Origin of the sequence: Streptomyces brasiliensis (genome assembly GCF_014647875.1) — a bacterium.
Taxonomy (GTDB): Bacteria; Actinomycetota; Actinomycetes; order Streptomycetales; family Streptomycetaceae; genus Streptomyces; species Streptomyces brasiliensis.
The window spans coordinates 56,284-113,535 of sequence record NZ_BMQA01000024.1; the positions used below are offsets into that span (position 1 = coordinate 56,284).

Sequence of the window (57,252 nt, forward strand, 5' to 3'; positions counted from 1 at the left end):
CACTTCCAGAGCGCGGAGAAGTTCAAGTCGAGGTATGCCACGCTCGGATTCAGCGACCAGGCGGCACTGGACGACGGCGCCATGTGGCCGACCGCCTACGCCCTGAAGGAGCTGACCGCGGCCGACGAACAGCGCATCAGCGCGCTCGTGAAGAAGGCGGTGAGCTGAGACCAGCCGGGGCAGAACCAGCATCGAATCCGATGGGTACATCTTGATCGCCCGCGTCCGCCAGGCGGCCGGCAGCTTCTCCGAGCAGTCCGCGAACAGCCCGTCCGGCAGGTCCAGTTCGCGTACGTCATCCAGCTTGGTGATCTCCGTCAACAGGGAGTCCGGCCGACCGCGGCGGGGGCGCGCTTGAGCACGGCCGGCAGGGCGGTGCCGTCCTCGTCGTCCTCCGCGACCAGTGCCGGCAGCCGGGCCGTGCCCCGCCTCCCCAGGCGCTCGATGGTCCGGGTGCAGAACGCCTTCTCCCACCGGCCCCGCGCGGCGACCAGGACCTTCTCGATCCGGGTCCGGCCCGGAGGCTCGATCTTCCTCGCCCTGCACTCGACCAGCAGGGCCTCGCGGTGCCGGTCCTCCACCGACTCAACCGGGCACACCTCCGCGGTCGGCCACACCGTCAGCTGCCCCTCGCCCGCGAAGGCCGACGGCCGGAGCCCCAGCGCCTCGCGGATCTGCTTCCGGTGCCGCTTCGCGCCCGCCAGGTCGTACTTCGCCAGCTCGGCCGCAGGCACCTTCACCAGCCCGGCGACGTACTCCACTGCTGGCTGCGGGAACTCCTCGATGAACTCCGGGAACGGGTGCGCGGCGCCGGGAAACGGCGGACCTGAACCTCTGGAACCTACTTGCGGGTCTCTGAGCCAGGACTCCGAGGCCGAGTACGGCTGCCGTTCGGCGGCCACCGTGGTGCCGGCTCGGCGATCACCCCAAGGGAGTGTCACCCTGTTGAACGGTGCTGATGCGTCGCTGGTGATCAGTCGGAGTGGGCCGTGGGGCTCTGGAGAAGGTCCGCGGTGGCGGCGTCCCAGTCGATTCCGGCGAGCTCGTGGCCGTCGGGAACGAGCTCATAGGTGTACTCCAGCCACTTGGCCAGCGGGGGCACGGGCAGTTCGAACAGAGCCGCCATGTTCCCGGAGGCCAGCTGAAGCCACGCGGTGGCCTGGTCCTCCAAGGACGACGGCCGGATCTGGACGTCACCGAGGCCACTCACCGAGTAGAGCCCCTGGTGGAGGAGGTCGCGGCCGATCCGCCACAGGACCCGCGGGCCGCCTTCGATGACGAACTCCATGGACACGACCAGGGGAGCCTCCGAGTCGAACCGGAATTCCGTCCTGATGGTCTGCCGTGCGGAGACGTCCAGCACGCGTTCGATGTCCAAGATCAGCTCAGGACGGTCGTGCGGCGCCGTTCGGCGGGCCTGTGCATCTGGTTGGGGCTCGTGTGCCTTCGACATCGGATGACGGCCGTGGGCACAGGCGAGGTGATCGAACGGCACGCCAAGACGTTCACGGTGCTGATGGACGCCCGCAACTCCGACGCAGACGTAGCCAAAGCCGCCGACTACAAGATGGGGCACTACCGAGACCTCTTGGACGTCATCGCCGACCGGCTCTTCGACCTCGGTGAAGTACGCGCCGAGGTGACCCGCGAACAGGCACGCGACATCATGTGGTTCTACTTCGGCACCTCCGCGTGGAGCACCGTGAGAGAACTGGGCTGGCCCTACCCCCAGGCGACAGCATGGCTCGAAGCCCAAGCAGCAGCAGCCCTCCTCACGCACCATCACGCGCGCCCGGCGGTCTGACCCTTCAGCCGCAGTCCGGTGCCTTGGCCTCGAACAGCGCCCGGCGGCGTCCCACAGAGTCGGCCCACGGGCCAATGGGACGCCGACAGGACCCCGGCACCGGCTGGGCAGCCTGCTACGGCAGCGCCTCAGCCTTGGCCCGGATCTCTTCGGAGTCGGGCTGGGTGTATGTGACGTGCGTTCCGGACGTCTTCTCCCGGACGATCGTCGGCCGGCAGGTCGCCGGCCGCATGCGGACTCCCGCTGGTCGCCCTGGAGATGGCGCTGTGGCGGAGGCGGATCAAGACGCCATGGGCGGCCGTCCGGACTTCGGTGACAAGGCGTCGCAGGCCTTGTCCGGGGCGCGCAAGCGGGAGATGTCGACGACGGGCAGCGCTGTGGGCTGGGCGATGTCCGATCTCGCGGCAACAGCGGACCGGCTGCTATCACGCAACGGGGATGCGGCGTCGCAGGCGGCGGACGACAGCATCACCACCGCGTTGCGCGTCGGCCGGCTCAGCAGACGACCGGCGTTCGCCTTCGCAGAGTTCAGGCGGGCAGTCGCGGCACGCTGTCGATCAGGCGGCGGGTGTACGGGTGCGTGGGGGCGCCCAGAACCTGGGCGGTGTCGCCCTGTTCTACGATGTGGCCGCGCTCCAGCACAGCGGTGCGCTCGCACAGAGAGGCCACGACCGAGAGGTCGTGGGAGACCATCACGAGTGTAAGCCCTTGTTCCTGCTTCAGCTCGGCGATCAGATCCACGACCTTCACCCGGGTGGTGACGTCGAGCGCGCTGACGGGTTCGTCGGCGAGCAGCACCCGTGGGTGACACACGGTGGCGCGGGCGATGGCGATCCGCTGGCGTTGTCCCCCGGAGAACTCGTGAGGGTAGCGGTCGGCCGTGTCGGCCGGCAGACCGACCCGTTCCAGGGTCGCGGCCACCTTCGGTGCCGCGGTGGCGCGCGTGTCGAGACCCAGGGAGCGAAGCGGCTCCGCCACGATGGCGCCGACGCGGCGGCGCGGGTCCAGCGAGGAGTAGGGGTCCTGGAAGACGCACTGCACGCTGCGCCGGAAGTCGCGCATCCGGGTCCGGTCACGCGGGGAGAGGCCGGCGCCGTCGAAGCGGACGCTGCCGCAGGTCGGCCGGGACAGGCCCAGCAGCAGACGCAGAAGCGTCGTCTTGCCCGCTCCGGACTCACCGACGAGCGCGAGGCTGTGCCCGGCCTCGACGGTCAGGGAGACGTCTTCGACCACGTTGGCAGTGCTTCCCCGGTGGCGCAGTGCCACGTTCTCCAGTTCCAGTACGGGTGTCACCGCGCACTCCTCAGGTCCAGGGCTGACTCCAGCCTCCGGGCGCTGGCCACCAGGGCCTTGGTGTACTCCTCGCGCGGCAGGCGGACGAGGTCGTGGACGGCCCCTTCCTCCACGGCGCGGCCGTCCTTCATCACCAGGGCGCGATCGGTCACCCGAGCGACTACGGCGAGGTCGTGGCTGACAAAGAGGACCGACATCTTCCGTTCCCGGACGAGGCTGTCGATGAGATCCAGCATCTCGGCCTGCACGGAGACGTCCAGTGCGGTGGTCGGCTCGTCCGCGATCAGCAGGCGGGGTGCGCAGGCCAGGGCCATGGCAAGAGCGACACGCTGGCGCTGCCCGCCCGAGATCTCGTGTGGGAAGGCGCGGGCGATGCGTTCGGGTTCAGGCAGTCGTACCTGGGTCAGCGCCCCGCGTACGGCTTCACGCAGGGCCGCACCCTTCAGGCAGGTGCGTCGGGCGAGAGGTTCGGCGATCTGGCGTCCCACGCGCATCAGCGGGTCGAGCGCGGTCAGCGGTTCCTGGAACACTACGGCGGCGTCCCGGCCGCGGACCGCGGCAAGTCGTTTCTCAGTGGCGCCCACGATCTGGGTGCCCGCGAGGTCGACGCTGCCGGTGGCGGTCATGCCGTCGGGCAGCAGGCCGAGGATCGCGAGCGTGGTGAGCGACTTGCCGGAGCCGGACTCGCCGATGAGGCCCAGCCGTTCACCGCTGTCCACGGTGAGGGAAAGGTCGTCGACCAGGGTCCGGCCGTCGGCTGTGCGGACGGTCAGTCCGCGTACGTCGAGGAGAGTCATGCGCGCCTCCGGCGGGTCGCCGGGTCGAGGGTCTCCCGCAGGCCGTCGGCGATGAGGTTGACGCCGATCACGAGCAGGACCAGCAGGACGCCGGGGGCCAGGGCTCCCGCGGGGGCGGTGGTGAAGGTGGCCTGCGCCTCCTGGAGCATGCGCCCCCACGAGGCGTTGGGCGGCGGTGCGCCCAGGCCCAGGTAGGACAGACCCGCCTCGGCCAGCACGGCGAGCCCGAACTGAAGGGCGAGGTTGACCACGAGGGTGGGCCAGATGTTGGGCAGGACGTGGCCGAGCACGGTACGCGGCCAGGACGTACCCGAGGTGCGGGCGGCGGTGATGTAGTCCTGCGTCAGGACCCGCTTGACCAGGACGCGCACCAGACGGGCCACGACGGCGCTCTGCGCCAGGCCGATCGCGAGGACCGCGGAGCCGAGGGTCGCCGAACGCGCGGCGACGATGAGCATGGCGAGCAGCAGCGTCGGGAAGGCGATCAGGATGTCGAGGAACGCGGACAGCGTGTCGTCGAGCCAGCCCTGCGCGAACGCGGCGAGCACGCCCAGCGTGATGCCCAGGGCCGCGGCGACGGCCACCGACCCGAGACCCGCTTCGAAGGCGATCCGGGAGCCTGTCATCAACTGGGTGAACAGGTCGCGTCCCAGCTTGTCGGTGCCGAGCAGGTGTCCCCCGCCGGGTCCTGTCAGCCGTCCGCCAGAGGTGTCGTCGGTGGCGTACGGGAGCCAGACCAGGGAGACCAGGGCGAGCAGCGCGATGAGACCGGCCAGGACGCATCCCACGACGAGGGTCGCGGAACGGCGGGAGCTCCGCCCAAAGCGGGGTGCCTTCGTGGGGCGTGTCTCGGTGAGGGTCATCGGGCACCTCCCGAAAGCCGTCCGCGCAGCCGTGGGTCGATGATCCGCTGGACCAGGTCGGCGACGAAGCCGATGAACAGCACGAAGAGGGTGGAGATGAACAGCACGCCCTGGATGACGGGATAGTCGTGCTGGGCGATGCCGGTGGCGAGCATCGAGCCCAGACCGGGCAGTGCGTAGACGGACTCCACGACCACTGCGCCGAGCAGGGTCGAGGCGAGTTCGACACCGAGTACGGAGATCACCGGAACGGAGGCGTTGCGCAGGCCGTGGCGCCACATGGCCGACCCGAAGGACGATCCCAGGGCGCGGGCGGTACGCAGATAGTCGCTGCCGAGGACGTCCAGGGTGGCGGAGCGGACGTAGCGGATCAGGGACGCGCTCATCACCAGGGCGATGGTGACCACGGGCAGGACGAGGGAGCGGATTGCCTCGGCGGGCTCGGACCAGCCGTCCTGGGGGAAGCCGCCCGCGGGCAGCCAGCCCGCGTTCAGCGCGAACACGGCGATGAGGATCATGCCGAGCCAGAACACCGGTACGGCGATGCCCAGTTGGGACACGGCGCTGAGCAAAGCGCCGTACCAGGTGTGCCGTTTGTGAGCGGCGACGAACCCGGCGGGCACGGCGATGACGACTGCGAGCACGAAGGCGGCGAGGGTCAGCGGGACGGTGACGTTCAGCCGCGAAACCACCTCGGGGCCCACAGGCAGTGAGCTGACGAAGGAGGTGCCGAGGTCGCCGCTCGCCAACTGCCCGAGCCAGTGGGTGAACTGCTCGGGCAGCGGCCTGTCCGACCCGATCGAGTGCCGTGCCGCGGCGATCTGCTCGGGACTGGCACCCACCGAGGTGAGCGCGTTGGCGGGGTCGCCGGGCAGCAGACGCAGCAGCACGAACAGCACGATGCTCGCCAGGGCCAGGGACACCACCAGGAAGGCGAGGCGGCGCAGGAGGTAGCGCGCCATCAGCCCTTCTTGATGTCGTAGGCATAGAACTGCGAGTTGAGGCCGTTGAGCGGGTAGCCGGAGAGCTTGCTGCCGGCCACCACGATCTGCGGGTACAGGTACAGCCAGTCGCTGGCCGCGTCCTTGGCGGTCTTCTCGTTGACCTTCTTCAGCAGCGCGGTCTGCTCGGCGGTCGTGGAGGCTTCCTCGGCCTCCTTGACCCACTGGGTGACCTGCTTGTCGTCGTAGCCCCAGTAGAAGTCGGGGTTGCCGTACCAGACCAGGTCGCGGTCGTTGACGTGCTCCTGGAGCGTGGCCGTGAAGTCGTGGTTCTTGTAGACCTTGGTGTACCACTCGTCCGGGGTGATCGTGTTGATCGTGACGGTGATGCCGACCTTGGCCAGCTGCGACTTGATGAAGGTAGCGGTTGTGGGGTGGGGGTCGTAGTTCGGGGTGTCGAGGGTGAAGGCGAAGCCCTTGGCGTACCCGGCCTCGGCGAGCAGCTTCTTGGCGCGCGCGGGGTCGTAGGCATTGACCTTGGTGAGGTCCTCGTACCAGGGGTCGGAAGGCGGCACCATCGAGCCGATGGGCTTGCCGTAGCCGCCCCAGATCGACTCCAGCAGCTTCTTGTCGTCGATGGCGGCGGAGACCGCCTGGCGCACCTTGACGTCGGTGAACGGCTTGGCCTTGTCGTTGAAGGCGAGCAGCAGCTTGGTGGTGGAGTTGCCGTCGTTGACCTTGTAGTTCTGGTTGCTCTTGAACTGGTCCAGGGCATCGGGCGACTGCTCGCTGGTGACGACGTCGACGGCGTTGGTCAGCAGCGCGTTGTTGAGGGCCGTGGCGTCCTTGTAGTAGTGGAAGACGACCTGCTTGTTGCTGGCGGCGTTACCCCAGTAGCCGGGGAAGCGGTCCAGGCTCAGGGCGGAGCCGCGGGTCCACTTGTCCAGCGTGTAGGGGCCCGTGCCGTCCTCGGTCGTCTTGAGGCTCTTGGCCTGGGAGTTGATGATCCAGACGTAGGAGAGGTTGTAGACGAAGGAGATCGACTTCTGCGACAGCGTGACCTTGACGGTGCGCGTGTCGGGGGTGGCGATGTCCTTGACGACCTCGAGGTTGCTCTTGCGGGCGGACTGGGAGTCGTCCGCGATGACCTTCTCCAGGCTGTACTTCACGTCGGCGCTGGTGAGTTGCTTGCCGCTGTGGAACTTCACGCCGTCGCGCAGGGTGAAGGTGTAGGTGAGGCCTTCGCCGCTGACCTTGTAGTCCTGGGCGAGCAGTTTCTCCACCTTGCCGTCGTCGGTGAGCTTGAACAGCCCTTCGTAGACGTTGCCGTTGAGAGCCTCGGTCACACCCTGGCCACCGCCGGCGGTGTTGTCGAGGTTCTGCGGCTCGTAGAGGGAGCCGATGTTGACCGTTGCGTTCTTGTCGTAGGAGCCGCCCGAGGCGCTGCCGCCCGAGCCGGAGCCACCGCAGGCGGTCAAGGTGAGGGCGAGGGTGGCCACGGTCGCGGTGCCGTACAGGGAGGTCTTCTTGGCGTTCATGGTGAAGGGCGCTTTCGTGCTGCGGTGCGGGGACGCTGGGGCGGTCAGTGCTCTGCGGCGAAGCCGTCGCGGAAAACGGGGAGTTTCTCGCCTGCCTCGACGGGCAGGTGGAAGCGGTTCTGCCGCGGCGGCATCGGACAGTTGTACTGGTCGGAGAACCCGCACGGCGGTACGAAGGCGCGGTTGAAGTCGAGCAGGACGCGGTGGTCGTCGTCGGTGCGCCGGACGAAGAGGAAGCGGCCGGCGCCGTAGGTGGTGTGCCCATTGGTGGGGTCACCGAAGACGAGCAGGAGAGTGCCGTCGTCGTCGAACGCGCTGAGGGTGTAGTCGCGCCCGTCGACGGTGAGGGTGATGTCGCCGGGGACGACGAGGTCGCGGGTGCCGCCGTTGTCCCGAATGTGCTCGAAGGGGACGCTTCGAGCTCCGGGCACGGGGGTGTAGGTGGCGTGCAGCACCCAGGCCGGGTCGTAGGCGAACGCGTCGACCCGGTCGAAGTGGCGGATGGCGGGCGAGTCGGCGTCCCAGAAGCGCAGCCCGTGCTCGGGTTCGCCGGTGACGAGGTCGGTGCGCTGGAGCGTGGTGACGGTCACGGTGTCCGGCCGACCGGCGCGGGCCTTCTCTGCGTCCGGATGCTCACCGGCCGGAAACCAGCGGGTCTCGACGAGTGCGAGGTTCCCCGTCGGTGAGGTGAGCGCCTGGTGCCGCTCGGCGCGCCAGGTGTCCCACTGGCCCTCGGGATCGTCGGCGGGCTGGTCGCTGATGGCGTGGGACACGGTCGGGCTCATTCGTGTAGTCGGGTTGTCGGCCTCACGCAGCGCTGATCGCGCCGCGCGAATAGCTGGCCAAAGCATGTACTTTATCTTCCATAAGAGGATCTAATGTCAAATGGCTGCGACGCACGCTGAGACGGCTGCTCGTCATGTGCGGACTCCGAGGGCGGGCAGCAGCGTTTCGGCCAGCCGCTCGACGACCTGCGTGGCCGAACCGACCACGGCGGTGCCGGGGCCGGGCCGGAACAGGCTCATGCCCGGCCACAGGTTCGGGTGCGTCTCCAGGGGCCCGCGCGGGAACCCGGCCGCCGTGCTGTCGGAACTGGCGCCGCCAGCCCACCCCGCCCTCGCCCGCCCGCCGAGCTGCCGGGCATACCTCACGGGTGACTTCGAGCAGCCGGTCGGCGGCGGCCCACGCCTCGTCCTCGGTGTCACGGACGATCAGGTGCAACCGGAGCCGATGCGCAGGCTGCGCCCGCCGTCACAGCGCGGGACCGCCTCCGCGCCCTGACACGTGTCCGCTCCACCGCGCGGGACGATCGGCACGAGGCGTTTCGGGCCACCGTGGCGGCTTGCGGGCCGGCGCCTCAGGCGGCGAAGGTCGCCCGTTCCCGGGCCGCTCGTACCGCCGCCGACAAACTCGCAATGCCGAACGTGCATTGAAGACGGTGGTCGTCGACGAAGAACGTGGGCATCCCGCCGATGACGGGAACCAGCGACGCATACAGGAAGAAGTCCTACCACTCGAACACGGTTCCTACCGCGGACGCCGCGACAACCTTGAACTTTTCACGAGACGACGGTCTCCCCCAGTGGATCGGGGCAAGCAGAGACGCAAGATCCATGCGGCGGAATCTCTCCCACACCTGCTGTCGATCACTGCTCCTTGATCTTCATACTGGCTGTCGAGCGCCGCAGGCGCTCGACGTGGACGGCCCAGACCGCTTCGCCGATCTCCGCCCATCGGCGCCGGGGTTCTGCCTACGATGCCGCCCGCGCCACCGCTGCCGGCGCATCAGCCGGGATTCAGCGGAGTGATACCCGTTCCCGCATACAGCTCAGGGGCCAGCGACAGAACCGTGACGGGTTCGCCCGCCTTCGCCGCCTGCCAGGCGATCGCCGCCGAGTGGACCACCGGCCACTCGACAGCCGGCCAGGCCATGCCGTCCACGGCATGCACTGCCGTGAACGGCACCTGCTCAGCGAAGCGCAGCGCCGCTGCATGGGTTCCGGCGCCGGGAACCTCGCGCTCTGCGGCCAGGACGGACAGCGACGGGATCAGGACGCGGCCGGTGCCACGAGAGGCCTCGATGTAGAGGCCTGTGAAGAAGTGATCCGCCCGGTACAGAGCGGCGAGAGCGGTGTGGTCCAGTACGGCCGTCAAATTCATGCGGCAGCGCCGCCCTGGTGGGAGCGGATCTGCTCCCAGGCGGACCGGCCGGCCTCCTGAACCGCGGGGGTGTACTCGATGCCCAGCTCCCGGGCGGCCTCGATGGCGCGCTGCTCCTTCTCGGCTGCGGTGAGCTCGCCTGCGGCCAGGTCCTCCAGGAGCTGCGTGATCGTCGTACCACGCTCCTTGGCCAGCAGGCGCAGCCGATCCCGCACCGCCTCGGTGGTCTTGATGCTGGTCGCGTCGCCCATAGCCTCGATTCTACCGCCGGTAGAATCGAGGTGCCAGTTCATCTGGCTGGGGAACATCCGACCGGTCAAGACGTAGTTCACCGATCGCACCGGACTCGTCGCGGACAGTGACATGGCCGTATGGCCGATGCTCGCCTTCGCCGGCCTGGTCGCCGTGTACGGGATCGGCCTGGCGGTCTACCAACGTCGCACCTGAGACCGGAACACGGTCCGGGGCGTGTCGCGGAATCAGAAATTACAGCCACTCGTTGACGGCCGCGATAAGGACGGTTGCCTCGTAGCTCCAGCGCGGCCCGCTGCGCGTCCATCAGATCTCCACGCTCCACGGAACAAGATCATCTCATGCTCGTGATCCACTTCCGAAACACGCCCTACCAGAATGGCATCGTCCAGGGCGACTTCACGTGGCGTCGATGTCCGCCCGAGGGATGGGAGTCCGGCAGGTTCTCAGTCACAGTGGACGTACTCGGTCGAGGGGGAAGCCGTGGCGGGGGAAGGAAGACCGATGACGGAACCCGATCTGTTCGAGCTGGAAGCAGTCGTGGTGGGGCAGCCGAAGCGTTCACGGTGGCGCAGATACATGGGCCCCGCCCTGGCCGTGTCCACCGTGAAGGGGACCCCGCTCGCCTCGGTGACGTACACCGACGACACGTTCGCCGTCCTCACGAAAACGTCCGGCGAGTTCATCGTCCGTATCGAGCAGTTCGGGCCGGTGGAGTTCCGCTTCACCGACGCCGCGGACCGGGAGGTCGGCACCGCCGGTGCCCGTGGACACATCAAGACCCGGCAGCTGAGCCTCCAGACGGAGCAAGGACGCCAACTCCTCCTCACGCGGCTGGGTCTCCTGTACACCGAATGGCAGCTCACGGAGACCGATCCGGACGGGGGCCCGGCGCCGGAGATTCTCGGCCGGGTCACGGTGAGCACCATCGACTCGTGGATCGGGTTGCAGCAGTACGTGGTCGAAATGGACCCTCGCCTGGACGCCTCCGAACGGCGGACCGTCGTCGCCTCGGTCGTCTGTCTGCACCTGCTCCGCCGGCCACCGGGTCACAGCACCGCACCGGCGTGAGAGGGGCCCTGGTGCTGTGCCCGGGACGGTTCACCGGGTCGTGTCGGGTGTCGGCGCGGGTCATCGGAGGAAGGCGACAGCGCGTTCGCCCATCTCCACTGGATCCGCCGACTGCGGATCCGCTGGGAGATCCGCGACGACATCCACGAAGCCTTCCTGGCCCTCGGCTGCGCGCTCATCTGCTGGCGGCGGCCTGTCTCCCTACCCTGACAGCATTGGAACCCAATGATCCATCACCTGGCGCAGACGCCGACGGTGGTCAGCAATCCAGTCGTCCGGCGGGACGAGTGGGACCCGCACAGTGACCATGGACCCAGACTCGTCTTCCACAACCACCTCTGGGCAGCCACGCTCGCCGGAGAGCTGGATGAAGACGGACGGCCCCCTGCTCATCTCCATCCAGGCCACATCTACGCCGGCGTCGAGCCGGTCCAGCGCGTCGGCCCAGCCTTCCAGCCTCGAAACCCACAGCGCGAGGTCGATACGGCCGGACACGAAGGGCGTCTGGACGACGATCTCGGCGTCCAGTCCGGCGGTCCACCTGGGGTTACGTCCCAGAACGTTGACCGTGACGCTATTCCCCTCGTCATCAGCGAGAAAGATGAGCTCCCTCGGAGGACTGTCGCCCATGCCTGCTCTTTCGTCCGCAAATCGTGAGAGATCATCGCTTGATCGGAGGGCATCTTCCATCCGTCCGGCATCCGGCTGAGGCCGATCACATCGCGGGCGCACAGGGTCCAGGTGGTCCGCTCGTCCTTGACCAGGCCAGGGTGGTGGTGCAGGGCCTCCAGGTGGAACCGGACCGTGGCCGTGTCTCCTTCGCTGTCCGCGACAGGGGTGGTGACCATGTGCTGCGTCAGTGGGATCGGGCCGATCACCTCGGCCATGGTGCACTTCAGCACGTCGGCCTCGACCTGGCCCTCGAGGGGGAAGACACCCCCGTAGTCGACGGTCACCACATCCGTCCAGTCCTGATCACCTGTTCGCCTCACACCCGCCCGCGCCAGGCGACGTACGCTTCTGCCTCCTTCGACACGGCGGTCACGCGCTACGCGGCCGACGTCCCGAGCCCTGCTTCGCCAACGGCTGAAGCACGTAGCCAGTCGTGGAACTCGGTGCCCAGTCATCTCAGCGGCGGAGTGAAGTAGGCCACCGGCGAGGTGCCCATGGCGCGGATCCCCTTTGGCCGGTGGCCGCACGTGTCTGCCCGGGCGTGCCCCTGCGTCTCATGGTCGGCAGGGTCTCCATCGCCAGGCAAACGGAGACCGAGAACAACGCCACCATCGGGATGAGGTGGTCGGCGAGGAGAGCGAGAACCAGCAACAGCGCCAGATTGGGCACCAACCATGGGAGCACTCGGCCGAGAGGGTAGCCCAGCATTCGCACTGCCGTGACCGCGTTGTTCAGCAGATAGGCTCCCAGTGCCACACAGCACAGCCGCAGCGCATCGCCCGCCGGGCGGTCCTGTGCCGCCGAGTTCACCAGGCCGCCCAGCCCTGCCGCAAGCGCGAGCAAGGTGACCACGGGCAGGAAGTGCCCGATCATGAAGACCGACCGGATCAGCCGGAACGTCTCTTCGGGGCGGGCGCTGAGTGTCTCCTCCGCCGCAGACGAACCGAAGTCGAAGTACAGCCACCACAACATGGCCACTACGGCGAATGCGGCCAGACCTGTGATCACCGCGGATGCGGCGGCGTCGGTCGCAGTGATCGCGGCGACGATCTGGGCGATCCCCTCACCCAGAACGATGATCATGAAAAGTCCGAACCGTTCGACGAGATGTCCGGACTCGACCCTGCCCTCGACCAGTCTGGTGCGCAGTGAGGAGCCACCCGGCCGGCCCGCGAGCCACGGGACGATCTCCACCGCTAGTCCCACCGACCAGAGCAGATACGCCGCCGGACGGTCAAGGAAACTCGAGGCAGCCCACAGCACCGCTGAGACAATCAGCGGCCAGTTGGCTCCCCCCGTCGGCCATCGGCGACGCGCCAGCACCCGGAAGGCCACCACCTCCAGGCGCGAGGCCGCATACGCGCCCGCGAACAGCGACGGGTGCCCGTGCGCCGCCTGCGTCGCCGCCCCGGCCATCACCACAAGGATGGCCATCTGCGCCACCACATCCAGGCGTCGCTCGGCCTCCGCTTCCCCTGTCAGGTTGGTATAGAGCGTCGATCCGACCCACATCCACCAGGCCGGCAGGAACAGCACCAGCAGCCGAAGCACGGCTTGCCACTGCGGATGCTGCAGTAGCGGATGCGCAAGCTGCGCCACCAGTACGACGAAGAGCAGGTCGTAGAACAGCTCCAGCCAGCCGGCATGCCGCTCCTTGCTCCGCTCCGCCTCTGGAGTGCGGGGATCCGGCTCTCCGGATGTGCTGGTCGACATGGCCTGCCCCTCCTCGCGGCGAAGGGCCACGTTGCGGGCCCCGTCCGAAGCTGTTCGGTCCGTTCCGACCGCCGGGGCGGTCCGAGGTCTACGCGGCCGGTGTTGTGTGGGCCGCTATGGCCGCGGTGAGTTCGGGCAGTTGCTCGGCACCCGAGACCGCCCGGTCCGTCACACGCTTCGCCTGGTCCCCCAGACCGTCGACGGCTTCCCGGAACAGATCCATGTCGATCAGTTCGAGTTCCCTGAGGTGGGCGGCATTCGCGGTCGTGACGGACGGGCCGAAGGCCTGGAGGGCGAAGCTGGTCGCCGAGCCGGAGCGCAGCACCTCGAGAAGAGGCTGAAGCGGCAACTCCAGTTGGGTCGCGGTCTCCACGATTTCGGCGATGTTCTGCTGGTTCATCATCATCAGCGCGTTGTTGAACAGTTTGCCGAACTGCCCGGAGCCGGCCGGCCCCGCGTGGATGATCCGCTTGGAGAAGGTGGCGAAGAGGTCCGTCACCCGCCCGACCGCGTCGTCGGGCCCGCCGACGATGGTGGTGAGCTCGCGGGCGAGAGCGACCGTGCGGCCGCCGCTGACGGGCGCGTCGAGCACGGTGATTCCGTACGGCGCGGCGAGATCGGCCAGATGCCGTGCCCGTGACGGCAGCCCGGTGCCGTGGTTGACGAGAATCGAGCCCGGACGCATGTTCTCCAACAAGCCTCCCTCCACGGCGATGTGAAGGTTGTCGGAGTCCCGCGAGAGGCACAGGGCCACGACATCGCTGGCGGCCGCCAGTTCGGCCACCGTGGCGGCGACGGTGCAGGAGTGGCCGGACAGCGCGTCCAGTGATGCCGGCCGACGGGCCCACACCACGAGTGGGTACGGCGAGTCGGCGAGCACCTGGGCGATGGGTGCGCCTTGGTCTCCCAGGCCTATGAACCCGACCGTGCGTCGAGTAGGCGTTTCCGCCAGATCGGTCATGTCCGTTTCCTTTGTGAGCGCTTCGCTCGGGCAGTTCCGGGCGGTTGAGAGTGCGGTCTCAGGCGTTCGTGTCGATGGTGTCGAGTTCGGTGATGGCGTCGGCGGGCAGTTCCAGGTCGGCGGCGGCGATGTTCTCGCGCAGGTGGGCGAGGGAGGAGGTGCCGGGGATGACGGCGGTGGTGGCGGATCGCTGCAGCAGCCATGCGAGCGCGACCTGCTGCGGTGAGGCGCCGAGGCGGGTGGCAACCGCGTCGAGGGTGCCGTGCTGGAGAGGGGAGAAGCCGCCGAGAGGGAAGAACGAGGCGAAGGCGATGTTCTCGCGCGCGGCGCGGGAGACGAGTTCGTCGTCCTGGCGGTTGACGAGGTTGTAGAGGTTCTGGATCGCCACGACCGGAGCGATCCGCTGGGCTTCGGTGAGCTGGGCGGCGGAGACTCCGCTGAGGCCGAGGTGCCGGATCAGACCCTTCTGCCGCAGTTCGGCGAGCGCGGTGAACTCCGCCTCCAGGGAGTCGTCGGTGGTGCCGTCGTGGTTGCCCAGACGCAGGTAGACGATGTCGAGGGCGTCGACGCCGAGGTGGTCGAGGTTGTCGTGGACCTGGGCCTGCAGGTCCTTGGGGTCCGAAGAGGGGATCCAGGAGCCGTCGTCGCCGCGGCGCGCCCCGACCTTGGTGGCGATGGTGATGCCGTCGTAGGGGTGGAGCGCCGCACGGATGAGGCGGTTGGTGACCTCGGGGCCGTAGAAGTCCGCCGTGTCGATGTGGGTGACACCGGCGTCGACGGCCTCGCGCAGCACGGCGAGGGCCTCGCCGCGGTCGCGGGGCTCACCGAAGACGTTGGGGCCGGCCAGTTGCATGGCCCCGTATCCCATCCGGGTGATGGTCAGGTCGTCGGTGAGCGTGAGGGTCTGAAGAGACGTGTGACCAGGCATGATGCTCCTTACGAGGACTAAGTAACTATGAAGTTACTCCCCTCGGGCGCACCAAGTCAAAAGATGGTTACTTCTGCTAGCCTGGATTTCATGACCGCGGCGACCGACAGCAACAAGACGTTCCGGCCCCGAAACCCGGAGGCGACCAAGGAACTCCTGCTCACGGCGGCGACGGAGGAGTTCTCGGAGTATGGCTTCGCCGGTGCGCGGATCGACCGGATCTCGGAGCGGGCACACACGAACAAGCGGATGATCTACGCGTACTTCGGCGACAAGGACGGCCTGTTCGACGCGGTCCTCAGACGTCAGATCGCACGGCTCGGCGAGGCGGTCCCGTTCGAGGAGGGGGACCTCACCGCCTTCGCGGCCGCCCGGTTCGACTACATGCTCACCAATCCGGCGGCCCGCCGTCTGGCGGGGTGGCGCGCCTTCGAGCGGTCCAGGCCGACGGCCGCCGAGTCGGAGAGCTACCGGGTGAACGTCGAGGCGGTCGCAGCCGCTCAGCGCGCCGGCAAGGTCAATGACAGCATCCCCGCGATCGATCTCTTCGCGATCGTGCTGCGGATGACCGAGAGCTGGCTGAGCGCCCCACCCGCGCTGCACGCGGCCGCAGACACCGATCCCATGACCCCCGACCGGACGGACGAACACCGCGCCGCACTCGTCGAAGCCGTGCGCCGCATCACCGAACCGGCATGAATGCACATCCCCCGCATCGGGTGTCGGCGGTCGGGCAGGGCATGTGGCCAGGCGTGACGTCGCCGCAGATGTCCGTAGGCGGCCCGCAGGCTTGACCGGCCTCCGCACAGCGACACGGCACACCGCACTTCGCTTACGGAAGGTCTCCACCCCACGACGGCGTCCCCGGTCACAAGGCACACCCGCGCCCGGGGTCCCAGGGCCGGCGTGCTCGTGACGCGAGTGAGGCCCGGGCAGGCGTTGTCCGGGCCGAACTCTCACTTTGTGTTTCGCTGCTGACATCCTCGCCCCTGCGGAACGGGATGATTTTCGTCAACCGCGCATTTGACGGCCGCGGTGTCGGTGGCTTCCCACTTCGCGCGCGGTGCCGGCAACAGAGGCGGTCAGGTGACGGCGAGCGCGGTGAGTTCGCCGGCGCGGCCGGGCTGCTTCGTCCCGTACACCGTGCAGACGACCCGGCAGTGCGGGGCGGGCGCCTTGATCTCCTACGCGGTCTTCAGCGTCTCCTCGAACTGGGGGCGGACCCGAACCGCAAGTCGAGTTCCTGGCCGAGGGGCGAGCGGCGGACGTAGCCGATGCGGATGTTCGCGCTCGGCAGATCCGGGTCGACCCGTGCCGGCGGCGGGGTGCATGCAGCCGCGCTCCCCATGTGGCACCGGTGATTCTGTATGGTGCAGCGGCCAGGTCCTGGGCGTCGTACCAGCGGCTGGCGCTGCTTACGCAGCACTTCCTCGGCCACGGCCCGCCGCCCGCGAACACGTCAGAAGCCTCTCGGGCGTCCCACCTGCCGGCCCGGCGCGGGCCATACCGGGCAGCGGTCACGAACAGGGTCTCCCAGTCAAGCGAGATGCTCTGCACGCTCGGCCCGCATGCGGTGCTCGCAGCAGACGTCCGGTTCGTGGCCGAAGCCTTCGGGCCGGGGCGTTCTCGTGTGCGTGATCGATGCGGCGCATTGCGCCCGTTGTGCGTCGTCGAGCATCTTGTCGCTGTCGGAGGCCGCGTTGACCAGGCCGGCGCAGCACAGGGTCAGCAGCAGGGCGCCTCCGGCGATGGGGAAGGTGCGGCGCGGCGGGGGCGGGGCCAGCAAGGCCCGGACCCGCTGGGGTACGGCGCCGCCGGTGACGGCGAGCGCCGGGGGGCTCGATGCGCGGAACGAGGAGGCGAGGGCGGCCCGTCCGACGGCGCGGGCGACGACCCGGCGGCTGCCGACCCGCGCCGCGGCCTCTTCGTCGGCCCAGCGCTCCAGAGCGAAGCCGCCGGCATCAGCCAGAGGCCGTAGCAGCGGGTTGAGGGCCGCAGCCAAGCGCCACAGAGTCTGGAACACGTGGTGGCGACCGCGGAGATGGGCTCTTTCGTGAGCCAGCAGGGCCTCGCGTTCCTCGTCGCCGAGGCAGCGCAGCATGCCGCTCGACACCACGATGCGTCCGGGCGCGCCCGGCAGGGCGAACGCCTGCGGAGTGTCGTCGTCCACGACGGCCAGCTCGCTGTCGCCGGGCATCCGGGCGCACTCGCGTCGCGCCCAGAGGAGGTGGCGGGCCTGTCGTACGGCGGCGAGGAACAGACCGACGGCTCCCGCTACCAGGAAGAGGGCGCTGATGACCGCGACGGTGAGGTAGACCGGGTCCTCGGCCTGCAGGGCGGGTACCGACCAGCGGCCCTCGGCCGCGACCTGCGGAATCTGGGCGATCCCGGTGAACGCCAGCAGGGCCAGCGATCCTGCCCAGCCAACCGTCGTCACCAGCGCGATGCACGCGAGGGCCCAGGCGGCGGGGCGCGGGGCGAGTCGGCGGGCCACCCGGGGTGCGAGCACCGTCAGCACGGCCGTCACGGCGAGCGGAACATAGACGCTGATCAGCACCGGGTCACTTCCCGTCGTCCACGTGCCCCGCGCTGTGGGGGCCGTCGTGTCCGGACAGCAGTTGATGCAGCAACTGCTCATCTGCTTCGGAGAGTCCGGAGACGAACCGGGCCAGTACCGCCTCGCGGTCGGAGCCGCCCTCCAGGAGCGACTTCATGCGCTGTGCGGTGTGGGACGCCTCGTCACGGGCCGGCTCGTAGGCGTATCCGCGGCCCTCGCGGTGCCGGACGAGCATCCCCTTGTCGTACAACCGGGACAGGATCGTCAGAACGGTGGTGTAGGCCAGACCGCCCGGCAGGCGCTCCAGGACCTGTCGCGCGGTCAGCGGACCGTCGGCGGACCAGAGGGCGGCGAGCACGTTGCTCTCGAGCTCGCCTCGGGCCCGTCGGCCGGGCGTGCCGCCGGCCTCGTCGTCCCTCGGGTGGTGCACCGTTGCATTCCTCTCCGTCGCCTTGCCTGCGGACAGGCTACCCGGCGACTCCTACTGGTCGTAGGAGGTAAGCTCCGGACTTCGAACGGCGAACTGGTTGAGGACAACCGTCCCAGCGCCCGGCTGGTCGTGCTGCTCCCGGCGGAAGGCTCCTGACTTCCGGCCGGGCTGCGCACACGAGCCAGCCGGGTGACGCCGCGCTCTTGCCGTCGTCGAACCGTCGCCGAGCGGGACGTTACGCGCCGAGGGGTGAACACGCGGCTCAGCTCTGCACGTCCCGACGGGAGACGGCCACATAACCGACGAAGCAGACGATGGCCGCCGTCCAGGCGAGGGTCACCGGTCCCGGGCCGAGGCTCAGGCCGCCCCTGTTGTCATCCGTCGCGACGGCAGCCGTCGCCCTCCGCGCGGTATGAATGACCGGCCAGGCATCCGCGGGGACGGCACAGTCCAGAGCGGCATTCGACGAGCGGGCCCTCGCCGCCGGCCTCACTCAGGACCAGGCCGACGCCCTCCAGGCCAAGGTGAACCGCTACTTCGCCCGTCGGGATGGACACCAGGTCTCCACGAACGAGATCGCCCTGACAAGCGGTGCGAAGCCGGCATTCTGTGAAAGGTCCCGCCACCGGAGTGTGACCGGCCGTGGATCACGGTTGCTGTGGCGCTCCCCGGCACGGCCTCCCTGGCCGGATCGGCCGGCCGGGGGCTTGGGCGCGGTCAGGATGGCGACCGTGGCCGCGAGGGGTCATCTTCTCACCCCGGCGGCGTGCGGAACTCCCTGCTCGAACGCTGACTTCCCGTCACATGTATGTGGAGAACGACTCAGTTCATGACGGGCTGGCCCCGCCCTTGCCACGATAGGCGTCATGGACACCGAAGCGGAAACCGAACCGCTGCTGCGGATCACCGTGGCCGAGGACCCCGACGCGCTGCAGTCGCTGCTCGACTGGCTGAGGCATGAGGACGAACTGCGCGGGCGGCTGCGCCTGGAACCCTCAGGCAGCGGGACCGGCGGAGAGATGGGCGGTCTGCTCGACGTGCTCACCATCGCACTGAGCTCCGGCGGGGCGGGAGCGGTCCTCGCCCGCTCGCTGTCCACCTGGCTCACCCACCGCCACGCGGACGTGAAAGTCACCGTCAGGGGTCCGGACGGTCGCAGCGTCGAGGTCGACGCGCACCTACTCCAGAACGATGTACCCGGCCTGATACGAGAGATCAGGCAGTTGGTCGACGCGCCGGAGCAGCAGGAGTGAGCCGGTTCCCTGACCCGGCCCGGTCACGCGCCGTGCTGATCGGTGTCAGCCACTTCCCGGAATCCCCCGAACTGGCGGACCTCCCGGCCGTGCGGGAGAACGTCGCGAGCCTGTGGCGCCGACTCACCAACGACACCACGGGCGTGCTGGAACCGGGGCACTGCGAGATCGCGGACCCGGCGAGTTCCACCGCCGACATCGGCCGCGCCATCAGCAAGGCCGCTGCGGAAGCCTCGGACATGCTGCTGATCTACTACGCCGGCCACGGCCTGGTGGACGACCGGGGACGGCTGTACCTGGCGACGAACGCAACCCGGGCCGACGCTCCGAAGTACAGCGCACTGGGCGTCGACCTGCTGCGCGAGGACCTCGGCGGCAGCGGCGCCGCCGCCCGCGTCCTCGTTCTGGACTGCTGCTTCTCCGGACGAGCCATCGAGGTCATGACAGGCGAGGACGGCCTGGTCGACGGCCAGCTCTCCATCGCGGGCACGTACACGATGACGTCCACGAGCGCCAACGCCCCCTCCTACGCGCTCGCCGGTGAGCGGTACACCGCCTTCACCGGGGCATTGCTGGCGGCGCTGGACAGCCCACGGCCGCTCACTCTCGACGAGATCTACCGCAGCGTCGCCGCGGAGCTCCAGTCCCGCGGCTTGCCCCGGCCACGCCAGCGGGCGACCGACACCGCCGGAGCCCTGGCACTCGCGCGAGGCCCAGCCGAACCCGACAGCCCGCCGACCGACCCGGTGGACGAAGTGCGGTTCCGCCGCGACCGAGCGACGGCGAAGACGCAGATGAAGAGGAACATGCGAAAACCTCTTGGAATCGTCTCCATGATCGTAGTCGGGCTGCCCGTGCTCTTCGCAGGGCTGAACCACGACGCGAGCTGGCTGTGGGCGATCCCTGTGTACGGGGGCGGTTGTGCGGCCGTGATGGGGCTCATCACCGCTCTGGTCGGCCGGTCCTTGCCTATGGAGACGGAACTGGTCATCGACCGTTCGGCCATTACAGTGCACCTGCACAGGAGCACGGCCGGCGACGGCACGCTGCGGACGCCGTGGAAGGACATCTCGCACGTGGGCGTCCTGCCTCCCAAGCGCGGCTCGGTGAACCCGAAGCTGACCCAGGTCTACGAGGGCAACCACCTGCTAGTGGTGCGCCTGCGGCCAGATGTTCCGTTCCACTCGACCAGAGGCATGCGCTTCTCGGACGAGCTGCACGAGCTCGGCTACCGCGTCATCGCCACGATCGGGAGCTTCGGCGCCGACAAGGAACAGATCCTCGCTGCGCTGGACCAGTTCGCGGGCGACCGAGTGCTGCACACCGAGCAGGAGTTCCTGGCCCGCGACCCCCGCATCCAGCCGAAGATGTTCTGACGCGGTCGCAATGGAAGTGTCTGGCGCAGGAGTTCAGCTTGTCTCATGCGGTCCGAACTCAGCACGGTGGCAGCCGGCTTGGCCGGTCAGCCTGATGCAGTGCGTCGTGGCTTCGCGTTCCCACTTTGTGATGTGTAGGCCGTTGGCAGGGCTGGCCGGTGGCGAGGACTCTGCCCACGGGTCCGGTGTGGGTTCTGCCCACCGGGGTGGGGAAGCGTGGGCGGCGGGTCTTGGGCACAGGGTGGGTGTAGGCGATGTCAGCCCACACCTTGCCGCCCGCAGGACGCAGTGTGGGCAGCTGGATCACCGCGTTCACCGCAATGGTGGGCGGCAGGGTGACGGGGCAGGCCACCCACGTCCAGTCCGCGTACCTCTGCGGATCGGGCCGGGTCGGGAGCTGGAGCCGCGGGAGTATCCGCTGTCCGTCGTCGGAGCGTTCGATGGTGGACTGTTGTCCGTCGCAGGCGGCAAGCAGCAGTATCCGCGCCACACGCGGCATGGGCTCCAGCTCGAACACATCGGCCGGGAGGTGCCCGTTCTTGCGCTCGAAGGCGGTGATCTGGCGCGTTCGGGAGCGGATGGTGCTGGACGGCAGATACGGGCCGCCGAGGATCGCGGCGCGCACCTGATCCCACTCTTCCAAGGTGCGCCTGGCGGGGTCGGCAGGCCAGGTGGCCAGGATCCCGGCGGCCAGGTCGGCACGCCACTTCACCGAACGCAGCGGACGCCCGGCCGTCTCCTGCGCCATGCGCACGATCCGGTCATTCACCTTCACACCCCCGGCTGGGATGACGCTCCAGCCGAGGCGGCGCAGCGCCATCCACACAGTCGACGGCAGCTTCCTGCCCCCGGCATCCACGCCAGAGGCCAGCATGTCGACGCCAGCAATGTTCCAGTGCCCGACCAGCAGCGTGCCCGTCATGCCGGCCACCAGGTCGGCACACCAGCCGACACGCTCGGCGAGGCCGGACGCGGTAAGGAGTTCGCCGGTCTTCTCGTCCATTCCCGACCGGATCAGGGCGCGGGCGCAAGCGGTGCGGGCAGCCTCGCCCTCAGCAAGAGGCAGCTTCCTGCTCACGCGGCCCTGCTCTCGTCGCTGCATCGGCCGGACTCGGACAGCTGACGACGGCGGTTCTCCCAACTGCGCATGCCGCACAAGCGCCCTGCGAACGTGGTCACAAGGGAGACGAAATCCGCCAGCAGCTCTTCCCGCCCGCCGAGCTTCTTCGGGTGCAGCACCTCCACGCTCACCCCGTACACGGCGAACAGGCGCTTCAGCCAGCCGACCCCGAACCGGGCCAGCCGGTCTTCATATGTGACACGCACGACACTCACGGAGCCGTCCGAGACCATCGCCAACACCCGGTTCAGACCAGGCCGGTTCTCCTTCGAACCGGAGCCACGGTCCCGAACGACCTTGACGAACTCACCGGTGGAAGTGGCCCGCAGCTCGGCTTCCTGAACTTCCAGCGAGGATCCCCGCCCGGACGAGCCGGACACACGCACATACAGCAACTCAAGCCGAGAACGGGCGGTTGAGGAGTCACTGCCACGCTTCAAGTTCTCCACATCAACCCAGGAGAACCGGCGCTCACGGCCGACCCACGTGAACGGGATCTTGCCGTCGATAGCCCACTGACGAAGCGTCATCGGATATAACCCGAGACGCTTCGCAGCCCTGGACATACGCAACAACTCCAACGCTACATGCACAACACCAGGGATAAATAATGAAACCTCTCAGCCTCACCGTTCCGCATGCTCAGTCCGCGCACGAGGTGCTGCGGCAGACAGCGCCTTCCACATCAGCACCACAGGACGCCTCGCCTGGAGCCGTCCACGCCCGTGGCTACGTCATGAGCTGCGCGACCGGCCACCGGGGCGGCAAGGTCTCGGCTGTCATGGCGGGGATGCCGGAACCCGCCCGATCGCACGGGTCCGGCGCGCACCCGGCCCCGGATTCGGGAGGTGGGGCAGGATGAGGATTGAACGTTTCAACCGCGTACCTTTCATACTCGCGCAGCCGGTCGGCATCGATGAGGGAACGGTCCCGTGTCGGGCGGACCCCCACATCACGGCGATGGTGCCCTCGAGGTCGGATCGTCCCAGCTCATGGCGGTATCTCCGCCCGCTGTCCGTAAGCGGGCACGCTACGTTTCCGATTCCTGGACGAGCGATCGGTGCGCAATCCCTTGCGCGGCGGCGGACGCGGAGTTAAGTTCCCCTCGCCTGAGTCGATTCAATGCGCCTGCGGTGCCCACCCGGCGACGCGAGGAGTCCACACTCCGCAGGGTCAGCGGCGATCCCGGCTCCGCGCCGCCCCGTCCGGCCGTCGCAGCCCGTCCACGCCGGTTCCGCCGCACCGCCCTGAACCGTCAGCTGCCACCGAGGAGCGCACCACACCATGTCATCCGCCCGCGGAAACACCGTTGCCCGTCCACGGCGCAGGAGCGTCCTGATCACCACCGCGATCTTGACCGTCCTGTCCGCCGCGCCCGGCGTGGCCGTGGCCGCGCCGCCCGACCACGCGCCCCACGCCCCGGAGCACCTGACGGTCGGTGACCAGTCCCGGCCGCTGGAGGTCGAGGGCACGCCGCGGTTCGGCTGGCAGCCCCACACCGTCGGTTCCGGGCACAGCGTCTTCACCCCGGTCGGCTGATACACCGCCGCCACTGACCGGGGCCGGCCGCAGTGCGACCCGCTGCGGCCGGCCCCCACCACCGCTTCGCCCCGGCCGGCTGACCTGCCGACACCCCCCGCCGGGGGTCCGCCCCCAGTTGCACCGTTCGACCGTCCCACCACCGCAGCGTGTGAGGAGACCATCGCATGACGGAGCAGACCAGGAGCCGCCGCAGAAGTCGGCGCATGGCAGGTATCACCGCGCCGACCGCGGTGCTCGCGCTCGCCTCCGGACTGTTGCCCGCCACCGTCGGCAGCGTCGCCTGGGCCGCTCGCCAGGACACGGCCGGCAGTCCGCCGGCGAGCACGGCCGCCGGGGGACCTGTCGACTGGCAAGTCCAGGGCCAGGACTTCCGGCTGGTCTACCGGCAAGGCGGTCGCACGGTGGCCGCTCAGGCACCCGGTGACACCGCGGGGCCCGGAGGCCGGATGGCGTACCAGGTGGACGACGGGCGCGGCGGCACGGCCTATCACCGGCTGACCACCTTACGGGCCAGCCACCCGGTCAAGGGCGGCACTCAGTACACGGTGGACACCGACGAGAGCGGGCGCACCGCCACGGTCACTGTCACCCGTACCCCGGAGGGCGCGCATGTGGCATGGACCTTCACCCCTTCGACAGGCGTCACCACCGTGTTCGAAACGCTCTCGGCCGGCTCCACCGAGCACTATCTGGGCGGCAGTTCCGCCGCCTACGTCGACCTGCGTGGCCATATCCGCGGCTGGAGTCCCGGCAAGGAGGGCAACGAGGCCGGCGACTACTGCCAGAACCAGGAGCAGGCGGCCAGCACCTTCTATCTGAGCTCCGGCGGCTACGGCTTCCATGCCGACACCGACCACATCGGCCGGTTCGCCTTCCCCGGCGCCACCGAGACCGCCGACGGGCCCAACTGCGGCAGGACCCCATCCGTGCCCAACGGCGCCCCAGCGCCGACGCGCTGCCCAGTCGCCGCGACGGCGCAGGACGACCGCGTGCAGACCTGCGTCAAGGACGACCAGCTCGCCTACGACATTTACGCCGGCAGCCCGCAACAGGTCACCACCGCCTATTACCGCACCGTCGGCAAGCCCCTGCTGCCGCCACCGAGCGAGTTCGGTGTGATCAAATGGCGCGATGTCAGCGCCGACCAGGCCCAGGTCCTCGACGACGTCGCCGAGTTCAAAAAGCTCGGCATCCCGATCGGGACGATCTTCGTGGATAACCCGTGGGAGCAGCAGCCGGCCGGTAACACCCACCGGATCAACGGCAGCGCCTGCACCAACAGCGGGAGCTTCGACACCAACTTCTTCCCCGACCCGAAGGCGATGATCGACAAGATCCACGCCGAAGGTGTCAAGTTCGGCCTGTGGGTCACCCCGCGCGTCGGCTCGCCCAGCTCCTCCCAGGGAGGTGGTTCCTGCGCCGGCATCAACGACCAGTGGGCGAAGAATGGTTGGCTGATCCCGGGAACCAACTACATCGACCTGACGATCCCGGCCGCCTACCAGGCCTACGTCGCACAGCTCACCAAGGTCTTCTCACTCGGCGTCGACATGGCCAAGGAGGACCGCGGGGAGGAGTACCGGCTGGAGACCGCCACCCTCGCCGCAGGGCCGGGCTCCCAGGAGTACCTGCGCTTTCCCGCTCTCTACCAGAAGGCCGTCACCCAGGCGCTGCGCAACATCAACGGGAACGACTTCGAGACCCTGGTGCGCGCCGGCGTCCCCGGCACCGCCCAGAACACCCACGGAATGTGGGGCAGCGACACGACGCAGACCTTCACCGGTCTGCGCACCGAACTGCGCTACGGCATCAGCGAGTCGCTGACCGGCCACTTCGCATGGGGCTCCGACACCGGCGGCATCGACCCCAAGGCCCCGGCGAACTCCACGAACAGCCCCACCCCTGCGCTCTTCACCCGCTGGTCGCAGTTCAGCTCGGTCAGCCCCGTCTTCGAGGTGGGAGGCGCGGGGCTGAACGCCACCCCGTGGCTCTACCCGACAGAGACGGTCGATCGCTTCCGAGACAGCGCCGTGCTGCACACGGAGCTGTATCCGTACTTCTACGCCCTGGCCAAGCAGGCTGCCGCAACTGGTGTGCCGATCATGCGCGCTGTGGGCTACGAGTACCCATCCGACCAGCAGGCGTGGGGGCAGGACCAGGAGTTCATGGTCGGCCCGGATCTGCTCGCCGCGCCGGTGACCGACGACCGGGCCGAGGCCGACGGCGCCGCGGGCCAGGACACGCCTGTCCACGTGTACCTGCCGAAGGGCCGGTGGGTGGACGTCTTCACCGGTGAGGTCGTCGACGGCGGACGGACCATCAGCCGCCCCACCGGTCTGGACGATTTCCCCCTCTACCTCAAGGCGGGCACGGCCATTGGCTTCAACGACCGTGCCCCGCAACTGTGGCAGGACGGCTGGGGGACCGACACCCTGTCCAAGCCCGGCCTCGCCGGCTGGCTGTACGCGCCGCCGCCGTCGGGTGCGTCGGCCGTTCGTACCAGCGCCATCGGCACCGACGGCGGCCGGATGACGGCGTCCTCCGGCGCGGAGGGCAGCAGTCTGCAGCTGACCGGCGCGCCGGCCCGGACACAGATCGTCGTGCTGGCCGACCATGCTCCCGACCGCATCACCGTCGACGGCCGGACCCTGCCACGGGCCGGGTCGACGGGCCGGCTGCGCGGGATGGAGACCGGCTGGACGTTCACCTCCGGCCCCTTCGGTGGCATCGTCCTCAAGCTGCGGCCGCAGCAGGGCCACGCGCAGGTGAATATCCCGGCGGCGGCCGGCTGACCAATTGCCTGGCTACCAGGGACAGCCATTGGCCCGTCCCGGCGGTAGCGCGACAGGTGGTGCTGCCGCTCGCGCCGCAGATGGCACAAGTGACCCCCCGGAGGCAGCCAACTGCCATGGGAGGTGACTTCGGCACAGGAAGAAGGCCCCCACTCACGCAGAGGCGAGTCGCCAGTCTGTCAGCGCCGGGAACGCCGTCGACTTGACCGGCACCAACGTTCCGCGGCTGCCCATCAGCCCACCTATCAGCCATCACAGGGAGGACATCAATGGAACGCCAATTGCGATTCGACCGTCGGACGGTCCTGCGGGGATTCGCCGGCGTCACGTCGGCAACCCTGATGACGCGGGTGCTCCAAGGGGAGGCGGCGGCCGCCCCGAGGACTGCAGGGCAATCTGAAGGGAGGATCGATCGGCAGGCGCTCGTCACCCGCCATCGGGTGGTGCGCCACGCCAGCGATCTCAACCTGCCCGTCCAGGTGGGGAATGGCCGCTTCGCCTTCGGTGCCGACGTCACTGGGCTCCAGACCTTTGTTCCGTTCAACACGCTTTCCGACTGGGGCTGGCACGTCGATGCGCTTCCGCCCGGAAAGCAGGTCTCCGACTACCGCGGCACGATCTGGGAGACCTATGGACGCGACGTCTATTACTGGACTGGCGACAAGAACCAGCCTGAACTCAACAACTGGCTGCGCGAGAACCCGCATCGGGCGAACCTCGGAAGGATCGGCCTGCGGCTGACAAAGAAGGACGGCACGGAGGCCCAGGAGAACGACCTGACCGATGTCGTCCAGGAGCTGGATCCCTGGACCGGCCTCCTGCACAGCCAGTTCCGGCTCGAGGGCACTCTCGTCACGGTTCAGACGGCCTGTCACCCGGGTGCCGACGTTGTCGGGACACGGATCCGATCGGACCTGGTCGGCCAAGGTCGCCTGAGAGTGTTCCTCGACTTTCCGTATGCGACTCGCGCCGGCCTCAACAAGTTCGAAGCACCGTACACCGGTTTCTACGACCGCCCGGAACTGCACACGACCGATCTCCGTGGCACCGTGTTGACACACACGATGGACGCCACGCGATACCAGGTCGGACTGTTCCTGTCACCCGGCGCCCGTATCGCGCGCGTCGACCCAGCACAGCACCGTTACGAGATCACAAGTCGCGGCGACGCCGTCGACGTCGCCGCGCTGTTCGCGCCCGAGGTCAGAGGCCGGGTGCCGTCGGCAGCCGACGTGATGAGGCAGAGCGAGATCTGGTGGCCACGGTTCTGGAGGACAGGTGGTGCGGTAGACCTGTCCGCCAGCGACGATTCCCGTTGGGAGGAACTGGAGCGACGCATCGTCCTGAGCCAGTACCACCTTGCGGTGAACGACGCGGGCAATGACCCGGCGCAGGAGTCCGGCCTGGTCAACAACGGCTGGTACGGCAAGTTCCACATGGAAATGTATTGGTGGCACGCCTTCCACTACGCGTTGTGGGACAGGTGGCCGCTGCTCGAACGGAGCACCGCCATCTACGAGCGCTTCCTGCCCACCGCGCGCCGGCGCGCCGAGTCGCAGGGCTTCCGCGGGGCACGGTGGCCGAAGATGACGACAGCGTACGGCGACGCGATCGGCCGCGAGTCGCCCGGTGAGCCCACGGCTCTTCTCCTGTGGCAGCAACCGCACTCACTGTTCCTCGCCGAGCTCGACTACCAGGCGCACCCCAACCACAACACCTTGCGCCGGTGGCAGGAGGTCGTCCACGAGGGCGCTGAGTTCATCGCTTCGTTCGCGAACCGCGACGGGAGCGGTCGATACGTGATCGGACCGCCGATCATGTGCTGCAACGAGCGCAACGACTCCGAGTCGACCACGAACCCCACCTTCGAGTTGTCCTACTGGAAATTCGGGCTGAGGATCGCCCAACAGTGGCGGGAACGGCTGGGGCAGGGACGCGATCCGCACTGGGACGACGTCCTCGACCACCTTGCGCCGCTCCCGGCCGAGGACGGCGTCTATGTCCTGTACGAGGGCGTGCCGGACATGTGGACCAAGCACAACACCAACCACCCGGACCCCATCGCCGCATACGGCATGCTGCCCGGCGACGGTGTCGACGTCGACATCATGCGGGCAACCGCGCAGCGCGTCCGGCAGACCTGGCCCGTGACCGACCTGTACGCCTGGGACTTTCCTCTGCTCGCCCTCAACGCAGCACGGCTGGGCGACGCCGAGTCCGCGGTCGACTACCTGCTCCACGAGCGCTACGGGTTCACGGACACCGGCCTGCCTGCGAGTGGCAAGAGCGGTGTGCCCTCTCCGTACTTCCCCTCCGCTGGGGGCCTGCTGTACGCCGTCGCGATGATGTGCGCCGGGTGGAGCGACTCACCGTCAGGTGTACCTGGAGCGAGCGGGCGAGGCGGACGAGACGGCAGCGCTCCCGGCTTCCCGCAGCAAGGGTGGGTCGTGCACTGGGAGAATCTTGCGCCCGCCCTGTAACCGACCCGGCCACGCCGTCTCCGCGACCGCGAGGGCGGCCTCGAGCGAACTCGAGGATGTCCCGTGGCGGATATGGCCTGGCCGGTGGGGCTGCGGGTCTGATCCTCGACCTGGCCGGCAGTCGTCGGGCTACCCACACGCATCTCTGCAGGCGGCTGTATGCAGGGGACGCCGGCTGACGCGGACCGGCAGCAGCCTCAGTGCCGTCTGACCGGTTCCGTGATGGCGGATCGTCGCTTGCGGGTCTGGCCGTCGGGAAAGACTGCGGAGTCCAGGACGCGGCGGACCAGTCAGCGCGGGATGTTCCACCGTTGGGCGACCCCCCGGACGGCCGCGTGCTGCCCACCGGCACCCCGGTGGCGGCCATCAAGCGGCACAGTTCGCGATATCCATCGGATGTATCGACCCCTTGGAATGGATTACCCACCTCGCCGCTCTGCCGCACCGATCCCCATGTTGTGCTGAGGGATTACCAAAGGCCCACTTAACATGACGAACCGGCTTCCCGGACGGCGAAGAACCTTGACATGCCCAAGACCGCCCGATAGAGATTCATCGGATCTCTTCGCCGCATCTGCTCTTGCCATCCCCCGACTTACGACTGAGAGGACCTCCTCCATGCCCGGATACGACGTCACCAGGCGCGGCTTCCTCCACCGCACCGGCGCGATCGGCGCGGGCGCCGCGTTCGCATCGCTCGCAGGCCGGCAGACAGCGTCCGCATCGACCGCCGCCTCTGCGACCCCGCTGCTCCAGGCGCCAGGTCCGTATGTTGCGACCCCCGAGTCACTGGCAGCGCACACCGCACCCCAGTGGTATCGCGACGCGAAGTTCGGCATCTTCATCCACTGGGGCGTCTACGCGGTCCCCGCCTGGGGGGTCAGCGCCGCCTACCACGGCGCGGAGTGGTACTCGTACGCGATGCACATCAGCGACCCGGACCAGACCTATCAGCACCATCTGCAGACCTACGGCGCCGACTTCGACTACGACCGCTTCATCCCGCGGTTCCGGGCTGAGCACTACGATGCCCCGGCCTGGATCGAGCTCATGGAGCGCGCCGGAGCACGCTACTTCGTGCTCACCTCCAAGCACCATGACGGCTTCCAGCTCTTCCCCAACTCCGCATCCGACCGGAACTCGGTCGTGATGGGGCCGCGGCGCGACCTGGTGGGCGAGCTGTTCCACGCCGCACGTACCAGCCACCTCAAGCGCGGGATCTACCACTCGCTCGGTGAGTTCTTCAACCCTGCACTGCAAACGCCTCCGTGGAACCCGTACACCAAGGCGCCGGTCCCATACGTCGGGTACAAGCCGGTCCAGAACTACGTCGACGAGTATCTGCACGTCATGCTGAAGACCCTCGTCGAGGCTTACGACCCGGACCTGCTGTGGGCCGACGGCGAGCACTGGCATGCCGATCTCGGCGCGGGCCCTGCGTTCAAACCGAAGGACATGGACTGGCGCGGCAATGAGATCCTCGCCTACTACTACAACCAGGCCACCACCCGGCCGCATCCGAAGGAAGTGCTCGTCAACGACCGCTTCGAGGCCAGTCACCGGGACTACGCAACGCTCGAGGGCGACAAGTCGAGCTACGCGCTGCGGGCGGACAAGTGGGAGGCATGCCTGACGCTGGGCCGCTCCTGGGGCTACGACACGAACGAGGACCCGGCCTCCATCAAATCGTCGCCGCAGATCGTGCGACTGCTCGTCGACATCGTCAGCAAGAACGGCAACCTGCTCCTCAACATCGGCCCGAAAGCCGACGGAACGATTGCCTCCTGGCAATCCGAGCGGTTGCTGGCCGTCGGCGCATGGCTCGACAGGAACGGCTCTGCCATCTATGACACCGTTCCCTGGAGCCGTGCAGCAGACGGCGACCTGCGCTACACCGTCTCCGACCGCTCGTTCAACGTCCTGGGCCTGAACTGGCCCGGTGCACTGCTCACCGTGCCGGCGGACCTGCCGGTCGACGATCACTCGCAGATCAGGCTGCTGGGCGCGGAAGGACACAAGGTCCCCTTCCGGCGTACCGGATCGGGCGTAGAGATCGAGCTTCCGGACCGTAACCCGAACGGCGACGGCTACCCGTTCGTCCTGCGGATCACCAACAGCTGAGGCTGACCGGACCCGGGTACGTCGGTCGACTTGAGCCGGCGGGGCACAGCCGCGTGTAGCGACACGGAGGTGCCCCGCCCATGGGTGCATCCTGAACTGCGGTGGCCCCTCGCCCGGTTGCGGGCGGGGAAGTACACGGCTGCTGAAGGCGCGACAGGAGTCCGCCGGGACGGCAGACCCCGCGCCGCGCGGCCCGGTGCCAGTCGGGGTGCCGCCGTCGGCGCCGATATCGCGGACAACCGCGGCGACGGCGCGATGCGGGTGTGGACGCCGCTACGTGGCTGAGCGCAGCCGGTACCGGCCGTTCCGGCGCGTCGCGAAGGACACCACGCACTCCTCGGGGCGGTCGGCGGCGGCGCCCTCGACGTCCACCGGGTGCGGGGTGCGGATCCGCACCGGCTTGCCGAGCAGGGAACGCACCTCGGCGTGCGCCACACCGTCCGCCGTCCACTCCAGGTCGACCTCGAAGCCGCCGCGGGCCCGCAGCCCCCGGAAGGAGCCGACCGGCCAGGCGTCGGGCAGGGCAGGCAGCAGCTCGATCTCACCGGCGTGACTCTGCAGCAGCATCTCGGTGATGCCGGACACGCCTCCGAAGTTGCCGTCGATCTGGAACGGCGGGTGCAGGTCGAAGAGGTTGGGCGCGGTGCGCGCGGGGGTGAGCAGGTCCGAGAGGTGCTTGTAGGCACGCGCCGGGTCCAGCAGCCTGGCCCACAGGTTGATCTTCCAGGCGAGGGACCAGCCCTGCCCCGCCGCCCCCCGCAGCTCCAGGCTCTTCGCCGCGGCCCTGGCGAGTTCCGGGGTCCCCCTCGGGGTGATCTGCGCGCTCGGGAAGAGCCCGTACAAGTGGGAGACGTGGCGGCTTTTGACCAGCGCCGCCTCCTCCCAGTCGACCAGCCACTCCTGGATCTGGCCGAGGTAGCCGACCCGGGTGGGTGCCAGGCGGTCGCGGACCTCGGTGACCCGTTCGACGAGACCGGGGTCGCGGTCGAGCACCTGCGCGGCATGCCGGAAGGCGTCGAACAGGTCCCGCAGCAGCTGCATGTCCATGGTGGGGCCGGCGCAGATGCTGACGCTCTCGCCCTCGTCCTGGTGATGGGTGACCTCAGGGGACTGCGAGGGGTTGGTGACGAGCCAGCCGGTCTGCGCGTCCACCACCAGCGTGTCGAGGAAGAACTCCACCGCGCCCTTCATCACTGGGTAGTTCTGGGCGAGCGCGCCGGTCTCCCCGGTGAACTGGTAGTGGTCCCACAGCATCACGCACAGCCACGCGCCGCCGGTCGGCCACATGCCGTACTGCGCGTAATCCACCGGCGCCGTCCCGCGCCAGCCGTCCGTGTTGTGGTGCAGCACCCAGCCCGGAGCGCCGTACAGTGCCTTGGCGGTGCGGGCGCCGGACTCCGCCAGCTCGTGCACCATCTGCACGGCCGGGTCCCAGCACTCCGCGAGGTTGCCGGGGCCGGCGGGCCAGTAGTTCATCTCGAAGTTGATGTTGACGGTGTACTTGGACTCCCAGGCCGGATTCATGCTGTCGTTCCACAGGCCCTGGAGGTTGGCGGGCTGGCCCGGCGAGCGGGAGCAGGAGGCCAGCAGGTAGCGGCCGTACTGGAAGTAGAGCGCGGCCAGCTGCGGGTCCTTGCCGTCGGCGAACAGCGGTATGCGCCGGTCGGTGGGCAGGCCGGTCCGGTCCGACGGCCCCAGGTCGATGGCGACCCGGGTGAACAGCCGCCGGTAGTCGGCCACGTGCCGGGAACGCAGAAGCTCGTACGGCTGGTTCGCCGCCGGGTCCAGGTGGCGGCGGGCGCGGGCCTCGGGGTCGGCGCCGGCGTCGAGGTAGTTGCGGTAGCTGGTCGCCATGGAGATCAACAGAGTGACCGTGTCGGCGTCCTCGACGGTCAGCGTCCCCTGACCGGTGCGCACCCGCCCGCCCTCGGCCTCCGCCCGGGCCAGCGCGCGGAATCGCACGGAGCCGGGCAGGCCGTACCAGTCGCCGCTGACACCGTCGAGCGCGATGGTGCGCTCGTCAACAGCGGAGTCATTCGCCCGCTGGGGGGTGGTGAAGCGGGCGGTGAAGCCGATACCGCCCGGGGTGTCGGTGGTCATCCGGACCACGATGACCTGGTCGGGGGAGCTGGCGAAGACCTCGCGCAGGTGACGTACTCCGCCGCGGGTGTAACTGGTGCGGACGACGGCGGTCTCCAGGTCCAGCTCGCGTTCGTAGTCGGTGACCTCGTCGGTGCCGGTGAAGGCGAGTTCGAGGTCACCGAGCACTTGGTACGCGACCTGCTCCGAGGGGCTGCCGAGAAACTCGGCGTCGATCAGTCTCTGCGCCTGGTTCCACTTCTCCTCCACCACCAGGCGGCGGATCTCGTCCAGGTGCTTCACAGCGTCGGGACGGGCGTAGTCGTGCGGGCCGCCGGCCCACAGGCTGTCCTCGTTGAGCTGGAGCCGTTCGGTGTCCGTGCCGCCGAAGACCATGGCGCCGAGCCGGCCGTTGCCGACCGGCAGTGCCTCCAGCCACTCCCCCGCCGGGGCCTGGTACCACAGCCGCATCGGATTGGGGCCGCTGCCGGATTCCGGCACGGCCGATGCGGTGGCGTCCGCCGCCTGAGGCGCGGCGTGTGCGGCGCCGGCGCTCAGCGCGGTCGCCGCCGCGGATGCCCCGGCCGCGGCCAGGATGTTTCGTCGGGACAACTCGGGCATGGAATGCCTCCAGGTACGTCGTAAGAACGGTCTGGTTCTGTGCGTTCGGCACAGGCGGGGCAAGGCGCGGGCCCGCTGCCGCGTCGAGGCCTCGCGCAGCAGCCACGGAATCGGACGGCGGACGGAGGCGCGCCTCCCGCGCTCACCACGCCCCCGGGCAGCGGTTCGGGACACACACTGCCCGGGGGGCTCATCGGATGCGGTCGCTCAGAGACCACTCACTGGGTGTCGCCCTCGGGCAGGGGGTAGGGGAAGTCGCCGCTGACACCGATCTTGTCGTACTCCATCTTGGACGCGTCGTAGCCGTTCTCCCAGTTGGCGTTCTTGACGTCGTTGCACTGGTAGCTCTGGTACGACTGGTCGGTGGTCTTGCCGACCTCGATGTCCTCGAAGCTGAAGCCGCAGCCGCCGGCGTCCATGTGGACGCCGCGCGTGCCGCTGTCGGGCATCGAGGCGTCCGGAATCACATCGCCGATGACGACCTGGCGCACACGGTTGTCGATCGTGTGCGGTTCGAAGTTGCTGACGCCGTAGACGTAGAAGGCGCCCATGTCACCACTGTCCAGGCCGGCTTCGTCGATGCGCAGGTACTCGAAGGTGTTGTCGCGGGCGTAGTTGTCCTCGGCGGTGACCTCCGGGCGCACTTCGAGGCTCACGCCGTAGCGCGCACTGTGTTTGATGTGGCTGTGGCTGACAGTGTTGTGCCCGGTGTTCAGCAGCTCGACACCGGAAGCGTCGCCGGGCACCAGCTCGCCGTAGTGGGTGATGTAGTTGTTGGTCAGCAGGTGTCCGTTGGAGGTGTTGCCCTCACCGGGGTACGGACCCTCGACCTTGATCCCGTCGCCGCCGATGTTCTCCAGCAGGCTGTCGCGGACCGTCAGCCCCTTGTTGGCGAAGAGGGCGTATACGGCATGGTAACCGGTGTCGGAGATGTGCATCCGGGAGAGGGTGATGTCCTCGCTGTTGGTCACGGTGACGGTGCCGAAGCGGTTGCGAGGCATCTCGATCTGCCGGTCGTACTCCGGGTACTTGTGCGGTTCGCCGGAGTCGCCGCCGCTGATCCAGCCGTAGCGGTACCAGTCGACGAAGTCGGTGTACTGCAGGGCGAGCCCGTCGAGGGTGATGCCCTCCACCCGACGGTCCGGGTCGGCGCCGGCCAGATTGAACAAGGTGGTCACCGTGGGACGCATCACGGTGACGTCGTCGATGTCACCGCGGGGCTTGTAGTACAGCTCACCCTTCTTGTAGTCCATGTAGTACTCGCCCGGCTGGTCCAGGAAGTCCAGGGAGTTCTGGAGGAAGTAGCGCGAGCCGCTGCGGGAGTTCATGAGCGCGTAGCGGGTCCAGTACTTCAGCGTCATCTGGTTCTTGGCTTGGTTCCAGCTCTGGATCGGGACCGTGTCGGTGAACCAGCTCCAGCTGCCGCCCGACCAGATCACCGCCTGGGCGTTGCTGAGGTCCCAGGTGGGGTCCCATTCACCGGGGTTGGAGTAAAGCCACTGGTGCACGGCCTCCTTCTCCGGCTCCTTGAGCACCGAGGTCAGGTACGGAGCCCACTCGTCGTCGGACTTGCGGTTGGGGTAACGAGCCGTGGTGGCGCGCTTGCCGTCCTCGAACAGGGTGTAGAAGGGCTGGTCGGTGCCGACATCGGCGCGGTAGATGCCGTCCTTGTACTCCGTCCAGCCGGTGACCGGCTTGGCGCCCATCACGCGGGCCTTGCCGGGGCCGTCGTAGGAGCGATAGACGATCCGGTGGCCGTCGCTGCCCGAGTCGCGGTCGTCGAGGTCGATGGTACGGGTCACCGGGTAGTCGCCGGCGCGCAGATTGACGTTGATGTCGCAGTGCATCCGCCCGGGGCGGTTCAGGCCATGGTCGCGGATGTGGTCGCGTGCTCCTTCGATGGTTTTGAAGGGCTCGCTCTCGGTGCCCTTGGCCTTGTCGCTTCCGTCGGGTGACACGAACAGCTCCGTGGCCTCGCAGTCGGCGGGCTTCGCGTTGGCGTCCGGAACGTCCAGCATCGCCCCGCCGGCCAGCAGGACGCCGGCCGCCAGCAGCAGCACAAGTCTTGGTTTGCGTCGTACTGGTCGTACCTGGGTGGTTGGCACGAGGCCTCCTTGCCGCGTAGATACTGATGTCGTTGTCGGGATCCATGGACCGGTCAGCGATCTGTGGCGTCACATGTGTGCGACGTACCGGGCCGGCTCGTGTCCCTGTGCGGTGGTGCCGACGTCACCCGGGAGCGCCGCACGGGCGGCGGACATGTCATGGGCCCGGAAGCGGAGACCGGCCTGGGACATGGCATCCCGGCAGGCCCGTGCAGCACAATGCACACACCGTCTAGTGGGTCACTGATCGACCAACGATAGTTAATAGGTACGTGCCGATGGTGCGTCAATAGCCGGGCGTAAACCTGAAGTTGGTGACTGAGAGACGGCAGGTTCACAGCATCCGAGTCACAAGTTCGCGCATTCAAGGAGGTGCCGCGCCATGACCGTTCCTGATCCCCCGGCGTTTCCCCGGTTGAGCGAAGAGGACCAGGCGACCCTGGCCGAGTATTCCCAGCAGCCACCCGGGGCACTGCGGCTGCGCAGCCGTATCGTCCTGGCCTGTGCCGAGGGGCTGACCAACGCGGAGATCGCCCAACGGCTCCAGGTCTCTCCCGCGACAGTGGCCAAGTGGCGGAAACGCTACCTGCGCCAAGGCATGGCCGGCCTGAGCGACGCCCCCCGGTCCGGGCGACCGCGCGGCGCCACCCGGCAGGAGGCGGAGGCACATGTCGCCGCCGTGCTCGAACAGGCCCGGAACGGCGCGCCTGTGCCTTCCACCCGCTCCCTGTCGCACACCCTGGGGCTGTCGCAGTCCACGATCGCCCGGATCTGGCGGGAGCAACAGGCAGGGCTCCCCGAGCCGCCGAGGCCACGCAGCCGCCCGACCCGCAAGGAGGCCGGCAAGGCCGGTGACGGACCCTTGTCAGGGGCGTCACGCATGCCGCGTCAGTTGCTGTCCGACCACGTGTACACCCTGCTGCGCGACTGGATCGTCAGTGGTCAACTCGCCCCTGGGCAGCGCCTTGTGGAGTCGGAGATCGCACGCGGATTCGGCACCAGCCAGGCCCCGCCCCGCGAGGCGATCAAGCGGCTGTCATACGAGGGTCTCGTCATCTCCCAGCCGCGTCGCGGCACCTACGTCGCGCAGATCTCCGAACCGCAGGCGAAGGACGTACGGGACATCCGCGTGATGTTCGAGGAGTACGCGGCCCGCCGGGTGACCGGCCGGCTGGATGCCGAGCACACCCGGCTGCTCACCGAAGACGTGGCCCACCTGCGCAGGGCGGCGGCGAAGGACGACATCGGAGCTTTTCGCGACGCCGATATGTCATTTCACCGCCATGTGTGCGAGGCTGCCCGCAACGCGGCGCTGATCCGCCTGTGGCGCATGATCGAGTCCAGCTTGTGGGACCTGCACGTGCTGGGCGACCCGCGCTACGCGGGCGGCTGGGGCGCGATGGCCGAGCACCACGCGCAACTCCTGGACGTCCTGCGCTCCGGCGACCCCGACGTCGCCGGACCGATGTTCGCCGCCCACGCCGCGGGCGAGGCCTCGCGCTACCTTCCCGACCAGTCCGGGACCAGGACACCGACCGGACACCGGAGCGACCCAACCACCCGCCCACCTCACCGAGGGGCACACGCATGAGTGATCCTGCACGCAGACAGTTTCTCCGCCTCGGCGCCCTCGCGGCCGCAGCCGTCCCCCTGGCCCACGCCACCGGGGCTGCCGCCGCCGGCGAGGACCGCCCCCGCTTCCCCGACGCCTGGTTCCCCGTCACCGACCACGGGGCCGTCGGCGACGGAACCACCGACTGCACGGCCGCCGTCCGCGCGGCGGTCCGCGCCTGCCACGCCGCCGGCGGCGGGCATGTGCTGATACCCGCCGGCCGCTGGGCCACTGGTGCCATCCACCTCCTCAGCGGGGTCGACCTGCACGTGGCCGAGGGAGCGACCGTGCTGTTCGACACCGACCCGGCCGCCTACCTGCCGGTCGTACGGACCCGCTGGCAGGGCATCGAGGTCCACAACTACTCCCCCCTGATCTACGCCTACCGCCAACGCGACATCGCGGTCACCGGCCGCGGGGTCCTCGACGCGCGGAGCGACACCGCGCACTGGTGGCCGTGGAAGGGATCCGGACAGTACGGATGGAAGTCCGGCATGCCCAACGAGCGTGCGGACTGGGCGACCCTGGAACAGTGGGGCGCGCAGGGTGTCCCGGTGACCGAGCGTGTCCTGGGCGCCGGGCACTACCTGCGGCCCAGTTTCGTCCAGCCCTATGCCTGCCAAAACGTCCTGATCGAGGGCGTCACGCTGCGCAACTCCCCGTTCTGGAACATCCATCCGGTGCTGAGCCGGAACATCACGGTGCGCGACGTCCGGGTCGAGTGCGAGGGCCCCAACAGCGACGGTTGCGACCCCGACTCGTGCGAGAACGTCACCATCGAGCGCGTCACCTTCGCCACGCACGACGACTGCATCGCCGTCAAGTCCGGCCGCGACGAGGACGGCCGGCGGGTCGCAGTGCCCTCCCGGCACATCCGCATCCGGGACTGCGTGTATCTCAGCGGCGGGGCCGCGGTGGCGATCGGCAGCGAGATGAGCGGCGGTGTCTCGGACGTGGTCGCCCAGGGACTGTACCTGCCCTCCGACCCGGACCTGGGCGAGGCATCCGTCACTTCGGTCCTCAACGTCAAGTCAACGCCCACCCGGGGCGGTTACGTACGGGACGTCCGCGTCACCGACGTCGACGCGCCGGCCTGGATGTACGTGCCCTTCGAGGTCACCTTCCAGTACGCGGGCGGCACGGGCGGGGACCAGCCGGCCGAGGTGTCCGGCCTGTCGGCGGAGCGCTGGTCGGTCGGCCGCTGCGAGTATCCGGTGCGCGTCCGTGCCCTGCCCGAGGCGCCGGTCAGTGACGTCCGCCTGGACCGGCTCGTGTTCCACGACGCCGCGCAGGACATACTGCTCCAGTCCGTCACGGACGTGTCGGTGCACCGCGTGACAGTCAACGGCCGACCTGTGGAAGGTCCCGCATGACGTCTCCCGTCCGGCCCGTGCCGCCGTGGTGGGCACGGGTTCCCGAGCCCGCTTGTGCACCTCCGTCCTGGCCAGGCGTCCGCACCTGCGGTGGCCGCCCTGTGCGACCCGACCCCGGCGCGGATCGCCCATCACCATCGCCTGCGCCGCCAGGCGGGACGGAATGGCTCGCTCAATGGTCAGGACTGCGGGCGGGAGCTGCACCATCACCGACCACCCAGGTGGCGGCAATGAACTGACGTGACCTCAGCTCTCGTCGCAGTAGGAGTAGTCGGGTCCCTGGTGCGAACAGGTAGGTGAGAGCTGAACACCCTTCTTGCACCACGGCACGTCCTCTGACGTTGCCGGAGGCCGACGTCCTCATCGTGATCACCATCGCCAACGTCCTGGCCGTTGCCGGCCTGTCAGCTGCCGGCGTGCTCTTCCAGATCGCTGAGGACCTATCACTCGGCACCCGCATGTGCGGCCGCGCCGCAGCGACTCGGGGCAGACGCGGGCCACGGAAGCCTGACCGACATGTGGCCCGCCGCGGGAATCCGATCCCCTGGTACAGCAGATCGTTGCTGGCCCTGGTGACGTGGCTGCGTGCCGGCCGGGTTGATCTATGAGCGGCTCGTGCCGTGGTTGTCGCCCACGCGAGGGCCTGCGGACGGAACACGAAGGAGGCTGAACAGCTGTGGAGGCACGCCCGGCGTGATGAGGCCCGCGCCCAGGGCGTGCTCAGCGGCCGTCGCAGGCGACTTCTGTGACGACGAGGGCAGTCCGCCCCTGCGTCGTAGTCTGGACACCCGTCTGGGCGGTGTGGGGCGGCTGCCGCACGGCACGGTCGGACGGGTCGGGCGGGTCCTCAAGGGAAGCTCGACGCCCAGCCGGACGTTCGTGGCGGCCTTCGCCGAGGCTTGCAACGTCCGCAAGGCCGACCTTCCCGAATGGATGAAGGCCTGGGACCGGGCCGCCGGCGACCGACGCAGCAGCCGGATGCGGTCACGCAAACCCGGCCAGGCGCAGCAGCGCGTGACCGTCCATGATCGCATCACCCACGCGATCTGCAGCTGCTGATGAGCGAGCCGGAGTCCTCCGCACGCAGGAGCCCGCCCTCAAACTCTTGGTCCATGTGCCCGACCCGGACAATGCCGACGCGCACGCCTCCGCGCGGATGAGCCTGGAGCTCCTCATCGACCAGGCGCAGCGCCGCGGAGAGCTCGCCTGCCCGCAGTGTCACCAGCCGTCGTTCGGGACAGGAAGGCCTGCTCGCGTGGCAGGATCACGAGCTGCGGCGGACCCGCAGGTGTGTTACTCCCCCATCCACATCGAGCGCCGTTCCCGTCGTCGATCCCGACAATGGGCTTGCCAGGTAGGCGACGGCAGAGGCCACCTCGGGCGCGGCGACCATTCGACCGGTGGCCTGCGACATGCGCGCGGGCCCGCGCGGGCGATTCGAGGTAGCGGGCCCTGGTGCCGACGACGACTCCCAGTTCGACCTCCCAGCCGGTCTTGTGGGAGTGCCGGGGAATCAGCACGGTGTCGTACGGACCCACCACAGTGGAGGGGTCTTTCAGGAAGACCACAGGTTCGCCGGGTATCTGGGCGCCGGTCTCCGCGGCGTGGTCGCGGTAGTTGAGACCCACACAGATGATCTTTCCGGGCCGTGCAATGGGCGCTCCTGTGCGCAGGCCAACGGCGTTTTCCAGACGTGGCAGGCTGCCCTCCTCGAGGTCCTGGGTGATCTGGTCGATGCCGCCGGTCGCGAAGAACGCCGGTCCGATGTCCCCCGCCCAAGCGGCCTTCGCGTCCGCCCAGCAGCGGGCGCAGGTCCCAGTGGACCCCGCCCGATCTGACCGCCGGGATCTCCTGCCCGGCGGATCCGAGACGTACCAGACGCATGTTCTCCTCCAGAGTTGCTTGTCGTACGCAGGGTGCGGCCCCGGTGATGTAAGGCCGGTGTCACCGACCGAGCCATCCCCCGTCGACCGGAAGGACGACGCCGTGGACGTAGTCGGACGAGCTGATCGGCGCGGACGCTCCAGTGGGTCTGCAGGGCCCCGGGCGAATCGATGCCGACGATGTCGAGGTTCTGGCATATGTGCTCGTCTCCGGCTCGGCAGGCCGCGCAGTCGCCGTCCCAGGCGAGCGGCATGACCGTGACCGGCTCACCCACGCGTCGGCCAGTGACGTCGGCGCCCACCTGGGCGATCGTCCCGGACATCTCGTGACCGATCACCGCCGGCCTGGTCACCCGTCCGTCCATGGCCCCGTGGAAGATGTGGAGGCCGGTGCCGCAGATGCCGGTACAAGCCACGCGGATCTGGACCTCGTCCGGTCCCGGTGGAGGCGTCCGGGTCTCCCGGACGTCGATGGTCCGGTGGCCCGTGTAACAAGCGGACAGCATGCGCTGCTCCTGTTCGTAGCGGGGTCGGGGAACAGAGGGCGGTACGGCTCACCCGTCCGCAGCAGCCGGGCGCGACAGTGCCTCCAGTGCCGTCCACGCCGCTTCGGGAACGGTCGCTCGGCGGCGCGCGACGAACTGTTCAACCTGCGCCGGGCTGCGCAGCCCGGCGACCACGGACGCAACCGCTGGGTGCCGCAAGGGGAACTGGGTCGCCGCGTCCGGAAGACGCACTCCGAACCGTTCGCAGACGTCGGCCATAGCGCCGACACGTTCCAGCAACTTGCCCGGTGCTTGCTGGTAGTTGAAGTACGCGTTGGCGTCAGGTCGATTCTTCGCCAGCAGTCCGGAGTTGTACGGAGCTGCCGCCACCACCGAGACGCCTCGGTCCAGGCAGGCGTCGAGCAGAGCTTGGCCGCTGCGGTCGAGCAGAGTCCACCGGCCGGCGAGCATGACGACGTCGATGTCCGTCTCGCGGACCATCCGCATCGGTACCTGCCACTGGTTCATTCCGACACCAATGGCGCCGATGACGCCCTGTTCCCGCAGCTCGACCAGGGCGGGGACGGCCTGCGTGACCGCCTCCTGTGCCTGGTCGTCCGGATCGTGCACGAAGACCATGTCGACCCGGTCGAGGCCGAGTCGCTGGAGGCTCTCATCGAGACTGCGGCGTACTCCGTCGGCGGTGAAGTCGAATCGGCGGACGAAGTCGTCGGGAACGTCGAAGCCGCCGGACGCGAGATCGGAACCAGTGGGCCGGGGGTTGGGGTCAAGCAGCCGGCCGACTTTGGTCGACACCACGAACCGGTCGCGTGGAACACCGCGGAGACACCTGCCGATCCGGCGTTCTGACAGTCCCAGGCCGTAGTGGGGCGCGGTGTCGAAGTAGGTCAGGCCGGCGTCGAGTGCGGCGTCCAGAGCCGCCTCCGCCTCGGCATCGGTGGTGGCCCGGTAGAGGTTGCCGAGCGAGGCCGCACCGAACCCCAGATCGGTGACCTCCACGGTGGTACGGCCCAGACGTCGCCTGGTCACCCGGCCTCCGAGCGGTAGGCACGGCGGGCGGTCCCGCCCCACACGAGTGCGCGCTCGGTCTCGTCGAGGCCCCTGACCAGTTCTTCGAAGGTATCGGCCACGCGCGCGTAGTCGGCACCGGCAGCCAGGCATACGGGCCAGTCGGAGCCGAACATCGTGCGTCCGGGACTGAAGAGGTCGAGAACCGTCTCCGCCACTGGGCGCAGGTCCGCCACGCTCCACCGTTGCCAGTCGGCCTCCGTCACCAGGCCGGACAGCTTCACGGTGACGTTGTCCAGCAGCGCCAGGCGGGTGAGGTCACGCTTCCAGGAAGCGAGAGCTCCGGTGCGCAGAGGCGGCTTTCCCGCGTGGTCGAGTACGAACCGGAGTTCCAGGTTCTCGGTGACGGCCTGCACGGCCGTCGGCAGCTGCTCGGGTGAGACGACGATGTCGTAGGCCAGCTCATGTCCAGCCAGGGTGCGCAGTCCGCGCCGGACAGCAGGTCGGTCGAGCCACTGAGTGTCGGGCTCTTCCTGGAGCTGGTGCCGCACACCGACCAGATGCCCACCTCCGGGAATCGCGCGGGCAGCGGCGAGGTCGTCCGCCAGTGCGGGTGAGGCGAGGTCGAACCAGCCGACCACGCCGGTGATCGCCGGCTGGCCCGCGCTCAGCCGGAGCAGTTCGTGGGTCTCGTCGAGGGAGGCGACGGTGTGCACCACCACGGTCGCCCCGACACCGTTGGCCACAAGCTGCGGCTTGAGTTCCTCGAAAGAGAACGACCGGCGCAGCGCGGGCACGCCCTCAGTCCACGGCTGGGGTCTGCGGCGCAGGTCCCAGACATGGTGGTGGGCGTCGACACGTTCCGGTGCAGTCATCGGCAGACCACTCCGACCGACCGGTCGATGGCGAATACGTGTACGTCCGCGCCGAGCATGCGCTTGCCCGCGCTCTCGGGACGCACATGCTGGCTCTCCGAGCCGGTGCGGCCTGCCGAGGGCGCCGAGGCCGCGATGGCGTCCTCGTCGACCACAAGCCCAAGGCCGGGCGACTCTCCGAGGACGATGTTGCCGTCCTCGAATTCCTGGTCGGCGTGGACCCCTTCGGGGAACGAGAGATCCTGCACCTCCGTTGCCAGGTGGTTGGGAATGGCGACGGCGGCATGGGCAAGGGGGTTGGCGTTGTAGGCGACAGGGCTCACCGGCAGATCGAAGGCGTGCGCCAAGGTCGCCACCCGCAGGAAGTGCGTGATTCCCCAGACGCTTCCGGTCTGGACGACGTCGACAGATCCGGCCTGCAACAGCGGACGGAAATGCTCGAGGCCGGTGAGGTTTTCGCCGGTGGCCACAGCGGCTCGGACGGCGCGGGTGACCAGGGCGTGCCCTTCGACGTCCCAGCGCCGTACCGGCTCCTCGATCCAGGCGAGATCGAGCGACTTTTCCAGGTGGGCCACATACCCGAGGGCCTCCTTGCGCGACCAGCTCTCGTTGGCGTCGAGCATGAGCCGGGGGGTCCTGCCTACGGTGGCCTGGGCGTAGAGGCCGCTCAGTAGTTGAAGGCGGCGCAGATCGCGGTCCCGGTCCAGGCCGCCCTTCAGCTTGACGGCTTGGAAGCCCCGGTCCCGGAACGCGGTGTGAAGTGCGATCAGCTCGTCGTCGTCCAAGGGCTCGTCGAGGCCGGACGCGTATCCCAGCACCACGTGATCACGGGCACCAAGGAGCCGCCACAGCGGCGAGTCGGCCGCCTTCGCCTTGATGTCCCACAGTGCCATGTCGAAGGCGCCGATCGCTCCGAACGTGCTCCCGCCGTGGCCGGCCTTGAATACCTGTGCCAGCATGCGGTCGTACAGCGCGCCGACCGCACGGGGGTCCTCACCGTCGATGGCCGGGAAGACCTCGTCCAGACCGCGGTGCGAGCCGAGGCCGACGCCGGTGAGACCGGCATCGGTTTCGAGCAGAACGAGCGGTACGGTCGTCACGCCCGCGGGCGTGCATCCATTGGCGTCACCGATCGGTCGGCCCCACCGGTGCACTGTGGTGAGGGTGCGGTACCCAGTGATGCGCATGTCCTACCCCTTCGTCTCCGCCCGTTGCGGAGATCAGTCCGCCCGTTGCCCGGGACCGCCCTGTCGTCTGCGGCCCTCGACATTCCTTGGTCCGGGAGCCGTATCCCTCCTGGCTCGCCTGGACGCGGGAGCCTGCTCGGGCTCGGGAGCATGCCCACTGGCGTCCCATCCACCCCGAATGATATGACGTATTACATGTGTGGTCTATGCGCTCACCATGCCCCGCGCCTACGCTCGTGGACCTGAACGCGCCGCCGTAGTAGCCCGCGCGCCAGTTGGATCACACTGTCGTTCGACCGCATCTGCGCGGCAGTGAAGCCCCGCATGCCGCCCTGAACAGTCGTATGTTGTCATACAAGTGACGTCACTTCAATGAACTAAACTGACGGGACAGCTCAGCCCCCGTACCCGACACCTCGGTCCCCGCCGAACCCAGGAGGTTGCATTGGAATCGGACCCGACCGCCGTACTTGCCAACCGCGCCCCTGGCAGCGGAACGGCGGCTGCCAGTCGACGGCTCGGCCCGGCAGTCGTGCGTCAGCTCGTCGACGACATCGTCAGCGCGGTGTATCCCCCGGGCACGACGCTGCCGACCGAGGCCGAGCTGTGCGACCGCTTCGGCGTCAGCCGCACAGTCGTGCGCGAGTCCCTGAAGATCCTGCAGGACAAGGGACTCGTTCAGATCGCGCAAGGCAAAGGCACCCGGATCAACCCCTCCAAGGAATGGGACCTGATTGATGACGTGATCCTGTCATCCCTGGTGAAACATGACTCCTCGCTGGCGATTCTGGACGAGCTGGTTCGCGTACGGGCGGCACTGGAACGGGAGATGTCCGGCACGGCAGCGCTGTCCGGCCAGGCGGGTGTCGGCCCGATCCGCGAGGCGCTTGAGGAGATGCGCCGCGTTGCCGCCTCCCCCGCGGAGTTTTCAGCGGCCGACGTCCGCTTCCACGAAGCCGTCATGCAGGCCTCTGGCAACCGGTTGGGGTTGGCCATCGTGACCAGCATCCACGGCAAGGCGCGCATGACTGGCCGATACCACGGTGAGGTGTCCCAGACCGACATCGACCGGACGCTGGACGACCACCAGGCGATCCTCGAAGCGATTGAAAGTGGTGACACCGACGCCGCCCAGCGAGCCATGTACGCGCACATCGTGGATTCGTGGCGCCGGCGCCGCCCCACGCCGGGAAAGTGACCGCCCGGCGCATGCGGTGCGTAGCCGCTGAACAGAAGCGTTCGGCGGCTACTCCCTGGATCAGGAACGGCATTTCGTCGAAGACCGGGTGGGCAGCCTCGATGGGCCCGGCTTGACGGTGTACGGGGGTGTCTGTGGGTGCGCACCAGAGCTGCACAAGATCGCGTTCGCCCCGACGCCTGTCTGTGACTCGCGCCCCAGGGCGCGGTGGGGAGGGAGTTCGAGGTGAGTACGCGAAAGGCCCTGGTCGTCCGCGGAGGCTGGGAAGGACACGACCCGGTCGGTTGCACGGAGGTGTTCACGCCCTATCTGGAGCGCGCGGGCTTCGACGTATCGGTCAGTGAGGACCTGGCCGTCTACGACGACACGGACCGGCTCGCCGTCACCGACCTCATCGTGCACTCCTGGTCAGGAGGTGACCTGAGTGCGAAGCAGGAGACCAACCTCGTCGCGGCCGTGGAGGCGGGCACGGGCTTCGCCGGGTGGCACGGGGGTGTCATCGGAACGAACGTCGGCAACGCACGCTACCTTCGGATGGTCGGGGGCCGGTTCCTGTGGCACCCGGACGGCTTCCAGAAATTCACCGTGCGTGTCGCCCCTTCGCCGGACCAAGACGGAGAGATCACCGCGGGCGTCGAGGACTACGAGGTCGTCACCGAGCACTACTGGGTGCTGACGGACGCCCTCAACACGGTGCTGGCCACGTCCGTGCTGGCACCCTCCGTCGGCGGACAGTGGGACGCCCCGGTCGAGTTCCCCGTGGTATGGACACGACGCTGGGGAGCGGGACGGGTGTTCATCTGCACCCTGGGTCACCGCGTCGCGGACCTCGAGGTGCCCCAGACGGCGACGATCATCGGCCGCGGTCTTGAGTGGGCCGCGCGCACCTGAATTCCGGTAGCGGAAGCCGAACCAGCACGTCGTGCATGGTCTCGTGGCGGAGGTGCGCGAGCGTAGCCAGGAGCCGGTCGGCGATGACCAGCCGGTGCTTCGCACCGGCGCCCACCGGGCGCTTCCGTGGCCTGGACGCTCGCCTGCCCTGGTGCCGTTCACCGCTCAACGGGCCTACCTCGGCCACGAGTTCAGCAAACACAGCGGCCGACCGGCCCGTGATCTTACGATCGCTGATGATCGCTGCACGAAACCCATTCCCCACCACACGACCATGATCGATGGTCGAGCCCTCGACGCCTCACCTCCTTCCATGCACGAGCTCGTCAAAGCGGGCGCCGAGCCGGCGCGCGAGGCCTGCCGGCATCGGCCCACAGCAACGCTCCGACGGAGTGGTCCAGAGCGAAGAGCCTGCCGTCAGAGCCTCGCGCCCGGCATCGATTCACCCCTGAAGGTCAGCTCTTCGGGCCGATCCCCTCGAGGGTGAAGTGATTGTTCCAGGCCGCCACCCACTTCTCGCCGAATCCGGGCATGTTGTTCAGGGAGGACGTCTTGCTGAACTTGCCGGTCTCGGTGTCGAAGCCGAAAGCGGACGGGGCATCGCCCGAGACGCTGGCGGAGTTGAAGTCGGGGCTGAACGTCTTGACGTTCTGGCCCTGCGCGCCCGTGGTGTAGGCGAAGTCGCCAGTGCCGATGCGCACCGAGCGGGTCAGCACGTTATGCGAGGGCACGTAGAGCGAGTCAGGGTTCTCCCAGACGTACTCCTTGGTGCAGTCGGTGGTCCCGATGGCCCCGCAGACCTGGCCCGCGCGGTCGACGGGCACGTACCAGTCCTTGATGTTGGGGTACTGGTGCGCGTAGGCCTCGTACCACGTGCGGATGTCGGCGGGAGTGTTGGTGAATCCCGTGCCGTCGCCGGGCTTCAGCATGTCGTCGAAGCGCTCTATGACGACCTGGGAGTTCGACACCGGCAGCTTCTGGCCGTCGGAGTGGTAGAGCTTGTCGTGCCCGACGTTCGTGACGTTGTTGAAGACGTTGTCGAAGGCGACGTTGCTGTGTCCCGAGTTGTAGAAGATGCCGTACTCGGCGTCCTCGAAGTAGTTGTTGTGCACAACGAGCCCGGAGGCACCGTCGTCCATGTAGACGGCCTGGTTGTCGTGGCGGTTGATGTGGCCGAAGTAGTTGTATCCGATCTCGTTGTTGAGATACGTGAAGTCGCGGCCGGCGTAGATCACGCCCTGGTCAGAGGCGTTGGTCACCAGGTTCTCGAACCGGTTGTGCACGATCTTCATGTCGTTGCCCATGATCTGGACCGCCATGTGCGGAGCGTCGTGCACGTAGTTGTAGGCGAAGGTGTTGCCCACGCCGTCCATGTATCCGGCGGGCGTGTAGGTGGCCAGCTTGGAGAAGTTGTAGATCTCGTTGTGCGCCACGAGGTTGTGGCCCGGAGTCAGTGACTTGCGGTCACCGCCGGCCACAAAGACGCCGCCACCCCCGAGGTCGTGGAGCCGGCTGTTGATCACGCGGTTGTCGTGGCCGCCCCGGCTGGTGGTGAACTCGGGCAGCGCCGTGGGGACCTTGTTGGTCTCGCCGATGGTGACCGCGTCCAGGCTGACGTTCAGGATCTCCATGTGGTCGAGCGTGCAGGAAGCGCTGTCGAGCATCTGTACGCCGGTGCCGGTCGAGCCGTTGAGGCGCAGGCCCTTCAACGTCACGCCCGTCACTCCGTCCAGCGAGAAGAAGGGCTGGTCGAACGCGGTCAGCGTGACGTTCTTGCCGTCGACCGTGCCACCCGGCGCGTAGTAGTACAGCACGTCGTGGCCGGCGTAGCGGTCGATGTAGTATTCGCCCTCGGCATCCAGCTCGGTGAGGATGTTCTGGGCTACGACCTTGGTCCACTTGTCCTTCGTGACGTACATCGTCGGGTACTTGGTGCGCACGTTCCACCCGGCGGCGTTCCCGTCGTCGTCCAGGCCTTCCTTGCTGACGGAGTAGATCCGCACCCTGTCGTTGCCGTAGTTGTTGCCGAAGTAGCCCGAGAGCCAGCCGTCGGTCTCGTAGCGAGTGTTGTCGATCTTCCGGTCGGGCTGGTTGGTCGTGCTCTCCGAGCTGAGGTCGGTGGGCGGGGCCCAGGACTGGTAGCGCTGTGCCACGTCGCCGGAGGCCTCGAACACCGGGCCGGGCAGCTTCAGCATGTCCTCGTAGGGCAGGCTGCTGCCGTCCGGGGTCTTGTCGGAGAAGTAGTCCCGCGCTCCATTGAAGCCCTGACGGAGGACAAGCCCTTGCGAGTTGATGGTTCCGTCGCCGTTGGGGTACTGCGCGAGGGTCTGCGCCTGGTCGTCGGTGACCAGCTGCGGGGCAAACGGCCTGGGCTCCCAGTTGAAGCCGTTCTTGTAGATGTCGCCGACCGGTATGCCGGCCGCTCCGAGGTCGTACACCCACACGTTGTCCCGGGCCGCTTCCGGTATGCGCCAGCGTGACGACCACTTGGGGTCGGTGCTGTTCATGACGTCGCTCAGCCTGCTGAAGCCCTCGGGCTTGAGGTTGGCCGCGCCGGTGAACTCCACGTCCTCGCCGTGGTAAGCGGCGTAGGTGACATAGGAGTTCGCCGCGCCCTTCAGCTGTACGGTCTCAGAGCGCGGGTAGACACCGCCGCGCAGGTAGACGGTTCCGCGGTGGTGGGAGTCCGTCCTGCCCGCCAGCGCGTCACGCGCCTGCTCAACGGTGGCGAAGGGGTCCTTCTCGGTGCCGACGGCCCCTGCCCGGCCGTCGGGCGAGACGAAGACGGTGAGCTGTGCCGCACCGTCGTCCGCCTGGTCCGCTGCCGCTGGACCGGCGCCTGTCGTGGCGGCGAGCAGTGTCACCGCGGCACCGGCGAGCCATTTCCATCTCTGTGCCATGTGGGTGGTGTCCTTCCCGGGCGGGGACGTACGCGAACGGCGATGTGTCCCTCACCATCTGACTTCCTGTAATAGGTCATACATGTTCTGTGTAGCGACGCTAACGGCGCTCGGGGCCGGTTTCAACCCTCTCGGCGAGGGCGAACCGGTCCTGATTTTCAAGGGAGTTGCTGTTCAGCGCAGGGTCTGCGCTGACATGACTGAGCCCGGCGCGACGGCTTGATCGCGCCGGTCTGCCCTGCCTGCCCCGCTCAGCCCTTGACCGCTCCCGCCGCCAGACCGCTCATGATGTGACGCTGCATCACCACGAAGATGACCAAGATCGGGATGACGGCCAGCAGCAGAGTGGGGAACACCTTGCTGTAGTCGGTGGAGTACTGGCCGACCGCCGCGTACACCCCGGTGGTGACGGTGTAGATGCCGCTGCCGGGCCCGAGGATCATCTGCGGGCTGGCAAAGTCGTTCCACACGCTCAGCGAGTTGAGGATGAACACGGTGGCCAGGATCGGCCGCATCAACGGCAGGATGATCCGCCAGAGCGTGTAGTACTTCCCCGCGCCGTCGATCGCCGCCGCCTCGTCCAGGGATCGCGGCAGCATGCGGATGTATCCGAAGAAGACGAACAGGGTGAAGGGGATCGTCGTCGCCGTCATGAACAGGATCAACCCGGTCAGCGTGCCCATCAGCCCGAGCGCCCTGAGCACGAAGATGACCGGCACGAGGACCGTCTGCGTCGGAATGAACATGCCGGCGATGAAGAAGAACAGCAGCAGCCTGGCAACGAGATCCGGGGTCCGCGCCAGTACGTACGCCGCCGGTGCACAGACCATGATGGCGAGCACATTGACGCAGACCACGAGCGCGAGGGTGATCCCGTACCCCTTCAGGATGCTGAAGTCCGGGTTGTTCCAGGCATCCGCCAGATAACGGAACGTGGCAGTGGAGAAGTCGATCGCGAACGGGTTGGCCAGGATCTCCCGCTGGCTCTTGAACGCGTTGACGACCAGGATGTACAGGGGGGTGAGCATGGCCAGCGAGGCCAGGCCGACGAACACCACCCGCACCGTGGCCGCTGAACCTCGTGTCCTGCTCATCCGATCGGCTCCGCGTCGGCTCGCCTGCGCAGGACGAGCAGGGTGCAGGCCATGATCGCCGCCGCGACGATCAGCAGGACCGCCTGCGCGGAGGCGACCCCGATCTTCCGCCCGGGCCAGGGCCGTTGCGCCTCGTGTCTTGCTCATCCGATCGACTCCGCGTCGTTCTCGGCTCGCCTGCGCAGGACGAGCACGGTGATGGCCATGATCGCCGCCGCGACGATCAGCAGGACCGCCTGCGCGGAGGCGACCCCGATCTTCCGCTGCGGGAAGGAGACGGCGAGGATCGAGTAGGCGAGGGTCTTGGTCGATCCGGCGGGTCCACCCCCGGTGAGCGAGACGACGACGTCGTACGTCTTCAGCAGGGAGATGCAGGAGGTGATGACCGCGACGGTGACGGTGGAGGCCAGCGATGGCCAGGTGACCGCGCGGAACGTGCCCCACCGTCCCGCGCCGTCGATGCGCGCCGCCTCGATCAGGTCCTGGGGGACGGCCTGAAGACCGGCGAGGTACAGCACCAGCTGGACGCCGAACAGGGACCACACGATCACGAGGATCATCGACCACAGCGCCCCGTCGGGGTCGGACAGGAACGGCAGTGAGCTGGTGCCCGCCTTCTCCAGCAGGGTGTTGATCACGCCTTGCGGTCCGAGGATCGCCTGCCACAGGAAGCCCACGACCAGGGCGCTGAGCACGTGCGGGTAGAACATGACCACCCTGCCGAAAGTGTTGAAGCGGTTCGTCTTCTGCAGCAGGAGGGCCAGCCCCAGCGCGGCCAGGTTCACCGCGACGGCGCCCACCGCGGCGACGATCGCGGTGACCACCATGGTGCCGGTGATGTCGTGCGACTCGAACATCGTCCGGTAGTTGTCCAGACCGATGAACTCGGGCACGCGGTTCGGGAACCCGTTGTAGTCGGTGAAGCTGTAGTAGAAGGCGTAGCCGACCGGTACCACCAGCAGTGCGGCGTAGATCAGGACGGCGGGGGCGACCATGCCGGCGCGGACACCCGCTGAACGCCACGCGCCGATCCGTGAGACGTTTTTGCGTGTCATGGTCAGCGGTTCTCGTCGACCCACTGGTCGATCGACTTCGCGGCCTGCTCGGGCGTCGCCCCCGTGTACAGGCTCTGCGCGACCTCGGTGAACTTGGGGTTGAAGCCGGTGACCGGTAGCCGGGTGTTGCCCATTCCCTCGCCCACCGCGACCAGCGACGGTGCGTCGTCCAGGATCGACTGCACCTGCGTGCCGACGGCCGAGTGCTTCGCCGTCGAGCCCTGCCGGAACACTCCGTCGGCCTCCAGCTGGGTCGCGATGGCCGTCGCGTCCGTCACCAGGTAGCGTACGAGTTCCTTCGCGTCGTCCTCGTGCTTCGCGCCCTTGAGGACCATGTACGGGTCAGCCATGGTGGCGCCCTGGGGACCGGGATGGCTGCCGGCGCTGTCGGTGGGCGGGGAGAAGACGCCCACCTCGAAGGGAAGGTTGCCGGCCTTGTCGACGGTGCTCGTGAACCAGCTGCCGTTGGGGTAGAAGCCCACCTTGCCCGCGATGAAGTTGCCGTCGGCCTGCGAGGGGTCGAGGCCCACGTCGCTCTTGGCCACGTATCCTGCCTTGATCCAGTCCGCGTACTTGCGGAACATCGGCTCGTAGGCGTCGCCGACGGAGAGCTTCTTGTCCTTGACCGCGGTCTGCCACTTGGGATGGGCGATATTCAGCGTGGGGTGGTCGAGCTGCTGGAGCTGAAGGCCGGTCTGGTACTGGCCGGCCGTCTGCATCGCCGTGTAGCCGGCCTTCTTCAGCTTGCCGAGGTCCGCGGTGAACTCGTCCCAGGCGGCAGGCGGTTCGGAGATGCCGGCCTTCTTGAAGGCGGTCTTGTTGTAGTACACGAGGGACTGCGCCTGCTCGCCCACGCCTACCGCATAGTGGGCGTTGCCCATCGCGTAGTCGTCGAACATGGGTGTGCCTGCGGCCCACTTCTCCCCGCTGAGGTCGAGGAGTTCGGGGGCGGTGTCGTCGTCCGGGAAGATGGACTGGATGACGTCCGGCGCGGTGCCCGCGGCGAGCTGCTGCGGGAAGGACTCGGCCACGGACTTGCCGCTCGGCCCCTCTATCTTCACCTTCAGGCCGGTCTTGTCCTCGAAGGGCTTGACCAGCTTCTCCCAGTAGGCCTGGTTGAGGTTGTCGGTGAGGTTGACCATCATCCGGATCTCGCCGTCGCCACCGCCGCCCGCGTTGCCGCCGGACGAGCACGCCGCGAGCAGCGTCATCGACACGACCGTGACCACGGCGGCACTCCGTGAGCGCCGTCCTCTGTGCGTCGACTTCATTGTCAGCACCTCTATTCCTCGTGTCCTCGTGTTCGTGTGTCCTTGTGTCCTTGCGGGGAGCGGCCTGAGCCTCACAGGCTCCCCCGGTAGGGGACCGGGCCGACGACGGAGACGTCGGTCGGGCGCCCGCTCGTGTCGATGCGGTAGATCCCGTCGTTCGCGACGAAGAACTCCGGCACCTCGGGGTAGCGCAGCCCTTCGGGGAGCGGTTCGCGATCGGTCCAGGAGAAGAACTCCCGGGCGAACACCGCCCGGTCCTTGCGCCCGTAGATGAACAGGTCGCCCGCCGTCAGCGGGCTGCGGATGCACCAGTGCGGGCCGTGTTCGGCCCAGTAGGCGCGGTCGCTCACCAGCACGGACTGCCGGTCCCAGGCCGCGAAGGTGCGGTCCCAGAAGTCGTCGGTCACGCCGAGCCGGGACACCAGGAACATCAGGTCGTGCGCGTGCCACGCGGTGCTGGGCGCGAGATCGGCTTCGTTGTGCCAGCCGCTGGCGGAGGCGAAGTACCCGGCAGGCGTCTGGTAACGGGCGTAGGTCGCCAGGCAGCGGGCGACGAAGTCCTCCAGCTCGCTGTCGGCGCCCTCGGCGAGGACGGTTTCGATGCCGTGCAGGGTGAGCCCCATGCCGGCGATCAGCATCGGGGTATCGGTCTTGTGGGCCCGGCTGTCCTTCACGTACCAGTACCGGTGGTAGCGGGTGGCGCTCTCGGTGTCGGTCCACGCGGAGCGGGCCACGTGCCGGCACAGCCGCCGGGCCTCGTCCAGGAAGTCCGCGCGGCCGTAACGCCGGGCGCCGAGGACGAGGGGGACGATCATGAGGCCGTAGTACTCGGCGGGTTCCAGGATGCCGCCCCGCTCGCGGTCCTCGACCGTGCGGAAGGTGCCCGAGCTGCTCGCGTCGGGAACCCCGCGGTGGTGGAAGAGCTCGATCAGGGTGTCGAGGTCCTCGGGGATCTCCTTGACGAACGTGGTGTCGTCGCTGAGTTCGGAGTACAGCAGCTTCACCCATACCCGGGCGTATTCCTGGTTGCAGGTGCCCGTCCTGCCTGGGCGACCGCCGCCGTAGATCCGGCAGGCGTCGAGGTTGCGGCGGACGGCGCGCAGGGCGTCGGCCACCTCCTCCTCGGGCAGCAGGTGCCGTGCATGGTCGAGCGCCAGGAGCAGTCCGAGGGCTCCGACCGCGTTGTGGATGAGCCCGGAGGTCGCCGACTCCCCGACCTGGAAGCCGATGTGACGGAACTGACCGTCGGACTGCACGCGGGTGGCCTGGTGGCGCAGCACGCTGCGCAGCAGCGCGAGGGCCCGCTCGTCAGGATCGCGGGCGAGGGCCTGGGCCCAAGCTCCCGCCGCGGGCGCGGAGAAAGCCGCGTGGCCGCTGGTGAAGTCGAGAAACGTGAAGGGGTTGGTACCCCACACGCTGTGGTTGTGGAATCCGTTGATCGCCCCCTCGGGAGTCACCCAGGTCCGCATCCACCGGGACAGGGCGCCGACGTCCGGCAGGGCCGTCTCATGTTTCATGGTCGTCCTTCCAGGCCGTCTCAGGCCGTCGCCTTGTGCGCGACGGCGAGCAGCGCGGTGTCGATTCGGTAGACGTCAGCGGCGTGCCGACACGGCGAGGTCGTCGGGGTGGGCGAACGGCTCGCCCGCGGCGAACCGCGCCACCTCCGCGACCACGCTGTCGCCCAGGCGTCGCAGCTCGCGTCCCATCGAGCCAGCGATGTGCGGGGTGAGGACCACGTTGGGCAGGTCCCACAACACGCTGGCACGCGGGAGCGGTTCGGGATCCGTGACGTCGAGGACGGCCGAGATGCGGCCGGTGCGCAACTCCGCGACGAGGGCGTCCTGATCCACGACCGCGCCGCGCGCGGTGTTGACGAGGGTGGCGCCGTCGGGCATCAGGGCGAGCTGCCGGGTGGCGATCTGTCCCCGGGTGGCGGGGGTGAGCGGCTGGTGCAACGAGACGACGTCGGCGGCCGCCATGAGGGCGTCCAGGGGAAGCAGCCGGGCGCCGAGGCGCTGGGCCTCCTCCTCGGGAAGGGTGGGGTCGTGCAGGACGACGTCCAGGTCGAAGGGGCGCAGCAGGTCGAGCACGGCCCGGCCGACGTGCGAGGCGCCCACGATCCCGACAGTGCGGGCGTAGTTGCCGATGTCGGCCGTCGCCGACCGGTCGGGGGCTGCCCGATGCTCGCGGTAGTGGCGTTCGGCGGCGAAGGCTCGCTTGCCCGACAGCAGGATCGTCGCGAGCGTGTACTCGGCGACCGGTACGGCGTTGGCCCGGCGGGCGTGCGAGGCGACGACGCCGCGCGCGGCCAGGGCTGCCGGGTCCTCCAGACAGGTGGCCGCGACACCACCCGCATAGACGACGGCGCGCAGGCGCGTCGCGCGGGCCGCCTGCTCAGCGGTGATCACGGGAGCGTCCCAGCCGGCCACGAGGATCTCGGTACGGGCGAGTTCGCTCTGCGCGGCCTCGTCGTCGAGGCTCGTGAGTACGAGGCCGGGGTCGATGTCGGCGACGCGGCGCAGTTCGGTGAGCGCCCGCTCGTCGAAGAGTTCCCCGACGAGCGAGGCGGGGTTCATGGCGAAGGTGGCCCGCGGCAGCGGGAGCCCGTCGGCGGATCGGCTCGCTGCCCTGGTCGTCGCCTGTCCGCCCGTCACGAGGTCACGCTCGTCGTCGGGGCGGTGTTCGCGGCGTCGGCCGCGGGCCGTAGCGGCGCATGCTGTGCACACGGGGTACCGGTGCGCGGGCGATCGGTCTTCGGCACCAGGCGCAGCCCGGCGTCGGCCGGCCGGACGTGGGGCCCGTCGGGATGGGACCAGTCGCCCGTCTCGGCCAGTGTCATGATGGTCTCCTCGTCGACGGTGATGCCGAGTCCGGGGCTGTCGCCGAGCACGATGCCCCCGTCGGTTACGGTGTGATCGGCGGTCAGTCCCACCGGCAGGTTCAGGTCCTGGACCTCGATGGCCAGGTGGTTGGGGGCGGCCGCGGCGGCGTGCGCGAGTGGATCGGCGTTGTACCCGACCGGGCTGACGGGCAGGTCGTGGCCGTGGGCGAGTGCCGCGACCCGCAGGAAGTGGGTGATGCCCCAGACGCTCGCGGGCTGTACGACTTGGACGGCGTCACGCATCAGCAGCAGACGGAACTGTTCGAGACCGGTGAGGTTCTCGCCCGTGGCGACCGCCGCGCGCGCGGACCGGCTGACGGCACGGTGGCCGGCCACGTCCCAGCGGCGGACCGGTTCCTCGATCCAGGTGAGCTCGACCTGTTCCTCGATCTTCGCCAGCAGCCGGGTCGCCTCATGGCGGCCCCAGCTCTCGTTGACATCCAGCATCATCGCCGGGGAGGGGTTGTTGGCGCGCAACACGTCGGCCACGAGGCGCAGTCGGCTGACGTCCCGCTCACTGTCGAGGCCACCCTTGATCTTCGCGGCGGTGAACCCCCGCTCCGCCCAGCACTCGTACAGGGCGACCAGTTCCTCGTCGGACAGGGCGATGTCGAGACCTGAGGCGTAGCCGGGCACGAAGCGGTCGGCGGCGCCGAGCGTGCGCCACAGCGGCTCGTCGGCGAGCTTGCCCTTGAGGTCCCACAGCGCCATGTCCAGGGCGCCGATGGTGCCGAAGGTGGCACCTCCGTGGCCGGTCTTGAAGGTGTGGGCCAACATGCGGTCATACAGGGCCGTGACGGCGCGGGGGTCCTGTCCCTCCAGGGCGGGGAAGACGCGGGCCGCGTCCGCGTGGGCTCCGAGGCCCACACCGACGGCTCCGCCGTCCGTCTCCAGCAGAACGACGGGTACCTCCGTCACACCGTCCGCGATGACCCCGTTCGCGTCACCGACCGGGCGTCCCCACCGGTGGACGGTCGTCAGACTTCGATATCCCGTGATCTTCATACGCAGCGCTCCATGCCGTCACGGCACTCCTCGGCCGCAACAAAGAAAAGAGGGAAGGAGAAACGCCCGCGGTCCGTTGCCGGTCGGCGGGCCTCGTGACTTCGCTGCCCCCACAAGCGCGGTGGTAACTTATCATACAACTTATCGGTCAACAAGGCTGCGCTAGCCTGGCCCGTCTGGTGACGATGCAGTGAATTCCTCGCCCGGGGCGAGGTGTTGGCACCCGACACCCAGTGGCGCACTACGACAACGATGGAGCGCTCTCAACGATGAGTAACCTACCCTCGGTCCCGACGACGTCTGCTCCCCCGCGACGGAACCGGCCCCCGCTGGCCGCAGCTGTAGTGCAGAACCTCGCCATGGCGATCGTGACGAAGGAGTATCCGAGCGGCACCGCACTGCCTCCCGCCGGCACCCTCTGTGAAATGTTCGAGGTCAGCCGTACGGTCATCCGCGAGGCCACCACCGCGCTCGCGGAGAAGGGACTGGTGAGCACGCGCCAGGGCTGGGGCACCGTCGTCCTGGACCAGAGCCACTGGAACCTGCTCGACCCGCTGATCCTCGACGGGCTCTTCCGGCGCCACGACCGTCTGCGCTTTCTCGACAACCTGATCCAGATCCGGATCAACCTGGAGTGCCCCATGGCGTCCTCGGCCGCGGACCGGCTCACCGAAGAGGACACCGCCCGACTCACCGAGCACCTGGAGTCCATGGCCGGTCTCCTGGACGACGCCGAGGCCTACGCGGCGGCGGACATCGCGTTCCACAACATCATCCACCAGATCTCGCAGGACGCCTTCGGCCGGGCGATCGTCGCCAACATCCAGTCCAAGGCGCTCAATTCCGCGCAGTACAGCGGCAATCCGAAGCGCGCGGACCTGGACGCGACGCACGCCGCGCACATCCGCATCCACGAGGCGATCCTCGCCGGTGACGCCGAGGCGGCCGCAGCGGCCATGCGGAACCACATCACCCAGTCCTGGTCGCGACGCCGCCCCCGCGGAGAGTGAGGCCCTCGCCTCAGCTCCAGGGTCAAACCTTGAG

Annotated in this window: 48 protein-coding genes and 3 pseudogenes (1 of these 51 only partly in view); 16 read left to right on the plus strand and 35 right to left on the minus strand. The window is 68.5% G+C overall.

Annotated features, from left to right (window positions below):
• Positions 1–168, plus strand: the final stretch of a protein-coding gene (locus IEZ19_RS29210; protein WP_189314311.1) for an iron chaperone. It extends 318 nt beyond the left edge of the window; only the last 168 of its 486 coding nucleotides appear in the window; its start codon lies off the left edge, out of view; it ends in the stop codon at positions 166–168.
• Between the two features lie 149 nt (positions 169–317).
• Here IEZ19_RS29210 and IEZ19_RS29215 read toward each other — a convergent pair whose 3' ends face one another.
• Positions 318–941, minus strand: coding sequence for a DUF4158 domain-containing protein (locus IEZ19_RS29215; protein ID WP_189314312.1), 624 nt, complete (start codon positions 939–941; stop codon positions 318–320).
• A 32-nt stretch (positions 942–973) separates the two neighbouring features.
• Entirely contained in the window at positions 974–1,378 is a 405-nt protein-coding gene (locus IEZ19_RS29220; protein ID WP_373297064.1) for an SsgA family sporulation/cell division regulator, read from the minus strand.
• Positions 1,379–1,465: 87 nt separating this feature from the next.
• Here IEZ19_RS29220 and IEZ19_RS29225 point away from each other — a divergent pair, with 87 nt between their 5' ends.
• A complete protein-coding gene (locus IEZ19_RS29225) occupies positions 1,466–1,804 on the plus strand; it encodes a hypothetical protein (RefSeq protein WP_189314314.1) in 339 nt (112 codons plus the stop codon).
• 528 nt (positions 1,805–2,332) lie between these two features.
• Here IEZ19_RS29225 and IEZ19_RS29230 read toward each other — a convergent pair.
• The 9 genes and pseudogenes from IEZ19_RS29230 to IEZ19_RS29270 all read right to left on the minus strand — a co-directional run bounded on the left by IEZ19_RS29230 (position 2,333) and on the right by IEZ19_RS29270 (position 9,647).
• The gene (locus IEZ19_RS29230) at positions 2,333–3,097 is read right to left on the minus strand and encodes an ABC transporter ATP-binding protein (protein ID WP_189314315.1); all 765 of its coding nucleotides are present in this window, start codon (positions 3,095–3,097) and stop codon (positions 2,333–2,335) included.
• Complete coding sequence (locus tag IEZ19_RS29235; RefSeq protein ID WP_189314316.1) at positions 3,094–3,894, minus strand: ATP-binding cassette domain-containing protein; 801 nt, start codon at positions 3,892–3,894, stop codon at positions 3,094–3,096. Before IEZ19_RS29235 ends, IEZ19_RS29230 begins: the two co-directional genes overlap by 4 nt.
• Positions 3,891–4,757 carry an ABC transporter permease gene (locus IEZ19_RS29240; protein WP_189314317.1) on the minus strand — a complete coding sequence of 289 codons (867 nt, stop codon included), beginning with the start codon at positions 4,755–4,757 and terminating at the stop codon, positions 3,891–3,893. The genes IEZ19_RS29235 and IEZ19_RS29240 overlap by 4 nt, the downstream gene beginning before the upstream one ends.
• On the minus strand, positions 4,754–5,719 hold the full coding sequence (locus IEZ19_RS29245) for an ABC transporter permease (RefSeq protein ID WP_189314318.1): 966 nt from the start codon (positions 5,717–5,719) through the stop codon (positions 4,754–4,756). Before IEZ19_RS29245 ends, IEZ19_RS29240 begins: the two co-directional genes overlap by 4 nt.
• A complete protein-coding gene (locus tag IEZ19_RS29250; RefSeq protein ID WP_189314319.1) occupies positions 5,719–7,236 on the minus strand; it encodes an ABC transporter substrate-binding protein in 1,518 nt (505 codons plus the stop codon). Before IEZ19_RS29250 ends, IEZ19_RS29245 begins: the two co-directional genes overlap by 1 nt.
• Positions 7,237–7,280: 44 nt before the next feature.
• A complete protein-coding gene (locus IEZ19_RS29255; RefSeq protein ID WP_189314320.1) occupies positions 7,281–8,021 on the minus strand; it encodes a DUF1684 domain-containing protein in 741 nt (246 codons plus the stop codon).
• Positions 8,022–8,153: 132 nt separating this feature from the next.
• Positions 8,154–8,483, minus strand: a pseudogene (locus IEZ19_RS53620) (LLM class flavin-dependent oxidoreductase); the annotation flags it as partial.
• A gap of 538 nt (positions 8,484–9,021) precedes the next feature.
• Positions 9,022–9,396, minus strand: a complete 375-nt coding sequence (locus tag IEZ19_RS29265) for a PIN domain-containing protein (RefSeq protein ID WP_189314321.1) — start codon at positions 9,394–9,396, stop codon at positions 9,022–9,024.
• Positions 9,393–9,647 carry a hypothetical protein gene (locus IEZ19_RS29270; RefSeq protein WP_189314322.1) on the minus strand — a complete coding sequence of 85 codons (255 nt, stop codon included), beginning with the start codon at positions 9,645–9,647 and terminating at the stop codon, positions 9,393–9,395. The genes IEZ19_RS29265 and IEZ19_RS29270 overlap by 4 nt, the downstream gene beginning before the upstream one ends.
• A gap of 505 nt (positions 9,648–10,152) precedes the next feature.
• On the opposite strand from IEZ19_RS29270, the gene IEZ19_RS29275 reads away from it, so the two are divergent.
• Positions 10,153–10,719: a hypothetical protein gene (locus IEZ19_RS29275; protein WP_189314323.1), complete on the plus strand. Its 567-nt coding sequence runs from the start codon at positions 10,153–10,155 to the stop codon at positions 10,717–10,719.
• A gap of 201 nt (positions 10,720–10,920) precedes the next feature.
• Here IEZ19_RS29275 and IEZ19_RS51125 read toward each other — a convergent pair whose 3' ends face one another.
• The 5 genes and pseudogenes from IEZ19_RS51125 to IEZ19_RS29295 all read right to left on the minus strand — a co-directional run bounded on the left by IEZ19_RS51125 (position 10,921) and on the right by IEZ19_RS29295 (position 14,993).
• Complete coding sequence (locus IEZ19_RS51125) at positions 10,921–11,349, minus strand: DUF5959 family protein (protein ID WP_229840955.1); 429 nt, start codon at positions 11,347–11,349, stop codon at positions 10,921–10,923.
• 62 nt (positions 11,350–11,411) lie between these two features.
• Positions 11,412–11,846 (minus strand): annotated as a pseudogene (locus IEZ19_RS53625) (nuclear transport factor 2 family protein); the annotation flags it as partial.
• 1 nt (position 11,847) lies between these two features.
• On the minus strand, positions 11,848–13,104 hold the full coding sequence (locus tag IEZ19_RS29285) for a low temperature requirement protein A (protein WP_189314325.1): 1,257 nt from the start codon (positions 13,102–13,104) through the stop codon (positions 11,848–11,850).
• Positions 13,105–13,192: 88 nt separating this feature from the next.
• Entirely contained in the window at positions 13,193–14,065 is an 873-nt protein-coding gene (locus IEZ19_RS29290) for an NAD(P)-dependent oxidoreductase (protein ID WP_189314326.1), read from the minus strand.
• Positions 14,066–14,123: 58 nt separating this feature from the next.
• Positions 14,124–14,993 (minus strand): oxidoreductase, encoded by an 870-nt coding sequence (locus tag IEZ19_RS29295; protein ID WP_189314327.1) that lies wholly within the window; start codon positions 14,991–14,993, stop codon positions 14,124–14,126.
• A gap of 90 nt (positions 14,994–15,083) precedes the next feature.
• Here IEZ19_RS29295 and IEZ19_RS29300 point away from each other — a divergent pair, with 90 nt between their 5' ends.
• A complete protein-coding gene (locus IEZ19_RS29300) occupies positions 15,084–15,692 on the plus strand; it encodes a TetR/AcrR family transcriptional regulator (protein ID WP_189314328.1) in 609 nt (202 codons plus the stop codon).
• A gap of 838 nt (positions 15,693–16,530) precedes the next feature.
• On the opposite strand, the gene IEZ19_RS29305 is transcribed toward IEZ19_RS29300, so the two are convergent.
• Together IEZ19_RS29305 and IEZ19_RS29310 are read right to left on the minus strand one after the other, a co-directional pair.
• Positions 16,531–17,550 (minus strand): M56 family metallopeptidase, encoded by a 1,020-nt coding sequence (locus IEZ19_RS29305; RefSeq protein ID WP_189314329.1) that lies wholly within the window; start codon positions 17,548–17,550, stop codon positions 16,531–16,533.
• A 4-nt stretch (positions 17,551–17,554) separates the two neighbouring features.
• Positions 17,555–17,980, minus strand: coding sequence for a BlaI/MecI/CopY family transcriptional regulator (locus tag IEZ19_RS29310; protein ID WP_189314330.1), 426 nt, complete (start codon positions 17,978–17,980; stop codon positions 17,555–17,557).
• An 866-nt stretch (positions 17,981–18,846) separates the two neighbouring features.
• On the opposite strand from IEZ19_RS29310, the gene IEZ19_RS29315 reads away from it, so the two are divergent.
• Both IEZ19_RS29315 and IEZ19_RS29320 read left to right on the plus strand, forming a co-directional pair.
• Positions 18,847–19,233: an effector-associated constant component EACC1 gene (locus IEZ19_RS29315; protein ID WP_189314331.1), complete on the plus strand. Its 387-nt coding sequence runs from the start codon at positions 18,847–18,849 to the stop codon at positions 19,231–19,233.
• A complete protein-coding gene (locus IEZ19_RS29320; RefSeq protein WP_189314332.1) occupies positions 19,230–20,609 on the plus strand; it encodes a caspase family protein in 1,380 nt (459 codons plus the stop codon). The genes IEZ19_RS29315 and IEZ19_RS29320 overlap by 4 nt, the downstream gene beginning before the upstream one ends.
• Before the next feature lie 58 nt (positions 20,610–20,667).
• Here the strand turns inward: IEZ19_RS29320 and IEZ19_RS29325 are convergent, their stop codons facing one another.
• Both IEZ19_RS29325 and IEZ19_RS29330 read right to left on the minus strand, forming a co-directional pair.
• Positions 20,668–21,687, minus strand: a complete 1,020-nt coding sequence (locus tag IEZ19_RS29325; RefSeq protein WP_189314333.1) for a hypothetical protein — start codon at positions 21,685–21,687, stop codon at positions 20,668–20,670.
• Positions 21,684–22,310, minus strand: a complete 627-nt coding sequence (locus IEZ19_RS29330; protein ID WP_189314334.1) for an IS607 family transposase — start codon at positions 22,308–22,310, stop codon at positions 21,684–21,686. Before IEZ19_RS29330 ends, IEZ19_RS29325 begins: the two co-directional genes overlap by 4 nt.
• A gap of 703 nt (positions 22,311–23,013) precedes the next feature.
• On the opposite strand from IEZ19_RS29330, the gene IEZ19_RS29335 reads away from it, so the two are divergent.
• The 4 genes from IEZ19_RS29335 (at position 23,014) to IEZ19_RS29350 (ending at position 30,664) form a co-directional block, all read left to right on the plus strand.
• On the plus strand, positions 23,014–23,268 hold the full coding sequence (locus tag IEZ19_RS29335) for a hypothetical protein (RefSeq protein WP_189314335.1): 255 nt from the start codon (positions 23,014–23,016) through the stop codon (positions 23,266–23,268).
• Positions 23,269–23,435: 167 nt separating this feature from the next.
• On the plus strand, positions 23,436–26,063 hold the full coding sequence (locus IEZ19_RS29340; protein WP_189314336.1) for a TIM-barrel domain-containing protein: 2,628 nt from the start codon (positions 23,436–23,438) through the stop codon (positions 26,061–26,063).
• Between the two features lie 269 nt (positions 26,064–26,332).
• Positions 26,333–28,543 carry a hypothetical protein gene (locus IEZ19_RS29345; protein WP_189314337.1) on the plus strand — a complete coding sequence of 737 codons (2,211 nt, stop codon included), beginning with the start codon at positions 26,333–26,335 and terminating at the stop codon, positions 28,541–28,543.
• A 618-nt stretch (positions 28,544–29,161) separates the two neighbouring features.
• Positions 29,162–30,664: an alpha-L-fucosidase gene (locus tag IEZ19_RS29350; protein ID WP_189314338.1), complete on the plus strand. Its 1,503-nt coding sequence runs from the start codon at positions 29,162–29,164 to the stop codon at positions 30,662–30,664.
• A gap of 273 nt (positions 30,665–30,937) precedes the next feature.
• Here the strand turns inward: IEZ19_RS29350 and IEZ19_RS29355 are convergent, their stop codons facing one another.
• Positions 30,938–33,364, minus strand: coding sequence for a glycoside hydrolase family 95 protein (locus tag IEZ19_RS29355; RefSeq protein WP_189314339.1), 2,427 nt, complete (start codon positions 33,362–33,364; stop codon positions 30,938–30,940).
• A gap of 218 nt (positions 33,365–33,582) precedes the next feature.
• Positions 33,583–35,469: a right-handed parallel beta-helix repeat-containing protein gene (locus IEZ19_RS29360; RefSeq protein ID WP_189314340.1), complete on the minus strand. Its 1,887-nt coding sequence runs from the start codon at positions 35,467–35,469 to the stop codon at positions 33,583–33,585.
• A 382-nt stretch (positions 35,470–35,851) separates the two neighbouring features.
• Between IEZ19_RS29360 and IEZ19_RS29365 the strand changes: the two genes are divergently transcribed.
• The 3 genes from IEZ19_RS29365 (at position 35,852) to IEZ19_RS29375 (ending at position 39,513) form a co-directional block, all read left to right on the plus strand.
• Positions 35,852–37,060, plus strand: a complete 1,209-nt coding sequence (locus IEZ19_RS29365) for a GntR family transcriptional regulator (protein WP_189314341.1) — start codon at positions 35,852–35,854, stop codon at positions 37,058–37,060.
• Positions 37,057–38,454, plus strand: coding sequence for a glycoside hydrolase family 28 protein (locus IEZ19_RS29370; RefSeq protein WP_189314342.1), 1,398 nt, complete (start codon positions 37,057–37,059; stop codon positions 38,452–38,454). The genes IEZ19_RS29365 and IEZ19_RS29370 overlap by 4 nt, the downstream gene beginning before the upstream one ends.
• A 696-nt stretch (positions 38,455–39,150) precedes the next feature.
• Entirely contained in the window at positions 39,151–39,513 is a 363-nt protein-coding gene (locus IEZ19_RS29375) for a hypothetical protein (RefSeq protein WP_189314343.1), read from the plus strand.
• 205 nt (positions 39,514–39,718) lie between these two features.
• Here IEZ19_RS29375 and IEZ19_RS29380 read toward each other — a convergent pair whose 3' ends face one another.
• From IEZ19_RS29380 to IEZ19_RS29405, 6 genes and pseudogenes are all read right to left on the minus strand, one after another.
• Positions 39,719–39,868 (minus strand): SDR family oxidoreductase, encoded by a 150-nt coding sequence (locus IEZ19_RS29380; RefSeq protein WP_373297065.1) that lies wholly within the window; start codon positions 39,866–39,868, stop codon positions 39,719–39,721.
• A 49-nt stretch (positions 39,869–39,917) separates the two neighbouring features.
• Positions 39,918–40,082, minus strand: a pseudogene (locus tag IEZ19_RS53630) (fumarylacetoacetate hydrolase family protein); the annotation flags it as partial.
• Entirely contained in the window at positions 40,010–40,843 is an 834-nt protein-coding gene (locus IEZ19_RS53635; RefSeq protein WP_373297066.1) for an alcohol dehydrogenase catalytic domain-containing protein, read from the minus strand. The pseudogene IEZ19_RS53630 and the gene IEZ19_RS53635, both read right to left, overlap by 73 nt.
• A 48-nt stretch (positions 40,844–40,891) precedes the next feature.
• Entirely contained in the window at positions 40,892–41,872 is a 981-nt protein-coding gene (locus IEZ19_RS29395; RefSeq protein WP_189314344.1) for an aldo/keto reductase, read from the minus strand.
• Positions 41,869–42,726, minus strand: coding sequence for an amidohydrolase family protein (locus IEZ19_RS29400; RefSeq protein ID WP_189314345.1), 858 nt, complete (start codon positions 42,724–42,726; stop codon positions 41,869–41,871). The genes IEZ19_RS29395 and IEZ19_RS29400 overlap by 4 nt, the downstream gene beginning before the upstream one ends.
• Positions 42,723–43,913 carry a mandelate racemase/muconate lactonizing enzyme family protein gene (locus tag IEZ19_RS29405; protein WP_189314346.1) on the minus strand — a complete coding sequence of 397 codons (1,191 nt, stop codon included), beginning with the start codon at positions 43,911–43,913 and terminating at the stop codon, positions 42,723–42,725. The genes IEZ19_RS29400 and IEZ19_RS29405 overlap by 4 nt, the downstream gene beginning before the upstream one ends.
• A gap of 445 nt (positions 43,914–44,358) precedes the next feature.
• Between IEZ19_RS29405 and IEZ19_RS29410 the strand changes: the two genes are divergently transcribed.
• Both IEZ19_RS29410 and IEZ19_RS29415 read left to right on the plus strand, forming a co-directional pair.
• Complete coding sequence (locus IEZ19_RS29410) at positions 44,359–45,111, plus strand: FadR/GntR family transcriptional regulator (protein WP_189314347.1); 753 nt, start codon at positions 44,359–44,361, stop codon at positions 45,109–45,111.
• Between the two features lie 225 nt (positions 45,112–45,336).
• Positions 45,337–46,002, plus strand: coding sequence for a ThuA domain-containing protein (locus IEZ19_RS29415; RefSeq protein WP_189314348.1), 666 nt, complete (start codon positions 45,337–45,339; stop codon positions 46,000–46,002).
• 455 nt (positions 46,003–46,457) lie between these two features.
• Here the strand turns inward: IEZ19_RS29415 and IEZ19_RS29420 are convergent, their stop codons facing one another.
• The 7 genes from IEZ19_RS29420 to IEZ19_RS29450 all read right to left on the minus strand — a co-directional run bounded on the left by IEZ19_RS29420 (position 46,458) and on the right by IEZ19_RS29450 (position 56,208).
• On the minus strand, positions 46,458–48,902 hold the full coding sequence (locus tag IEZ19_RS29420; RefSeq protein ID WP_189314349.1) for a right-handed parallel beta-helix repeat-containing protein: 2,445 nt from the start codon (positions 48,900–48,902) through the stop codon (positions 46,458–46,460).
• 251 nt (positions 48,903–49,153) lie between these two features.
• Positions 49,154–49,996 carry a carbohydrate ABC transporter permease gene (locus IEZ19_RS29425; protein ID WP_189314350.1) on the minus strand — a complete coding sequence of 281 codons (843 nt, stop codon included), beginning with the start codon at positions 49,994–49,996 and terminating at the stop codon, positions 49,154–49,156.
• A gap of 143 nt (positions 49,997–50,139) precedes the next feature.
• A complete protein-coding gene (locus IEZ19_RS29430; RefSeq protein WP_189314351.1) occupies positions 50,140–51,051 on the minus strand; it encodes a carbohydrate ABC transporter permease in 912 nt (303 codons plus the stop codon).
• 2 nt (positions 51,052–51,053) lie between these two features.
• Positions 51,054–52,280 (minus strand): ABC transporter substrate-binding protein, encoded by a 1,227-nt coding sequence (locus IEZ19_RS29435; RefSeq protein ID WP_229840958.1) that lies wholly within the window; start codon positions 52,278–52,280, stop codon positions 51,054–51,056.
• A 113-nt stretch (positions 52,281–52,393) separates the two neighbouring features.
• Positions 52,394–53,839, minus strand: a complete 1,446-nt coding sequence (locus IEZ19_RS29440; RefSeq protein ID WP_189314353.1) for a hypothetical protein — start codon at positions 53,837–53,839, stop codon at positions 52,394–52,396.
• Positions 53,840–53,914: 75 nt separating this feature from the next.
• Positions 53,915–54,898, minus strand: a complete 984-nt coding sequence (locus tag IEZ19_RS29445; RefSeq protein ID WP_189314366.1) for a hydroxyacid dehydrogenase — start codon at positions 54,896–54,898, stop codon at positions 53,915–53,917.
• Between the two features lie 74 nt (positions 54,899–54,972).
• Positions 54,973–56,208, minus strand: coding sequence for a mandelate racemase/muconate lactonizing enzyme family protein (locus tag IEZ19_RS29450; RefSeq protein WP_189314354.1), 1,236 nt, complete (start codon positions 56,206–56,208; stop codon positions 54,973–54,975).
• Between the two features lie 269 nt (positions 56,209–56,477).
• On the opposite strand from IEZ19_RS29450, the gene IEZ19_RS29455 reads away from it, so the two are divergent.
• Positions 56,478–57,218 (plus strand): FadR/GntR family transcriptional regulator, encoded by a 741-nt coding sequence (locus IEZ19_RS29455; protein WP_189314355.1) that lies wholly within the window; start codon positions 56,478–56,480, stop codon positions 57,216–57,218.
• Positions 57,219–57,252: the final 34 nt, after the last annotated feature.

Coding starts and splice junctions, on each gene's coding strand:
- IEZ19_RS29235 (WP_189314316.1), bottom strand. CDS start 3,894: ATGACTCTCCTCGACGTACGCGGACTGACCGTCCGCACAGCCGACGGC.
- IEZ19_RS29240 (WP_189314317.1), bottom strand. CDS start 4,757: ATGACCCTCACCGAGACACGCCCCACGAAGGCACCCCGCTTTGGGCGG.
- IEZ19_RS29245 (WP_189314318.1), bottom strand. CDS start 5,719: ATGGCGCGCTACCTCCTGCGCCGCCTCGCCTTCCTGGTGGTGTCCCTG.
- IEZ19_RS29250 (WP_189314319.1), bottom strand. CDS start 7,236: ATGAACGCCAAGAAGACCTCCCTGTACGGCACCGCGACCGTGGCCACC.
- IEZ19_RS29255 (WP_189314320.1), bottom strand. CDS start 8,021: ATGAGCCCGACCGTGTCCCACGCCATCAGCGACCAGCCCGCCGACGAT.
- IEZ19_RS29265 (WP_189314321.1), bottom strand. CDS start 9,396: ATGAATTTGACGGCCGTACTGGACCACACCGCTCTCGCCGCTCTGTAC.
- IEZ19_RS29270 (WP_189314322.1), bottom strand. CDS start 9,647: ATGGGCGACGCGACCAGCATCAAGACCACCGAGGCGGTGCGGGATCGG.
- IEZ19_RS29275 (WP_189314323.1), top strand. CDS start 10,153: ATGACGGAACCCGATCTGTTCGAGCTGGAAGCAGTCGTGGTGGGGCAG.
- IEZ19_RS51125 (WP_229840955.1), bottom strand. CDS start 11,349: ATGGGCGACAGTCCTCCGAGGGAGCTCATCTTTCTCGCTGATGACGAG.
- IEZ19_RS29285 (WP_189314325.1), bottom strand. CDS start 13,104: ATGTCGACCAGCACATCCGGAGAGCCGGATCCCCGCACTCCAGAGGCG.
- IEZ19_RS29290 (WP_189314326.1), bottom strand. CDS start 14,065: ATGACCGATCTGGCGGAAACGCCTACTCGACGCACGGTCGGGTTCATA.
- IEZ19_RS29295 (WP_189314327.1), bottom strand. CDS start 14,993: ATGCCTGGTCACACGTCTCTTCAGACCCTCACGCTCACCGACGACCTG.
- IEZ19_RS29300 (WP_189314328.1), top strand. CDS start 15,084: ATGACCGCGGCGACCGACAGCAACAAGACGTTCCGGCCCCGAAACCCG.
- IEZ19_RS29315 (WP_189314331.1), top strand. CDS start 18,847: ATGGACACCGAAGCGGAAACCGAACCGCTGCTGCGGATCACCGTGGCC.
- IEZ19_RS29335 (WP_189314335.1), top strand. CDS start 23,014: ATGTCATCCGCCCGCGGAAACACCGTTGCCCGTCCACGGCGCAGGAGC.
- IEZ19_RS29340 (WP_189314336.1), top strand. CDS start 23,436: ATGACGGAGCAGACCAGGAGCCGCCGCAGAAGTCGGCGCATGGCAGGT.
- IEZ19_RS29345 (WP_189314337.1), top strand. CDS start 26,333: ATGGAACGCCAATTGCGATTCGACCGTCGGACGGTCCTGCGGGGATTC.
- IEZ19_RS29350 (WP_189314338.1), top strand. CDS start 29,162: ATGCCCGGATACGACGTCACCAGGCGCGGCTTCCTCCACCGCACCGGC.
- IEZ19_RS29355 (WP_189314339.1), bottom strand. CDS start 33,364: ATGCCCGAGTTGTCCCGACGAAACATCCTGGCCGCGGCCGGGGCATCC.
- IEZ19_RS29365 (WP_189314341.1), top strand. CDS start 35,852: ATGACCGTTCCTGATCCCCCGGCGTTTCCCCGGTTGAGCGAAGAGGAC.
- IEZ19_RS29370 (WP_189314342.1), top strand. CDS start 37,057: ATGAGTGATCCTGCACGCAGACAGTTTCTCCGCCTCGGCGCCCTCGCG.
- IEZ19_RS29375 (WP_189314343.1), top strand. CDS start 39,151: ATGAGGCCCGCGCCCAGGGCGTGCTCAGCGGCCGTCGCAGGCGACTTC.
- IEZ19_RS29380 (WP_373297065.1), bottom strand. CDS start 39,868: ATGTCGCAGGCCACCGGTCGAATGGTCGCCGCGCCCGAGGTGGCCTCT.
- IEZ19_RS53635 (WP_373297066.1), bottom strand. CDS start 40,843: ATGCTGTCCGCTTGTTACACGGGCCACCGGACCATCGACGTCCGGGAG.
- IEZ19_RS29400 (WP_189314345.1), bottom strand. CDS start 42,726: ATGACTGCACCGGAACGTGTCGACGCCCACCACCATGTCTGGGACCTG.
- IEZ19_RS29405 (WP_189314346.1), bottom strand. CDS start 43,913: ATGCGCATCACTGGGTACCGCACCCTCACCACAGTGCACCGGTGGGGC.
- IEZ19_RS29420 (WP_189314349.1), bottom strand. CDS start 48,902: ATGGCACAGAGATGGAAATGGCTCGCCGGTGCCGCGGTGACACTGCTC.
- IEZ19_RS29425 (WP_189314350.1), bottom strand. CDS start 49,996: ATGAGCAGGACACGAGGTTCAGCGGCCACGGTGCGGGTGGTGTTCGTC.
- IEZ19_RS29430 (WP_189314351.1), bottom strand. CDS start 51,051: ATGACACGCAAAAACGTCTCACGGATCGGCGCGTGGCGTTCAGCGGGT.
- IEZ19_RS29440 (WP_189314353.1), bottom strand. CDS start 53,839: ATGAAACATGAGACGGCCCTGCCGGACGTCGGCGCCCTGTCCCGGTGG.
- IEZ19_RS29445 (WP_189314366.1), bottom strand. CDS start 54,898: ATGAACCCCGCCTCGCTCGTCGGGGAACTCTTCGACGAGCGGGCGCTC.
- IEZ19_RS29450 (WP_189314354.1), bottom strand. CDS start 56,208: ATGAAGATCACGGGATATCGAAGTCTGACGACCGTCCACCGGTGGGGA.
- IEZ19_RS29455 (WP_189314355.1), top strand. CDS start 56,478: ATGAGTAACCTACCCTCGGTCCCGACGACGTCTGCTCCCCCGCGACGG.